Source organism: Streptomyces sp. B93 (genome assembly GCF_018070565.1).
Lineage (GTDB): Bacteria > Actinomycetota > Actinomycetes > Streptomycetales > Streptomycetaceae > Streptomyces.
The window spans coordinates 1-57671 of sequence record NZ_JAGPXL010000038.1 but is presented as its reverse complement, the minus strand read 5'-3'; the positions used below and the strand labels follow the sequence as shown (position 1 = coordinate 57671).

Genomic DNA, 57671 nt, shown 5'->3' with positions numbered 1-57671 from the left:
ACTGACCGAGGTCACCGCCATGTCGTGGGCCGGTGACAGCCGCCTCGTGGTCGTCGGGCGCGAGGAGGACGGCGTGCAGCACATGCGCTACGTCCAGGTCGACGGCTCCACCCCGGAGGGCCCGGCACCCGACGCGCTGACGGGCGTGAAGGACATCGCCGCGTCCGAGGGCGACCGGCTGCCGCTGGTCGCGTACTCGTCGGAGGACGGGATCGTGCGGATGCCGTCGGGGACGGCGTGGCAGAAGGTGGTCAAGGAGGGGGCGGGGCCGGTTTATCCCGGGTGAGGGGCTTGGCTCCTTGGTTTCCTTGGTGGGGGAACGGTCGTTTTCGGTCGGGGGTCCGGCCGGGGCGGCCGTTTTTTCTTCGGCGGGTACTTTTTGAGGGTGTTTTCGCTGGCTGTTGGGTTATCCACAGAAGTTATCCACAGGGGTGGCCCGATGCGGCGGGTGTTGGCAGAGTGGTCGTCATGCGGGGGTGGTGGCAAGACCTCACCGACCTTGTGCTGCCGGCCGACTGCGGTGGCTGCGGGCGGCCGCGCACGGTGCTCTGCCCGGAGTGCCGTGCGGCCCTGAGCGGCTCCGCGCCGCGCCGGGTACGGCCGACACCGGAGCCACCCGGGTTGCCGGTGGTGCATGCGGCGGCGGGGTACTCGGACGAGGTGCGTGCGGTGTTGCTGGCCCACAAGGAGCGGGGCGCGCTGGCGCTCGCCCGGCCGCTCGGAGCGGCGCTGGCGGGGGCCGTGCGGGCGGGGCTCGCGGGTGTGTTCGACGGACGGGGGGATGCGGAGTACGGCGGTGAAGGAGCCGTCGCGGGGGAGGTGCTGCTGGTGCCTGTGCCGTCGGCGCGGGCGGCGGTGCGGGCACGCGGGCACGACCCGGTGCGGCGGATCGCGCTCGGCGCGGCGCGGGAGTTGCGGCGGACGGGGACTCCGGCGCGGGTGCTGGCGGTGCTGCGGCAGCGGAGGGTGGTCGTCGACCAGTCGGTGCTGGATTCGCGGCAGCGGCTGGAGAACCTGGCGGGCGCGTTGGCTGTGGTGCCGGGTGGGGAGAGGTTGCTGCGGGGGCGGTCGGTTGTGCTGGTGGACGACCTGATGACGACCGGGGCTTCGTTGGCGGAGGGGGCGCGGGCTGTGGGGGCGGCGGTGGGGGGAGGGGTGGGGGTGGGGCCCCTCCCCGGAGCGGGGACGGCGGCCGTGTTCGAGGCGGGGCGCAGGGCACCGGTTCCGGACGTCGGTCCGCCGAGTCCGTCGCGAGTCCCGGCGCCGTCGCGAACCCCGACCCCGTCGCGGACTCCGGCGGCATCGAGGACTCCGGCGCCATCGCGAGTCCCGGCCCCGTCGCGAGTCCTTCCGGCGGCCGAGACAGGGGTGAATCCGGCGGTGTACTCGGCGGCTGGTCGGGATAGGACTGAGGCACGGATCGCGGAGGCGGTGGAAGGGAGTACCGGGCAGTCGGGTACCGGGGGGCGAAAGGCGGGTGCGGACGGCCTGGTCGGCGTGGTTTGCGCGGCGGTGGTCGCGGCGTCGCCCGATGCTTTCGAAATAAACCGGAACTGACCGCGAACTTGCGTCGTTGCAGGTAATGAGAGGGTCAATTCGCTGGAACGGAGGTACGTGGCAGTAGAGGGTGACGACATCCGGCCGGGCGAGATATGTTCGGTTGTGAGGGAAAGGCGCAGGCCACACCTCACATATCCGAATGCCGTGCCGCGGGTTTTCTCGAATCACCCGGGCCGGTGGGGTGGAGATCCTGCCCGCGGGGGAGGAGGAGGTGGACGTCACCGAGTCCGAGGTTCCGGGGCCCACCGGGACCTGGTGCACAAGGGAGATGCTCCGCCACTGGAGCGGAGCGATCCGGGAACGGAGTTCTGCGTGGACATCGTCGTCAAGGGCCGCAAGACCGAGGTGCCCGAGCGGTTCCGCAAGCACGTGGCCGAGAAGCTGAAGCTGGAGAAGATCCAGAAGCTCGACGGCAAGGTGATCAGCCTCGACGTCGAGGTGTCCAAGGAGCCCAACCCCCGACAGGCGGACCGTTCCGACCGAGTGGAGATCACGCTCCGCTCCCGCGGTCCCGTGATCCGGGCGGAGGCGTCGGCCAGCGATCCGTATGCGGCGCTCGACCTGGCGGCGGACAAGCTGGAGGCCCGGCTTCGCAAGCAGCACGACAAGCGGTACACCCGCCGAGGCGCAGGTCGGCTCACAGCGGCCGAGGTCGCGGACCACGTCCCGGGCGTGGCCACGCTGAACGGCAATGGTGCCGCCGTCCGCGAGGAGGAGCCGGACGCGGTGCCGACCAAGAGGATCGGCTCGCTGGAGGTGAAGGGCGAAGGGCCCCTCGTCGTCCGCGAGAAGACCCACGTCGCTGCCCCCATGACCCTGGACCAGGCTCTCTACGAGATGGAGCTGGTGGGGCACGACTTCTATCTGTTCGTCGACTCCGAGACCAAGGAACCGAGTGTCGTCTACCGGCGGCACGCTTACGACTACGGCGTCATCCACCTCAACACGGACCCGATGGTGGCCCAGGGCCAGCCGCCGGCCACGGGCGGTGCGCTCGGCGGCTGACCACGCCGGGTGACAGCCGATCCGGTGCCCCTGGAGCGTACGTGTACGCCCCCCAGGGGCACCAGTGTGCGACCAGTTCGCCCACGGCGTGGTGACCGCGATGTCGTCCGGGCATGAAATCATGGCGGCAACGGCCCAACCGGTGGGCCGTTGCCTTGGGTTGGCGATGGCACAGGACCGCAGGCCACAGCCTTCAGGGGGAGGAACGATGGCGGACACCTTCGGACCGATGCATGACGGGGACGCCGACGACGGCGCCGCGGGCATGGGCCCGGACGCGGGCTCTTCACGCACGGAGCCCATCCGTGTCCTGGTCGTGGACGACCACGCGCTCTTCCGTCGCGGGCTGGAGATCGTGCTGGCGGCCGAGGAGGACATCCAGGTCGTCGGCGAGGCGGGGGACGGCGCCGAGGCGGTGGAGAAGGCCGCGGACCTGCTTCCCGACATCGTGCTGATGGACGTGCGGATGCCCAAGCGGGGCGGGATCGAGGCGTGCACCTCCATCAAGGAGGTCGCGCCCAGCGCCAAGATCATCATGCTGACGATCAGCGATGAGGAAGCCGACCTGTACGACGCGATCAAGGCGGGCGCCACCGGTTATCTCCTGAAGGAGATCTCCACGGACGAGGTGGCCACGGCCATTCGCGCGGTGGCCGACGGGCAGTCGCAGATCAGCCCGTCCATGGCGTCGAAACTGCTCACCGAGTTCAAGTCGATGATCCAGCGGACCGACGAGCGCAGGCTCGTGCCGGCGCCGCGGCTCACGGACCGTGAGCTGGAGGTGCTGAAGCTGGTCGCCACGGGGATGAACAACCGGGATATCGCCAAGGAGCTGTTCATTTCCGAGAACACCGTGAAGAACCACGTCCGGAACATCCTGGAGAAGCTTCAGCTGCACTCCAGGATGGAGGCCGTGGTGTACGCGATGCGGGAGAAGATCCTCGAGATCCGGTGAGTCCGGGCCCCGGTCAGGCCAGGGCTCGGGTCAGTTCGCGGAGCAGGGGTTCGCGTAGCTCCGGGGTGGTCACCCGCTCCACGCGTACGTCGGTGCAGTCGACCCATGTGGCCGCCTCGACCAGCGCCTGGGCGACCGCCGGAGCCGCCTTCGCGCCGTCCAGGGTGACCTGCTTGGCCACCAGGGTGCGGCCCTCGCGGGCCGGGTCTACGCGGCCCACCAGGTGGCCGCCCGCGAGGACGGGCATCGCGAAGTAGCCGTGTATGCGCTTGGGCTTGGGGACGTAGGCCTCCAGGCGGTGCGTGAAGCCGAAGATGCGTTCGGTGCGGGCGCGTTCCCAGATCAGGGAGTCGAACGGGGACAGCAGGGTCGTACGGTGGCGGCCGCGCGGTGGGGCCTCCAGGGCCGCCGGGTCCGCCCAGGCGGGCTTGCCCCAGCCCTCGACCGTGACCGGGACCAGGCCCGAGTCCGCGATCACCGCGTCGACCTGCTCCGCCTTGAGGCGGTGGTAGTCGGCGATGTCGGCGCGGGTGCCGACGCCGAGGGACTCGCCCGCCAGGCGGACCAGGCGGCGCAGGCACTCCGTGTCGTCCAGGTCGTCATGGAGCAGGGCGCTGGGGACGGCGCGTTCGGCGAGGTCGTAGACGCGCTTCCAGCCTCGGCGTTCCACGCAGACGACCTCGCCGTACATCAGCGCGCGTTCCACGGCGACCTTGGAGCCGGACCAGTCCCACCAGTCGCTGGTGCGTTTGGCGCCGCCGAGTTCCGTCGCGGTGAGGGGGCCTTCCGCGCGGAGCTGTTTGATGACCTGGTCGTAGGCGCCGTCGGGGAGTTCGTGGTTCCAGTGCGGGCGGTTGCGGTAGGCGCGGCGGCGGAAGGCGAAGTGGGGCCATTCCTCGATGGGGAGGATGCAGGCGGCGTGGGACCAGTACTCGAAGGCGTGGGTGTCGCGCCAGTAGGCGTGCTCGACGGTTGTGCGGCCTACGGGGCCGAGGCGGGCGTAGGGGACGAGTTCGTGGGAGCGGGCCAGGACGGAGATGGTGTCCAGCTGGACCGCGCCCAGGTGGCGGAGGGTGCCGCGGACGCCGGCTCGGCGGTTGGGGGTGCCCAGGAAGCCCTGGGCCTTGAGGGCGATTCGGCGGGCCTCGGATGCGGTGAGGGATGTGGCCGGGCGCGGGGTGGTCATGGGTCGCACGATAGAGGGCGGGACTGACAGTGGGGGGTGAGCTGGGGGTTTGCGGGCGGGCGACCGGGGGGTTGGGTTGCTGTGGAGTGGGTTGCGCGGCCCGGCGGGGCAGGGTGCCTCCCCCAAGCTCTTCGAGCAGGGGGACCCCCAGCGCCGAGCAGGGGGCCCCAGCGCCCCAGCGGCACGACTGTCCGCGGATGTGGGCGAGGTGGGTGCCGTTATGGGGTGGGGTGGGGGAGGTAGGGGGACGTTGAGGGGAGGTTGAGGTCTGAGGGGAGTAGGGAGGCCAGCCAGCAGTCGCGGCGTACGCCCTTGTTGTTGATGGCGGAGCGGAGGGTGCCTTCCAGGGTGAAGCCCGCCTGTTCGGCGACCGCGCGGGAGGCGTGGTTGCCCACCTCGGCGCGCCATTCGACGCGGTCGACGGCGAGCTGGGTGAAGGCCCAGTGGGAGGCGGCGAGGGTGGCCTCGGTGGTGTAGCCGTGGCCGCGGTGTTCCTTGGCGGCCCAGAAGCCGATCTCGGCGACGCCGAGGGAGCGCATGGTGAGGCTGAGCATGCCCGTCAGGGCTCCGTGGGGGAGGAAGACGCCGAAGGTGAACATGGAGGCGTTGGCCCAGCCCTCGGGGACGAACTGTTCCGTGAAGCTCTCGGCGTGCTCGCGGAGGTAGGGGGAGGGGATGGTCGTCCAGCGCTGGATGTCCGGGTCCTGGGCGGCGGTGTACACGGCGTCGGTGTCGTCGGAGTCCACCGTGCGGAGGAGGAGGCGTGGGGTGGTGAGCCTGACGGGTTCCATCGCGCCGATTGTGGTCGGGGTCGCGCCGGGACGCCATGTGCGGGGCGGTGCGTGATCGTGTGATTACTTTTCGCGGAAATCGGGGGTGCGGCGCGGCACCATCGGGGACGCCCGGACGTTGTCCCCTTTGAAACAGCGCATCGCGTTGTCACGGTCGTCGCGGCAGCCCTCCCGGCGCGGCCGGGTCCTCGCATACGATGGCCGTTGCTCAGTAAGTCAAAACGGAAACCGACCGTCCCAGGCCCGACCGGCAAGGAGACCAACCCCCGTGTCCGTCCTCTCGAGAATCATGCGTGCAGGCGAAGGCAAGATCCTGCGCAAGCTGCACCGCATCGCGGACCAGGTCAACTCCATCGAAGAGGACTTCGTCGACCTCTCCGACGCCGAGCTGCGGGCCCTCACGGACGAGTACAAGCAGCGGTACGCCGACGGCGAGAGCCTCGACGACCTGCTGCCGGAGGCGTTCGCCACGGTGCGGGAGGCCGCCAAGCGCGTCCTCGGCCAGCGGCACTACGACGTGCAGCTGATGGGCGGCGCGGCGCTGCACATGGGTTATGTGGCGGAGATGAAGACCGGTGAGGGCAAGACCCTGGTCGGCACCCTGCCCGCGTATCTGAACGCTCTCTCCGGAGAGGGCGTCCACATCGTCACGGTCAACGACTACCTGGCCGAGCGCGACTCCGAGATGATGGGCCGCGTCCACAAGTTCCTCGGTCTCGAGGTCGGCTGCATCCTCGCCAACATGACTCCGGCCCAGCGCCGTGAGCAGTACGGCTGCGACATCACCTACGGCACGAACAACGAGTTCGGCTTCGACTACCTCCGCGACAACATGGCCTGGTCGAAGGACGAACTCGTCCAGCGCGGCCACAACTTCGCCATCGTCGACGAGGTCGACTCCATCCTCGTCGACGAGGCCCGTACGCCGCTGATCATCTCGGGTCCCGCCGACCAGGCCACGAAGTGGTACGGCGACTTCGCCAAGCTGGTCAGGCGACTCAAGCGCGGTGAGGCCGGGCAGCCCCTCAAGGGCATCGAGGAGACCGGCGACTACGACGTCGACGAGAAGAAGCGCACGGTCGCCATCCACGAGTCCGGTGTCAGCAAGGTCGAGGACTGGCTGGGCATCGACAACCTGTACGAGTCGGTGAACACCCCGCTCGTGGGCTACCTGAACAACGCCATCAAGGCGAAGGAACTCTTCAAGAAGGACAAGGACTACGTCGTCATCGACGACGAGGTCATGATCGTCGACGAGCACACCGGCCGTATCCTCGCCGGTCGCCGTTACAACGAGGGCATGCACCAGGCCATCGAGGCCAAGGAAGGTGTGCCGATCAAGGACGAGAACCAGACGCTCGCCACGATCACCCTCCAGAACTTCTTCCGCCTCTACAACAAGCTCTCCGGCATGACCGGTACGGCGATGACCGAGGCGGCCGAGTTCCACCAGATCTACAAGCTCGGTGTGGTCCCCATCCCGACCAACCGGCCGATGGTCCGCAAGGACCAGTCGGACCTGATCTACCGCACCGAGGTCGCCAAGTTCGACGCGGTCGTCGACGACATCGCCGAGAAGCACGAGAAGGGGCAGCCGATCCTCGTCGGCACCACCTCGGTCGAGAAGTCCGAGTACCTCTCGCAGCAGCTCAGCAAGCGCGGCATCCAGCACGAGGTGCTCAACGCCAAGCAGCACGACCGGGAGGCGACCATCGTCGCCCAGGCCGGACGCAAGGGCGCTGTCACGGTCGCCACGAACATGGCCGGCCGTGGTACGGACATCAAGCTCGGCGGCAACCCCGAGGACCTGGCCGAGGCGGAGCTGCGTCAGCGCGGTCTCGACCCCGAGGAGCACATCGAGGAGTGGGCGGCCGCCCTGCCCGCCGCCCTGGAGCGCGCCGAGCTGGCGGTGAAGGCCGAGAAGGACGAGGTCGAGGCGCTCGGCGGCCTCTATGTGCTCGGCACCGAGCGGCACGAGTCGCGTCGTATCGACAACCAGCTGCGCGGTCGTTCCGGCCGTCAGGGCGACCCGGGCGAGTCCCGCTTCTACCTCTCGCTCGGCGACGACCTGATGCGTCTGTTCAAGGCGCAGATGGTCGAGCGCGTGATGTCGATGGCGAACGTCCCCGACGACGTGCCGATCGAGAACAAGATGGTTACCCGCGCGATCGCGTCCGCCCAGTCGCAGGTCGAGCAGCAGAACTTCGAGACCCGTAAGAACGTCCTGAAGTACGACGAGGTCCTCAACCGTCAGCGTGAGGTCATCTACGGCGAGCGGCGCCGCGTCCTGGAGGGCGAGGACCTGCACGAGCAGGTGCAGCACTTCATGGACGACACGATCGACGCCTATGTCGCCGCGGAAACCGCGGAGGGCTTCGCGGAGGAGTGGGACCTCGACCGGCTGTGGGGGGCGTTCAAGCAGCTCTACCCGGTGAAGATCACCATCGAGGAGCTGGAGGAGGCGGCCGGGGACCGGGCGGGTCTCACCGCCGAGTACATCGCGGAGTCCATCAAGGACGACATCCGCGAGCAGTACGAGGCCCGTGAGGCGCAGCTCGGCTCCGAGATCATGCGTGAGCTGGAGCGCCGGGTCGTGCTGTCGGTCCTGGACCGCAAGTGGCGCGAGCACCTCTACGAGATGGACTACCTCCAGGAGGGCATCGGTCTGCGCGCGATGGCGCAGAAGGACCCGCTGGTGGAGTACCAGCGCGAGGGCTTCGACATGTTCACCGCGATGATGGAGGGCATCAAGGAGGAGTCCGTCGGCTATCTGTTCAACCTGGAGGTCCAGGTCGAGCAGCAGGTCGAGGAGGTCCCCGTCGAGGACGCCGCGCCGTCGCTGGAGAAGCAGGACGCGGTGCCCGCGCAGGCGGGCGGGCGTCCGGAGATCCGTGCCAAGGGCCTGGAGGCTCCGCAGCGGCGGGAGCGGCTGCACTTCTCCGCGCCGACCGTGGACGGTGAGGGCGGTGTCGTCGAGGGCGATCTGCCCAGCGACGAGGAGCCGGTCCGCTCCTCGGCCGACGGTCTCACGCGCGCGGAGCGGCGTAAGCAGTCCCGGGGCGGGCGTCGCCGGAAGAAGTGAACGTCGAACGGTGAGCGCTGAGTGGTGAGCGCCGAGCGTTGAGCCGGTGGGGCCGGGCATCCTGAGGGTGCCCGGCCCCACGGTTCTGTGTGCCGTCCGTGGGTGGCTCAGGTGTCGTCCCGCCGGGGTGGGCGGGGGCCGTCCAGTTCTACGGCCGTGCAGCGCCAGCGCAGGTCGTCGCCCAGTTCCAGGCGGAAGGCCATGGCGCGCAGACGGCTGCCGGTGAGGATGCGGGCGAAGGCCTCCAAGGCGCCGGGGCGGGGTTCGAAGTAGCCGATGTCGCGGATCACCGGGTGGATGGTGCGGGTGCCCTGGTGGGGGCGCAGGGGGCCGTGTTCGGCGAGGTGGGCGAGTTCGTCGTAGGCGCGGCCCGCGGTCTGGCCGAGCATCCAGTGGACGGGGCGCCTGCCGCTGAGCACGGCCAGCAGGCGGTCGGCGAAGACATCGGTGGGGCGGGGGCGCCGTGGTGCGGAGCGGCGCTGGGTGGTGCGGCGTGGGGGTGTGGGCGGGCGGCCGTCGGTCGGGGCGGTGCGTGAGGGGCCGGAGGGGCGGCGGGGGTCGCGGCGGCCTGGTGGACGGGTCGCGGTGGGGGTGGTGGTGGTGGTGCGGGGGGGGTGGTGGCTTGTGGTGGGGTTGGCGGGGGGGGGGGGGGTGGTGCCGGGGGGGTGGGGTCGTGGGGTGGTCGCGGGGCGTGGGGGAGAGGCCGTGGTCCTGGTTGTGATCTTGTACATGGGTCCCCGTTTCGACGGCCCGGTGAATACCGGGCAGTAACTTGTTGCTGGTGATCTTGTACGGGGTATGGGGTGCGTCGGCAAGGCGGTGCGCGGCCGTGTCCGGGCCGGGACGAGGTTCACCTATCTGGGTGGTCGTGCGGGGGAAGTGGGAGGTCGTGGGGGTGTGCCGGGTGACTTTCCGGGAGCGGGGTGGACGCTTTCGGGGCGCCTGGTATGGACTCGAAAGAGGACACGCGCACGTATCCTGAAGGCCCTCCGAGCTGATCCCGACCAGGAAAGCGGCCCGCCATGCGCGTCTACGTCCCCCTGACCCTCCCCGGTCTCGCCGAGGCGTACAGGACGGGTGAACTGGGCGCCGGGCCGTTCGTCGCCTACGCCGTCACGCCGGCGCTGCGGGAGTGGTACCTCTCCGAGGACATCGAGGAACTGGAGTACGCCGCGCTGAGCCGGGCCGCGCTCGCCTCGCTGCGGCTGCTCGCGGCCGACGCGGGGGCACCGCGGCGGCGGGTCGTGGTCGCCGTGGACGTCTCCGACGGTGCCGCGACGTCCGATCCCGACCGGGGGCTCGATCCCGAGGCGCTCGGGGAGGTACGGGTCGCGGGGAGCGTGGCGCTGGCGAAGGCGGCGTCGGTGCATGTCGACTCGGACGACGCGGAGGCGGACGTGGCCGCGGCCGCGGCGGCGCTCGAGGCGGCGGACGGTGGGGACGACGACGCGCAGTTCGTGGTGGACGGGGCCGAGGACCACGAGCTGTTGTGGTACGCCACGCAGGAGATCGGGAACCTGGTCGGTCCCGTGGAGTGACCCGTCTCTGGATTGTCAGTGGGGGCGGGTACGTTTTTGGGCATGGGGATGCACGGGAAGAAGGATGGCGCGCACATCGTGTGGGACTGGAACGGCACGCTGTTCCACGACAATGACGCGATCATCGGGGCGACGAACGCGGCCTTCGCCGAGCTGGGGCTGAAGCCGATCACGATGGAGCAGTACCGGGCGCTGTACTGCGTGCCGGTGCCCAAGTTCTACGAGCGGTTGATGGGGCGGCTGCCGACGGACGCCGAGTGGGAGGTCATGGACGCGACCTTCCACCGGTACTACACGCGGCACCGGGTGCGGTGCGGGCTCACCGAGGGCGCCGTGGAGCTGCTGGCGGAGTGGGGGTCGGCGGGGCGCAGTCAGTCGATCCTGAGCATGTACGGGCACGAGGAGCTGGTGCCGCTGGTCCGGGGGTTCGGGATCGAGACGCACTTCGTGCGGGTCGACGGGCGGACCGGGCCGTCGGGTGGCAGCAAGGCCGAGCACATGGTGCGGCATCTCGGGGCGCTGGAGGGGGTGTCGCCCGGGCGGACCGTGGTGATCGGGGACGCGGCGGACGATGCGGTGGCGGCGTCGCACGTGGGGGCGCGGGCCGTGCTGTACACCGGGGGGTCGCACGGCCGGGCCAGCCTGGAGGCGGTAGGGGTGCCCGTCGTGGACACGCTGGAGGAGGCCGTGGTGGAGGCGGAGCGGATAGTGGCGGCGGCGTGAGGCGTGGTGTGAGGTGGGGCGCCCCTCGTGTGGGGACGTGGGGCGCCGGGGCGGTGACGTGGGGCGCCGGGGTAGTGGTCGTCAGGTCGTCGGGGCCTTGGACCTGAGGACGGTCAGGAACTCTCGCATCCAGGTGGGGTGGTCCGGCCAGGCCCTCGCCGAGACGAGGGTGCCGTCCACGACGGTTTCCGTGTCCTGGAAGGTGGCGCCGGCCGTCTGCATGTCGAGTTCCAGCGCCGGGTAGGCGGTGACGCGGCGGCCGCGCAGGCCGTCGATCGCGGCGGTGAGGAGGGGGCCGTGGCAGATCTGGGCCACGGGTTTGTCGGCGTCGAAGAACGACTTGAGGATCTTGCGGAGTTCGGGGTCGTTGCGGAGGTACTCGGGGGCTCGGCCGCCGGGGATGACTACGGCGGCGTACTGGCCGGGGTCCACGTCGGCGAAGGCGAGGTCCGCGGGCCAGGTGTAGCCGGGCTTTTCGGTGTAGGTGTCGAAGCCGGGTTCGAAGTCGTGGACGACGAACTGGAGTTTCTTGCGGGTGGGGGCGGCGAGGTGGACCTCGTAGCCCTCCTCCTGGAGGCGTTGGTAGGGGTAGAGGACTTCGAGGGATTCTGCTGCGTCGCCGGTGAGGATGAGGATCTTGGTGGGCATGAGGGCTCCCGTGGGGGTGGGGCGGGGTCCTTGTGTGGGTGCGTCTCTGGCAACGTGCCTCGGGGGCGGGGGGTTGCCAAGGGGACGCGCCGGGGTGGGGTGGGTTCCGGTTCTGGGCGGGTGCGGGTGCGTGGGGGTGCTGTGGGGGTGGGTCGCGCGGCCCGGCGGGCGCCCGCAGCCGCTGCGGCTCGGGGAGTGGCCGCTGTGGCGGGGGCCTGCCGGAGGCCCGTAACAAGTTGCCCCGGGCCCCCAAAGGTCGGTTTTCTCTGTGCAGAACGTCAAAGTTCCGGGGCTTGTTTTGTACACATACGGCTCATGACGAGGGGGAGGTGGGGGGCGATAGCCTTGGTGGCGTGATCAGCGCGATAGTTCGCGGGGGCGACGGTGCCTCTGCCCTGCGCCCGGAGTGTGCGGACGGTGTCCGTGACCGGGTGGCGGTCGCTGGTCTTCGCGGGCGGGGTGGGGCCCCGGTGGCGTCGTACACGAAGGCGTCGCCCGTGGTGAAGTGGCCGAGGATGGCCGATATTCCCCCGCTCTTCTCCCCTTGCGGCATAGCGTCGGTACGGACCGGAGACCCCGCGTCACGGCGTCGCGTCGGAAGGGCAGAGACCGTACTTCCTTCTACGTCACGCAACGGCGCGCGACAGGAGCCAGAGGACAATGCAGACCAAGCTGGACGAAGCCAAGGCCGAGCTGCTCGATCGGGCCGCCCGGGTAGCTGAGAACAGCCCGGTCGGGGGGTATCTACCGACTGGGACGACGCAGAACGGCGATCCGGACCCGGATGCCGTACTCGCGTTCCTCCAGCGCTACTACCTGCACACCGCACCCGAGGACCTCACCGACCGTGACCCGGTCGATGTCTTCGGTGCCGCCTACTCCCACTACCGACTGGCCGAGAACCGCCCCCAGGGCACGGCCAACGTGCGCGTGCACACCCCGACCGTGGAGGAGAACGGCTGGACGTGCAGCCACTCCGTCGTCGAGGTGGTCACGGACGACATGCCCTTTCTCGTCGACTCCGTCACCAATGAGCTGACCCGGCAGGGACGCGGCATCCATGTCGTCATCCACCCGCAGGTCGTCGTCCGGCGGGATGTGACCGGGCGGCTGATCGAACTTCTCACCACCGCCCCGCACGAGACCGAGCTGCCGCACGACGGGCACATCGAGTCCTGGATCCATGTCGAGATCGACCGGGAGACCGACCGGGCCGACCTGAAGCAGATCACCGCCGATCTGCTGCGGGTCCTGTCGGACGTACGGGAGGCCGTCGAGGACTGGGGCAAGATGCGCGACGCCGCCGTACGGCTGGCGGACGGGCTGCCCGACGAGCCCGCGCCCGCGGATCTGCGCCGCCCCGAGGTGGAGGAGGCCCGCGAGCTGCTGCGCTGGCTCGCCGACGACCACTTCACCTTCCTCGGCTACCGCGAGTACCAGCTCCGCGACGACGACTCCCTGGCGGCTGTGCCGGGCACCGGGCTCGGCATCCTGCGCTCCGACCCGCACCACGCCGGGGACGACAGCCACCCCGTCAGCCACTCCTTCGAACGGCTGCCCGCCGACGCCCGCGCCAAGGCGCGCGAGCACAAGCTGCTGGTGCTGACCAAGGCCAACAGCCGGGCGACCGTGCACCGGCCGTCGTACCTCGACTACGTCGGCGTGAAGAAGTTCGACCAGGACGGGAACGTGGTCGGGGAGCGGCGCTTCCTGGGCCTGTTCTCGTCGGCCGCGTACACCGAGTCGGTGCGCCGGGTGCCCGTCATCCGGCGGAAGGTCGAGGAGGTCCTGGAGCGCGCCGGGTTCTCGCCGCACAGCCACGACGGGCGCGACCTGCTCCAGATCCTGGAGACCTACCCGCGTGACGAGCTGTTCCAGACGCCCGTCGACGAACTCCAGGCCATCGTCACCTCCGTGCTCTACCTCCAGGAGCGGCGGCGGCTGCGGCTGTACCTGCGCCAGGACGAGTACGGGCGCTACTACTCCGCCCTCGTCTACCTCCCGCGCGACCGCTACACCACCGGTGTCCGGCTGCGGATCATCGACATCCTGAAGGAAGAACTCGGCGGCATCAGCGTCGACTTCACCGCCTGGAACACCGAGTCGATCCTGTCCCGGCTGCACTTCGTGGTCCGCGTGCCGCAGGGCACCGTCCTGCCGGAGCTGTCCGACTCCGACAAGGAACGCATCGAGGCACGTCTCGTCGAGGCCGCCCGTTCCTGGTCGGACGGGTTCGGGGAGGCGCTGAACGCCGAGTTCGGCGAGGAGCGCGCGGCGGAGCTGCTGCGCCGTTACAACAACGCCTTCACCGAGGGCTACAAGGCCGACCACAGCCCGCGATCCGCGGTCGCCGACCTCGGCCAGATCGAACAGCTCGGCGACGGCAAGGACTTCTCGCTCAGCCTGTACGAGCCGGTGGGCGCCGCACCCGAGGAGCGCCGCTTCAAGATCTACCGCAAGGGTGAGGCGATCTCGCTCTCCGCGGTGCTGCCGGTCCTCAACCGGCTCGGCGTCGAGGTCGTCGACGAGCGGCCGTACGAGCTGCGCTGCGCCGACCGCAGCAACGCCTGGATCTACGACTTCGGGCTGCGGCTGCCGAAGACGAAGAGCGGCGCCGTCACCGACTACCTCGCCGACGACGCGCGTGAGCGGTTCCAGGACGCCTTCGCCGCGACCTGGACCGGCAAGGCGGAGAACGACGGCTTCAACTCCCTCGTGCTGAGCGCCGGGCTGAACTGGCGGCAGGCGATGGTGCTGCGGGCGTACGCGAAGTACCTGCGGCAGGCGGGCTCCACGTTCAGCCAGGACTACATGGAGGACACCCTCCGCAACAACGTCCACACCACCCGGCTGCTCGTCTCCCTGTTCGAGGCGCGGATGTCGCCGGACCGGCAGCGCGCCGGGCACGAGATCGTCGACGCGCTGCTGGAGGAACTCGACGCCGCGCTGGACCAGGTCGCCTCGCTGGACGAGGACCGCATCCTGCGCTCGTTCCTCACCGTCATCAAGGCGACCCTGCGCACCAACTTCTTCCAGGAGGCCAGCGGCGGCAGGCCGCACGACTACGTCTCCATGAAGTTCGACCCGCAGGCCATCCCGGACCTGCCCGCGCCGCGCCCGGCGTTCGAGATCTGGGTGTACTCGCCGCGCGTGGAGGGCGTGCACCTCAGGTTCGGGAAGGTCGCGCGCGGTGGTCTGCGCTGGTCGGACCGCCGGGAGGACTTCCGCACCGAGATCCTCGGCCTGGTCAAGGCGCAGATGGTGAAGAACACCGTCATCGTGCCGGTCGGCGCCAAGGGCGGCTTCGTCGCCAAGCACCTGCCGGACCCGGCCGTCGACCGGGACGCCTGGCTGGCGGAGGGCGTGGCGGCGTACAAGACGTTCATCTCGGCGCTGCTCGACATCACCGACAACATGGTCGCGGGCCAGGTCGTGCCGCCCGCGGACGTCGTCCGGCACGACGAGGACGACACCTACCTCGTCGTCGCCGCCGACAAGGGCACGGCGACGTTCTCGGACCTCGCCAACGAGGTCGCGCAGGCGTACAACTTCTGGCTCGGGGACGCCTTCGCCTCCGGCGGCTCCGCGGGCTACGACCACAAGGGCATGGGCATCACCGCCCGCGGCGCCTGGGAGTCCGTCAAGCGGCACTTCCGCGAGCTGGACCTGGACACCCAGAACGAGGACTTCACGGTCGTCGGCATCGGTGACATGTCCGGTGACGTGTTCGGCAACGGCATGCTGCTCAGCGAGCACATCCGGCTGGTCGCCGCCTTCGACCACCGGCACATCTTCATCGACCCCGACCCGGACGCGGCGGTCTCGTACGCCGAGCGGCGCCGCCTGTTCGAACTGCCGCGCAGCTCCTGGGCCGACTACGACACCGACCTGATCTCCACGGGCGGCGGCGTCTTCCCCCGCTCCGCCAAGTCGATCCCGGTCAACGCGCACATCCGTGAGGCCCTCGGCATCGAGCACGGCGTCACCAAGCTGACACCGGCCGACCTGATGCGTGCGATCCTCAAGGCGCCGGTGGACCTGCTGTGGAACGGCGGCATCGGTACGTACGTCAAGGCGGCCAGCGAATCCAACGCCGACGTCGGCGACAAGGCCAACGACGCCATCCGCGTCGACGGCCGCGACCTGCGCGTCAAGGTCGTCGGTGAGGGCGGCAACCTGGGGCTGACCCAGCTCGGCCGGATCGAGTTCGCGCAGGCGGGCGGCAAGGTCAACACCGACGCCATCGACAACAGCGCGGGCGTGGACACCTCCGACCACGAGGTGAACATCAAGATCCTGCTCAACGGCCTGGTCGCGGACGGCGACATGACCGTCAAGCAGCGCAACAAGCTGCTCGCCGAGATGACCGACGAGGTCGGCCGTCTCGTCCTGCGCAACAACTACGCGCAGAACACCGCCATCGCCAACGCCCTCGCCCAGTCCAAGGACATGCTCCATGCCCAGCAGCGCTTCCTGCGCCACCTGGTGCGCGAGGGGCATCTCGACCGGGCGCTGGAGTTCCTGCCGACGGACCGGCAGATCCGCGAACTCCTCAGCTCCGGGCAGGGCCTGACCGGGCCGGAGACGGCGGTCCTGCTGGCGTACACGAAGATCACGGTCGCCGAGGAACTGCTGCACACCTCGCTGCCGGACGACCCGTATCTGCGCGGTCTGCTGCACGCGTACTTCCCGAGCGAGTTGCGCGAGCAGTTCCCCGAGCACATCGACAGCCACCCGCTGCGCCGCGAGATCACCACGACGGTGCTGGTGAACGACACCGTCAACACCGGCGGTACGACGTATCTGCACCGGCTGCGCGAGGAGACCGGGGCGTCGCTGGAGGAGATCGTCCGGGCGCAGACCGCGGCCCGCGTGATCTTCCGCTCGGCCGTGGTGTGGGACGGGGTGGAGGCGCTCGACAACCAGGTCGACGCCGCCGTGCAGACCCGGATTCGGCTGCACTCCCGCCGTCTGGTGGAGCGCGGCACGCGCTGGCTGCTCAACAACCGGCCGCAGCCGCTTCAGCTGGCCGAGACCGTGGACTTCTTCGCCGAGCGGGTCGCCCAGGTCTGGGCCGAGCTGCCGAAGCTGCTGCGCGGCGCGGACGCCGAGTGGTGGCAGAAGATCTACGACGAGCTGACCGGCGCAGGTGTCCCCGACGAGCTGGCCACCCGGGTCGCCGGGTTCTCCTCCGCCTTCCCGGCGCTCGACATCGTCTCGGTGGCCGACCGCATGGGCAAGGACCCGATGGACGTCGCGGTGGTCTACTACGACCTGGGCGACCGGCTCGGCATCACCCAGCTCATGGACCGCATCATCGAGCTGCCCCGCGCCGACCGCTGGCAGTCCATGGCCCGTGCCGCCATCCGTGAGGACCTGTACGCCGCCCACGCGGCGCTCACGGCGGACGTGCTGGCCGCGGGCAACGGCACCTCGACGCCGGAGCAGCGGTTCAAGGTGTGGGAGCAGAAGAACGCGGCGATCCTCGGCCGGGCGCGGACCACGCTGGAGGAGATCCAGGGCTCGGACGCGTTCGACCTGGCGAACCTGTCGGTGGCGATGCGCACGATGCGGACGCTGCTGCGGACGCACACGTAGTCCCGGTTTTCCACGACGGACAGGGCGCCCGGGCCGTGGTCGGCTCGGGCGCCCTGGTGTTGCCGGGGGCCGTCGTCAGCGGGCCGCCGTCTCCTGCGGCCTCGTCTGTTGTGGCCCCGTCTCCTGCGGCTTCAGCTCCCGCGACTTCGTCTCCTTGGGCTTCGGCTTCACCGGCTTGCGCGGCTTGTCGCCGGTGAAGGCCTCGTACTCCTTGAGGACCTCGTCGGTGGGGCCGTCCATGCGCAGTTCGCCGCGCTCCAGCCACAGCACCCGGTCGCAGGTGTCGCGAATGGACTTGTTGGTGTGGCTGACCAGGAAGACCGTGCCCGCTTCCTTGCGCAGCTCGCGGATGCGGGCCTCGGAGCGCTTGCGGAAGCGGCCGTCGCCGGTGGCCAGTGCCTCGTCGATGAGGAGGACGTCGTGGTCCTTGGCGGCGGCGATGGAGAACCGCAGCCGGGCGGCCATGCCGGAGGAGTAGGTGCGCATGGGGAGGGTGATGAAGTCGCCCTTCTCGTTGATGCCGGAGAAGTCGACGATCTGCTGGTAGCGCTCCTTGACCTGCTCGCGGGACATGCCCATCGCGAGGCCGCCGAGGTGGATGTTGCGCTCGCCGGTGAGGTCGTTCATCAGGGCCGCGTTGACGCCGAGGAGGGAGGGCTGGCCGCCGGTGTAGATCCGGCCGTTCTCCACCGGGAGCAGGCCCGCGATCGCCTTGAGCAGGGTGGACTTGCCGGAGCCGTTGGTGCCGATCAGGCCGATCGCCTCGCCCTTGTACGCGACGAACGACACCTTCTTGACGGCGTGCACCTTGCGTACGCCCGACGCCTTCTCGGTCTGCTTGCGGCGCAGCATCCGGTTGAGCGCGGCGGTCGCGGTGCCGCGGCCGCCGCCGGTGCCGTTGACGCGGTAGACGATGTCGACGTCGTCGACGATGACGGTGGGGGTCCTGTCGTCGGCGCCGGAGCCGACGCCGGTGTGGTGCGGGGCGCTCTGCGGGTTCTCAGCCACGGCCGTACGTCTCCTCAGCCTTCCAGAAGTAGATGAAGCCGAACGCGCCGACGAGGACGGCCCAGCCCAGCGCGAAGGCCCACACGTGCGGCGGCAGGTACGACGAGCCGTAGCCGTCGATCAGCGCGAAGCGGACCAGGTCCATGTAGATCGCCGCCGGGTTCCACTGGAGCACGTCGGCGAGCCAGCCGGGGGCGTCCTTGTCGGCGAGCATCGCCGGGATGCTGAACATCACACCCGAGGCGTACATCCAGGTGCGCAGCACGAACGGCATCAGCTGGGCCAGGTCGGGCGTCTTGCTGCCCATCCGGGCGAAGGCCAGCGCCAGGCCGGTGTTGAACACGAACTGGAGCACCAGCGCCGGGATCACCAGCAGCCAGGCGGGGCTGGGGTAGCTGCCGAAGCCGATCATCACCGCGACCAGCACGATCAGCGAGTACAGCAGCTGCTGGAGCTGCTGGAGCGCGAAGGAGACGGGCAGCGAGGCCCGCGGGAAGTGCAGCGCCCGCACCAGGCCCAGGTTGCCGGAGATCGCGCGCACCCCGGCCAGCACCGAACTCTGGGTGAACGTGAACACGAACACCCCGGTCACCAGGAACGGCACATAGATCTCGTGCGGGATGCCCCGGCGCGCCCCGAGCAGCAGACCGAAGATGAAGAAGTAGACCGCGGCGTTCAGCAGCGGCGTCGCCACCTGCCACAGCTGGCCGAGCTTGGCCTGGCTGTACTGGGCGGTCAGCTTCGCCCGGGAGAAGGCGAGGATGAAGTGACGCCGGTCCCAGAGCTGGCGGACGTACTGGGGCAGGGAGGGGCGGGCGCCGCTGACGGTGAGGCCGTGGCGGGCGGCGAGCGCCGCGAGGTCGTCGGGGGCGGTGCCCGCGGAGGGTGTTCTGGGCGGTGCGTCGAGGACCTGGCTCACATCCGCTGCTTTCGGTCGGGGGGTGGGGGGTGAGGGTGTCGACGGTGGTCGGCGGGTGGGGTCCCGGGTGTTCGCCGGGACTTCACCGGATGTTTCCTTACGTCGGGACGGGACCGTATCGTCGCAACGTGAGCGTAGGCCGAAGGGACGTCAGGACGCAACCGTTTCGTCGTCACGCGCCCGCGGGGACGGGCCGCGTTGACGTCAGAACGTAACCGTTTCGTCGCAACGCCCTATGCTGTCCCGCATGACGACGAACGCCGACGGGCCCCAGCAGCCCCGACCGCGCCGCCGCACCCCCGCGGGCGCCGCCGTACTCCGCGAGGATGTGACGGAGGCGATCCGCGCGGCGGTCTTCGAGGAACTCGCGGCCGTGGGCTACGCGCGGATGTCGATCGAGGGCATCGCGCGCCGCGCGGGCGTGGGCAAGACCGCGGTGTACCGGCGCTGGCGGTCCAAGTTGCACCTGGTGCTGGACGTCGTCTCGGCGCTGGCCGTGCAGGGGCTGCCGGTGCCCGACACCGGCACTCTCGAGGGTGATCTGCGGCTGCTGTTCGAGGTGACGTCCCGGGCGCTGCGGCACCCGGTGGCCTCGCAGATCATCCCGGACCTCCAGGCGGAGGCCGCCCGCAACCCCGAGATCGCCGAGGCCATGCAGAAGGCGTTGCGGGACGGTCAGGAGGGCGTGGCGAGCAGGATCGTGGCGGCGGCCGAGCGGCGCGGTGAGGTGCGTCAGGGCTTCGACGACGAGCTGGCGCTGGACCTGATCTCCGGCCCGCTGTACTGGCGTTCCGTCGTCATCCGCACCCAGAAGCTCCCCAAGGGCTATCTGCCCTCGCTGGCCCGTGCCACCGCGGAGGCGATCAAGGCGCTGTGAGCCGCGCCGGTCCCGGGTCTGCGCCGGGGCGCGCCGCCGGTCCCGGATGCGCGCCGGGACGCGTCCGCAGCCACCCCTCCCACGCCGACCTGATCATGTCGTCCACGTCGTGCCGGGCCTGCCACCCCAGCTCGGCGGCGGCGCGGTCGGCGGAGGCGACGACGCGGGCGGGGTCGCCGGGGCGGCGGGCGGTGACCGTGGGAGCCCGGTGGTGGCCGGTGACGGCGGCGATGCGGTCGGTCATCTCGCGGACGGAGACCCCCTCGCCCCGCCCGATGTTCAGGGTGAGGTCGCGGCCGGGGGCGGCGGTCAGGGCGCGGGCGGCGGCGACATGGGCCTCGGCCAGGTCCACCACGTGGATGTAGTCCCGGACGCAGGTGCCGTCGGGTGTGGGATGGTCGTCGCCGAAGATGCGCGGGGCGGCGTCCGCGGTGAGCCTCTCGAAGACCATGGGCACCAGGTTGAACACGCCCACGTCGGCCAGTTCGGGGGCCGCCGCGCCCGCCACGTTGAAGTAGCGCAGGCAGGCGGTGGCCAGCCCGCTCGCCCGGCCCGTCGCGCGGACCAGCCACTCACCGGCCAGCTTGGTCTCGCCGTACGGGCTCATGGGCGCGCACGGGGTGTCCTCGGTGACCAGCTCCACGTCGGGCATGCCGTACACGGCCGCCGAGGAGGAGAACACGAAGGCGGGGACCCGGGCCGCGGTGACGGCCTCCAGCAGGACGCGCAGGCCCTCGACGTTCTCCCGGTAGTAGCGCAGGGGCTGAGCCACCGACTCGCCGACCTGCTTCTTCGCCGCCAGGTGGACGACGCCGGTGACGGGGTGCGCGGCGAGGGTGCGGCGTACGAGGCCGGCGTCCAGGGTGGAGCCGACGACGAGCGGCACGTCGTCGGGGACGCGCTCGGCGAGGCCCGTGGACAGGTCGTCGTAGACGACGGCCCGCTCGCCCGCCGACGTCATCGCCCGTACGACGTGGGCGCCGATGTATCCGGCGCCACCGGTGATCAGCCAGGTCATGGTCGGCCGTCTCCCCAATCGGTCGGCTGGTCGCTCCCGCGCCTCACAGTGAAGCAGGCGCCCGGCCGACCTCCTCACGACCGCCGTGCCCCGGCTACCTCGCCGCGACCCGCCGGGCCTCCGCCTCCGTGGCGGCGTCGAGGGCGGTGGTGAGCTGGTCGAGACGGGCGTGCAGGGCGCGGATCTCGTCCACGTCGAAGCCGGTCGCGGCGGCGATCCGGCGCGGCACCTCAAGCGCCCGTTCGCGCAGGGCGACCCCCTCCTCGGTGAGCCGTACCTCCACCGAGCGCTCGTCGCGGGCGCTGCGCTCGCGCACCACGTGTCCGGCCGTCTCCAGGCGCTTGAGCAGCGGGGAGAGGGTGCCGGAGTCGAGGCGCAGGTGTTCGCCCAGCTCCTTCACCGGCACCGGGCGGTCGTGGTGCTCCCACAGCACGAGCATCGCCAGGTACTGCGGGTAGGTGAGGCCGAGGTCCTTGAGGATGACGCGGTAGACGCCGCCGAAGGCGCGCGAGGCGGCGTGCAGGGAGAAGCAGATCTGGTGGTCGAGGCGGAGCCACTCGGTGGGGGAGTCCGCTGCGGGCGTGGTCATGCCTCCAGGGTAGCCCTCCGCCCCATCTAATTGCGCACAACTGAATTGTGTGCTCTACTTACGGCTGTTCGCTTCGGCTCTCCGAGAGGGAAGGTCTCTCCATGAACGCGCTCTACACCGCTGTCGCCACCGCCACCCACGGCCGCGAGGGCCGCGCCGTCTCCTCCGACGGCAAGCTGGACCTCCAGCTGGGCATCCCGGTGGAGATGGGCGGCGGCGGCCAGGGCACCAACCCCGAGCAGCTCTTCGCCGCCGGGTACTCCGCCTGTTTCGCCAGCGCCCTCGGCCTCGTCGGCCGCCAGGCCAAGGTCGACGTCAGTGACGCCGCCGTCACCGCCGAGGTCGGCATAGGCAAGCAGGGTGAGGGCTTCGCCCTCGCGGTCACCCTCCGCGTCGAGCTGCCCGCGGACGTGGACGAGGCGACCGGCCGCAAGCTGGTCGAGCAGGCCCACCAGGTCTGCCCCTACTCCAACGCCACCCGCGGCAACATCCCCGTCGACCTGGTCATCGAGTAACCCTCACGGAGGGCGGCCGGACCCGTCCCGTACCGCCGGGCAGTGGCCCCGGGCCGGGAGCCGAGACCGCCGACGGCACCGGACGGCGCTCCGCCAGCGGTACGACGGCGGGCAGCCCCTGCGTCTCGTCCCGCTGTCCCAGCACCACGCGGCGTACCACCCGCTCGGCGGCGTGCCCGTCGTCGTACGGACAGAACCGCGCCCTGAACGCCGACCGCAGCTGGGTGGAGCGGGAGCCGTGCCAGTGGCCCGTGGCGAAGATGTCGATCAGCTCGTCCTCGGTGCGGGCCAGCGCGCCCGGCGGGAAGGAACGCAGGTCGAAGTAGGTGCCGCGGGCCGCCTCGAAGGCCTCCCGGTCGGGGAGGTGCAGGACGATCGGGCGGTCCAGACCGGCGTAGTCGAACATGATCGACGAGTAGTCGGTGACCAGGGCGTCCGCGGCCAGGCACAGCGACTCGACGCGCGGATGCCCGGTCACGTCGATCACCCGGCCGTCGGCGGTCTCCGTGAGGGGGCCACCGTGGCGGTGGTGGGCGCGGGCCAGGATCACGAAGCGCGGACCCAGCCGGCGGGCGACCCGGTCGAGGTCCAGGACCGGCTGCTGGGTGCGCCGGTGGTCGCGGTAGGTGGGCGCGTAGAGGATGGCGACCGTGCCGCGGGGGACGCCGAGGCACTCGCGCAGCCGGGCCACGTCAGCCGCGCTCGCCCGCTGGAGGACGTCGTTGCGCGGGGAACCGTACTCCAGGGTGGTCCAGCCGCCGGGGTGGACGCGTTCCCAGGTGAGGGTGGACAGACGGTTGCCGGAGACGACGTGGTCCCACCGCGCGCAGTCCCTGACCAGCTCGGCGAAGTCCGTGCCGCGGGCGGCGGCCGGGCGTTCCTGGAGGTCGAGGCCCATGTGCTTCAGCGGTGTGCCGTGCTGCGTCTGGATGAGGACCTGACCCGGGCGTTTGACCAGGCGGCGGTCGAAGCCGGTGTTGTCGACGAGGTACGTGGAGCGGGCGAGCGCCGTCCAGTACGCGGCCGTGCCCGGTGTCAGCCGACGGGTCGCCGTCGGCAGGGTGTGGTGCTGCTCGGGTCGGGCGACCCACGCCGTGCGGACGTGCGGGGCGTGCGTGCGGAACGCCTCCTCCAGCGCCGCCGGGTGGCAGCCGTAGCCGCCGTGCCCCCAGGACGCCGCGAACACCGCGCGGTCGGCGCGCAGGGGCAGGCACCGCTGGACGCGGTAGTGCAGCCGCAGGGCGGCCGAGCGCAGGGCGCGGGCCAGCCGTAGGGCACGGCGGGCGGTACGGCGGCGCAGGGCGGCGGTCAGCAGCAGCGCGCGCAGCACACGGTGGGCGCCGTGGCGCACCAGGGCGTGCCGGAACCGGGCGCGCAACGGCGCCGGGGCGCCCGGCGCGTAGTGGCGGCGGCAGTGGGCGCGGGCCCGGCGCAGGAAGGCGGCGCGCGCGCCGCGCGGCAGCGGCCCCGGTGCGCCGCACACCTGCGCCAGGTGCTCCACCATCCGGCGGTACAGCCAGGGCCGCCGGTCCGCGAGGCCGGGTCGCGTGCCGACGAACGCGAAGACGCGGTCGTACTGCTCGAAGAGGTCCGCGACGTCCTCGGCGGTCCACTCCGAGGGAGCCGACGGCAGCGGCGCCCGGCGCCGTACGCACACCCGGTCCAGCGTCGCCGCCGACCCGGCCGTCAGCAGGGCCGCCGCCGCCCACGGCAGCCCCTCGTGCCGTCCCGGCGGGAAGGTCAGGCCCTCGCGTTGGACGAACTCCCGCCGGTAGGCCCGGTTCCAGCCGGACCAGGAGGTCCCGCCGGGGGCGTCGGCGACCGGCTCGCCACGCCAGTCGGCCGTCGTGGCGCCGAAGACCAGCAGATCAGGCTCGCCGGTCTCCTTCAGCCGGTCGGCGACGGCGCGCAGGGCGCCCGGGACGAGGACGTCGTCGCCGTCCAGGAACAGCAGGTGGTCGCCCCTCGCCAGGGCGAGGGCGACATTGCGGGCAGGGCCGGGGCCGGAGTGCTCGGGCAGGTGGACGGGGCGGACACGGGGGTCGCGGGCCGCGAACTCGTCGACGAGGTCTCCGCACGCGTCCGGTGAGCAGTCGTCGACGACGATCAGTTCGAGGTCGGAGCAGGACTGGGAGAGCACGGACTCCACACACTCGGTGAGGTACGCCTGAACCTGAAACGCGGGGACGATGACACTGAACCTGGGCACGGGACATCCATGGGTCGGCGCGGGCGTTCTGCCCGGGAACGCCCGGTACGCCGACCGGGTTACGCCGTGTGCGCCATGTGGGGGAACGCCGGGGGAACGCCCGAACGCCCGGGGGCGGACCGTGAAGGCCCGCCCCCGCCGCCGCACGCGTACGGCTACTTCACCGCACCCGCCATCACACCCGACACGAACTGCCGCTGGAACGCGAAGAACACCACCAGCGGGATCACCATCGAGATGAACGCGCCCGGCGCCAGCACGTCGATGTTGTTGCCGAACTGCCGCACCTGCGTCTGGAGGGCGACCGTGATCGGCTGGCTGCCCGCGTCGGAGAAGACCAGCGCGACCAGCATGTCGTTCCACACCCACAGGAACTGGAAGATGCCCAGGCTCGCGATCGCCGGACCGCCCAGCGGCATCACGACCCGTGCGAACAGCCGCAGTTCACCGGCCCCGTCGAGGCGGGCGGCCTCCAGCAGCTCGCGCGGGATCTCCGCGAAGAAGTTCCGCAGCAGGAACACCGCGAACGGCAGACCGAAGCCGACGTGGAAGAGGACCACGCCCAGGATGGAGCCGAACAGTCCGATGTTGCCGAAGAGTTCGGCGATCGGGATCAGCGCCACCTGCACCGGTACCACCAGCAGCCCCACGACGGCGAGGAACCACCAGTCGCGGCCCGGGAACTCCATCCACGCGAAGGCGTAGCCCGCCAGCGCGCCGATCACCACGACGAGGACGGTCGCCGGGACCGTGATCAGGACGGTGTTCACCAGGGAGGTGGTGATGTCGTCGTTCTCCAGCAGCGTCCGGTAGCTGTCGACGGTCAGCTGGGCCGGTTCCGTGAACACCGTCCACCAGCCGCTGGCGTTCATGTCCTCCGGGGTGCGCAGCGAGGACAGCAGCAGCCCGATCGTCGGCACCAGCCAGAACAGGCCCACGACGATCAGGAACACCCGTACCAGCCCGCCGCTGACACCCGCGACCAGCCGGGACGCCAGCGACTCCGGGCGCGGACTCCCGTCGCCCCCGGGGGCGGTCTTGGTGACGCCCTGGGCGTCCGTCGTCGTCATCGCCTGACCTCCCGCCTGAGCCTGCGGATGTTGAACCACATCACCGGGATCACCAGGAGCAGCAGGAACACCGCGATGGCGCTGGCGATGCCCGGCTGGTCCTCGGAGAAGCCCTTGCGGTACAGCTCCAGCGCGAGCACGTTGGCGTCGTCCTGGGAGGAGCCCGGGGCGATGATGAAGACCAGGTCGAACACCTTCAGCACGTTGATCATCAGGGTGACGGTGACGACGGCGAGGACGGGCGCGAGCAGCGGCACGGTGACCCGTCTGAACACCTGCCACTCGTTGGCGCCGTCGACGCGCGCCGCCTCCAGCAGCTCCCGGGGCACACCCGCGAGCCCGGCCGCGATCAGCACCATCGCGAAGCCCGCCCACATCCAGATGTACGACCCGATGATGGCCGGGGTCACCAGCGACGGGCCGAGCCAGTCGAGACCGTTGTACGGCTCCTCGAAGTTGCTCGCGGGCAGCCGCAGCAGGGCCCCGTCGGCGTCGGCGGGCAGCGTGAACGTGCCGTCGTCGGCGGCCGTCGTGGAGGCGACGACCTTGCCGTCCTTCACCGCCTCGATCCGCATGCCCGGGTAGCCCAGCTCCGAGGCGTCCGGGGCGTTGAGGGTGCCGACGCCCTTGCCGCGGGTGAAGTCCTGCCAGGTGGTGCCGGTGACCTTGCCCGGGTCGGCCGACGCCTGCCGCGCGGGCTTGGCGTCGTCGGGCAGCAGATCGGGGGCGACACCCACCAGCGGCAGCGTCACCGGCTCCCCGGCGCGCACCGGCTGCGTGGTGACGAAGGCGCCGCCGCCCGCCGCCTCGAGCGGCGACTCCCGGCCCGGATGCGCCTTCGGGAACGCCGACGACTGGGCGAAGGTGTCGTGCACGCCCACCCACACCGCGTTGGCGATGCCCTTGTCCGGGTCCTGGTCGTAGACGAGGCGGAAGATGATGCCCGCCGCCAGCATCGAGATCGCCATCGGCATGAAGACGACCAGCTTGAACGCCGTGCCCCAGCGCACCCGTTCGGTCAGCACCGCGAAGATCAGACCCAGCGCGGTGGCGACCGTCGGCGCGAACACCACCCAGATGACGTTGTTCTTCAGCGCCGTACGGATGCCGTCGTCCGTGAACAGCGCCTCGTAGTTGTCGAACCCGGCGAAGCCGTCGCCGGACTGGTCGAAGAAACTGCGGAAGACCGAGTACCCGATCGGGTAGACCACGAGCGCGCCGAGCAGCACCAGGGCGGGCAGCAGGAACAGCGCCGCGACGGTCCCCCGGGTGCCGGTCACGCTCTTTCTCTCACGGGCAGGGGTCCCGGACTGCTTCGGTTCCGGGACCCCTGCCGTCGGCGCCGACGACGTCATCGTCGGCTCAGTTCCCGTACGCCGCCGCCGCGTCGGCCTCCAGCCGCTGCTGGGCGCCCGCGACGTCCTTCGGGTTCTTCAGGAAGTCCTGCAACGCCTTCCACTCGCCCTTGCCGGGCGTGCCGCCGAAGGCCTGCGGGGCCTGGTCGGACATGTCGAAGCGGAAGTCGTCCCCGGCCGCGACGAGCGCCTCGGCCATCTTCTGCTGGACCTCGTTCGGGTACGCCGACGCCTCCACGTTCTTGTTCGGCGAGAGGTAGCCGCCGAGTCCGGCGTGGATGGTCGCCGCGTCCGGGGAGGCGAGGAAGGTCGCCAGCGCCTGCGCGGCCTCGGAGTCCTTCAGGATCACCGCCGCGTCACCGCCGGACACCACCGGCGCCTCGTCACCGACCGCCGGGAACGGGAACACCTTCGCGTCCGTGCCCACCTTCGCCTTCGTCTCACCGATGTTGACCTGCACGAAGTCGCCCTCGTAGACCATGCCCGCCTTCGGCTGGTCGCCGCCGGTGAACGTCTGGGTGACGGAGGCCGGGAACTCGGTCTGGAGGGCGCCCTGCGCGCCGCCCGCGACATAGTCCTGCTTGCCCCATATCTCCGCGAGCGTCGTCAGCGCCTCCGCCACCGACGGGTCCGTCCACTTGATCTCGTGGGCCGCGAGCTGGTCGTACTTCTCCGGGCCCGCCTGGGAGAGGTACACGTTCTCGAACCAGTCCGTCAGGGTCCAGCCGTCGGCGCCGCCGATGGAGAACGGGGTGACGCCGGAGTCGTACACCATCTGCGCGGTGTCGAGGAGTTCGTCCCAGGTCTTCGGCTCCGAGGCGCCCGCGTTCTCGAAGACCTGGGTGTTGTACCAGATCAGCGACTTGTTGGCGGCCTTGTAGTACACGCCGTACGGCTTGCCGTCGACGGAGCCGATGTCCTGCCAGCCCTGCGAGTAGTTCTTGCTCAGCTCCGCCTGCGCCTCGGCGCCGAGCGGTGTGGCCCAGCCCTTCTCCACGGCCTGCTTGATGGCGCCGGGCTGCGGGAGCATCGCGACGTCCGGGGGCTGACCGCCCGCGATCTTCGAACCGAGGAAGTTGATGATCGGGTCCTGCGCGGGCACGAAGGTGACCTCCGCGCCGGTGCGTTTCTCGAACTCGTCCAGGACCGCCTTGAAGTTCTTCTGCTCCGCGCCGGTCCAGACCGCGGCGACCGACAGGCTCTCGCCGTCCAGCTTGGGCAGGGTGACGGTGTTGGTGGTCTCGTCGGCGCCGGTGCTCTTGTCGTCGCCGCCGTCGTCGTCATCGCCGCCGCAGGCGGTGAGGGTGAGGGCTAGGGTGCCGGCGGCGAGCGCGGCCGCGGCCCGCGTGAAACCGCGGCGCCGTCTCATGGAGTTGGGGTTGCCGGTGCGGCTGCTGATCGTACGGATGGTGCTGCTCGTGGTGCGCATCACTGCCCCGTTCTTCGTTCCTCGTCGAACGCCCGAACGTTGTCCCGTGCGCTCTGGTCTACGCCGCGGGCCCGGGGTCGGCAAGTGCGCCTGCCGTGTCAACCGGGAGATCGTGACCGCGTCGTGACTCGGCAGGCGGGAACGTGAAAGGGCGCGCCCGCGCCTAGAGAAGTGACGGCACCTCAGCCGCCGCCACCTGTCGGGCCGCCCGCTCCAGGGCGCTCGCCAGCAGGGCCAGGTCCGTGGGCCCGTTGCCCAGTTCACGGACCGGGCGCCGGGTCGGCGGGTCGCCCATGCGCTGCCACTCCAGCGGTACGACGGTGGGGCGCAGGGTCGCGGTCCGGGGGATACGGCCCGTCACCCGGCCGCCCTGGAACGGCGTGGCCCGGCCGTCGGCGGTGACCAGACGGCCGCGTCCCGGCGCCGGTTCGTCCGGGCCGGCCGGGGGCGGGTCGAGCAGCACGCGGAGGGTGGCCCGGCGCGCCAATTCCGTCTCCGCCGTACGGGCACAGGGCCCGGTCGCCGCGACCAGGTGCACGCCCAGCCGCTGGCCCTCCCGGGCCACCGCCTCCAGCGCCCGCACGACCGAACCGGCGGCGGGCCGCCCCGGCGAACCCAGGGCGGGCGACACCAGCGCGTCCAGGTCGTCCACCACCACGACGAGACGCGGCAGCGGCGGAGTCTCCGCCGTCTCCCGCCGACGGGCGCCGCCCGGCCGCAGCCGCAGCGTCGAACTGGGCGGGGTGTCGAGATCCCCGGCACCGGCACCGGCACCGGCCGCGGGGGCGGGGGCCGGGACCGGTGCGGCGCCGCCCGCCGTCGCCGTGCGCTGCGCGACCATACGGCCGGACAGTGCGCGGCTCTCGTGCCACTCCGCGAAGTCCAGGCGCCCCAGCAACTCGGCGCGCCGCTTCAGCTCCGCGGTCAGGGACTGGGCGAACTCCCGCATCCGCACCGGGTCGTTGGCGGTCAGGTGCGTCGTCACATGCGGGACGTCCGCGCACACCCGCAGGCCCTCGCCGTGGGCGGCGCCCGTGCCCACGCCGTCCCGGCCGTCGATCAGGACGACGCCGAGCCGGTCGGGGCGTTCGGCGGCGGCCAGCGACGCCACGACCGCCCGCAGCGACTCCGTACGACCGCTGCCCGGCGGGCCCTCGACCAGCAGATGCGGGCCGTCACTTACGAGATCCGCGTGGACCGGGCCGCGCGGACCGGCGCCGAGCACCGCCCAGGCACGGCCACCGAGGGCGTCCGTGTCGTCGGCCGCGTCCGCCCACCGCGCCATCAGGGACGCGGGGGTGGCCCGGGCCAGGCCCAACTCGTCGAGGAGCCGGGCCGCCTGCGGCAGCGGTGCCGACACGCGCGCGTGCCGCTCACCGGGCGGGCCGTCCGGCCGCAGCGGGGCCAGCGCCCGCGCGAAGCGCTCCGCCCAGGCGAGGGACACCGCGTCGACCGTGCCGACCGTGCCGTGCCCGACCGGGCCGGAGGCGGCGCCGGTGCTCGCGCGCGGCACCCGCAGCAGCCGGAGCGCCGTCGCCACATCGCCGCTGAGCAGCGCGACCGCCCCGCACTCGCGGAAGACCGGCGACACCGCGCAGGCCGCCTCGTACGTCTCCGTCACCGGTGACGACGGCGAGGCGGGCGGGGTCTCGGCGAGGCACACCACATGGATTCCGGCCCGTGGTCCGGCCACCGCAAGCCGCGTCATCGCCTCCCGCAGATCGGCGCCGCCGGGGTCGCCGTCGACGACGACCACCGTGTGCGGACCGGCGAAGGTGTCCGGGGCGTCCTCCTCCCGGGCCCAGGACGGGCGGGGCCGGGCGGTGGCGTCGGCCGCCCGGGGGGCGGGCACCGGGGCGGTGGTGAGGTGGTCGTCCAGGCGGCGCAGCAGCTCGTCGGCGCGGGCCATGGCCTGCTCGCGGTCATGGGCGAGGAGGAGACGGCAGTCCTGGCCGTGCCCGGGCCGCAGCTGCGGGAGCCAGCCGAGCCAGGACCACTCGGCGGTGCGCTCCGGCTCGGGGCGGGAGCGGTCCGCGCTGATCAGGACGATCTCCAGGGCGTCCGGGGAGTGCAGCGCGGCGAGCTGGGCGAGCACCGCGCGCGCCAGTCCGGCCAGCCGGGGGCGCGGCCCGGCCAGGCCCAGGGCACCGGCCTCCCGCAGATCCGCCGTCACCGGCACCGCGGGCAGCAGACCGGAGCCGTCCGGCAGCGTCCGGTCGGCGGTGCCCAGCCGCACGGTGAGCGCCTCCGGGTGGCCCGGCCCGCGCTCCCACAGCCGGGGGCCGGGGCCCAGGGCGGTCAGCAGCAGCGCCGCCGGGTCCGGCCAGGTCTCCGGCTGGTGCGTGGCGACGGCCGACGGGGCGGTGGGCGGGGCGCCCGCCGCGGCGCCACGGCCGTCGTGCTCCACGCCGCCGCCCTGCTCGCCGCCGCGGCCTCCGGTCAGCCGCCGCGCCCAGGCGCCTATCCCGCCGCGCCTGCGCACGCCGGGCGGTACGTCGGTGCCGCGCAGGGGGGTGCCCTTGCGGCTGGACGTCGGGCCGCCGACCGGGGGGTCGTGGGCTTCGTGGGCTTCGTGGGGGGCGTTGCGGTCCAGCGGGCCTATGCCCTGGCGTCCGGCGTGCGTGTCGCCGCCGGACCCCGGCCCCGCGGGCCCCTCGCCCCGGCTCTCGACCCAGGGTGCCCTGCCCTGTCCCGGCACCACCGGCGCCTCGCCCCGATCATGCTCCTGCGCCACCGGTGCCCCGGCGGTGTCCCACCCCACGGGACCGTGACTGATCGGCGGCTCGCCGGGCGCGTCGGAGGCGCGGGGGCGTGTTCCGGTGCCGGTGCCGGGGGCGTCGGTGGCGGGGGAGCGCGTCCCGGCGTCACGGGGGGACGCGGGTGCGCCCGAGGTCCGGGAACGGGTGGCGGCGTCACGGGAGGATGCGGGTTCCCCTGAGGACCGGAAGCCCGTCCCGGTGCCGTGGGAGGGCGCGGACGTGCCCGAGGTCTGAGAGCGCGCGGCGCCGTCATGGGAGGGCGAGGGCGCGCCCGAGGTCTGAGAGCGCGCGGGCGTGTCCGAGGTCCGGGACCACGTCCCGCCGTCCCGGGAGGCTCCGTGGGTGTCCGCGCCCGTGGTGGACGGCCCGGTGCCGGGGGCGGCTCCGTGGGTGTCCGGCCCTTGGGTGGGCACCCCGGCGTCACCGGGCGCCTGCGTACCCCCCCTGCCCGAGCCCGGGGAGGCTCCGCGTGTGTCCGGCCCCTGGTCGGGCGCTCCGGCGCCACCGGATGCCCCAGTGCTCCCCTTGCCCGAGCCCCGGGAGGTCCCGCGCACGTCGGACGCCTGGACGGACGACCCGGCGTCACCGGCCGGCCTCCGCCCGTCGGAGTCCCGCCCGCCCGCCACGGCGCCCACGGAAGCCCCCCCATCCCCCCCAACAGCCACCCGCACACACCCCTCCCCGTCAGGCACGGTCCCCACGCGCGCCCCCAGCCCCCCGGCGGGAGCGAGCCGGAGTGTCGACTCGCCGATCCTGAGGAGGGCGCCCGGGGTGAAGCGGACCGGGCGGGTGGTGACGCGGGTGCCGTCCAGGGTGGTGCCGTTGGTGGAGTTCAGGTCGGCGACGGTGACCTGGCCGTCGGCGCTGAGGGTGACGGCGCAGTGCAGCCGGGAGACGTCGGGGTCGTCGAGGGGGACGTCGGCGTCAGCCGAGCGGCCTATGCGGACCTCGCCGCCGTGCAGCAGGTGGACGCCGCCCGCGTCGGGGCCCGCGACGATGTCGAGGCGGGCCGGGGCGTCGTCCATCTCGGGGTGCGGCTCGGGCTCGGCGGGGGCGCCGACCGCCAGCACCGCGCCGTCGACCAGCGGCGGCTCGCCGAGGGTGCGGCGCTGGGCGTCGAGCCGCTCGGCACCGGCGTACAGCACCGCGGGGCCGTCGGAGACCGTCGCGGCGAGGGCGGACGCCACGGCGGCCAGGGCGGTGCCGGCGGGCGCGGTGACCAGCACGTCGCAGCTCGCGGCACGGCCCCGCGCCTCGGGGGGCGGCCCCTGCGGGTCTACGACGGTCAGCCGGATCTGCATCGCCGTCAGCGGTCCCTTCCGCGCCGCGCGGGCATGGACGTCCCCCCACCCCGCACGAGCACATCGGCCAGTACTGCACGCATCCTCGCACCTGCCACTGACAACGCGCCCGCCGCCCACCGGCAAGTGATCTTGATTGGTCGGCTCTGCCCGCAAAAGTGCCTGAACAATGCCCCAGCGGCGACGGCTTGAGATCGGTCACGTCCGGGTCGGGCAACCGGGAGACCGGGGCGAGCGTCTTTCCTTCGAACACGTACGGGAACCGAACAACTTCGGGAACCGAAACGCGTACGGGAACCAGCTACCGAATCGGTATGACCGCGGACCGGCGGGTAGCGGCGGCCACGCCACTACAGTGGACCGGAACAACCACGCAAGCAGCAGGGAGCGCATGACGTGCGGCCGGTAGGCAGCAAGTACTTCCTCGAGGAGCCGCTCGGACGCGGTGCCACGGGAACCGTCTGGCGTGCCCGCCAGCGTGAGACCGCCGGTGCCGAGGCAGCCGTTCCCGGACAGCCCGGCGAGACCGTCGCGATCAAGGTCCTCAAGGAGGAGCTGGCGAGCGACCCGGACATCGTGATGCGGTTCCTGCGGGAGCGCTCGGTGCTGCTCCGCCTGACCCACCCGAACATCGTCCGGGTCCGTGACCTGGTCGTGGAGGGCGAGCTGCTGGCCCTGGTCATGGATCTCGTCGAGGGCCCCGACCTGCACCGCTACCTCCGCGAGAACGGGCCCTTGACCCCGGTCGCCGCGGCCCTCATGACCGCGCAGATCGCCGACGCGCTCGCCGCCAGCCACTCCGACGGCGTGGTGCACCGCGACCTCAAGCCGGCCAACGTCCTGCTCCAGCAGAACGGCGGCCAGATGCACCCGCTGCTGACCGACTTCGGCATCGCCCGCCTCGCCGACTCCCCGGGGCTGACCCGCACCCAGGAGTTCGTCGGCACGCCCGCGTACGTCGCGCCGGAGTCCGCCGAGGGCCGCCCGCAGACCTCCGCCGTCGACATCTACGGCGCCGGGATCCTGCTGTACGAGCTGGTCACCGGGCGTCCGCCGTTCTCCGGCAGCTCCGCCCTGGAGGTCCTGCACCAGCACCTGAGCGCCGAGCCGCGCCGCCCCTCCACCGTGCCCGAGCCGCTGTGGACGGTGATAGAGCGCTGCCTGCGCAAGAACCCCGACGACCGCCCCAGCGCCGAGAACCTCGCGCGCGGCCTGCGCGTCGTCGCCGAGGGCGTTGGCGTGCACGCCAACGCCGCGCAGATCGCCGCGGCCGAGGGCGTCGGCGCGCTCCTCGCCCCCGACCCGTCCCCGACGGCCGTGCCCGGCGCCGCCGACGCCACACAGGTGCTGCCGCACGGCGCGGGCGCCTACGACCCGAACGCCGCGACCAGCGTGCTGCCGCACACCGGCGGCCCCGCGGGCGCCGCCGACCCCACCGCCGTACTGCCGCACACCCCGGGCGGCCCGAACGCCGACCCGACGCAGGTGCTCCCGCAGGGGCAGCAGGGCGGGCCGGGGCCCGACCAGCCGCACCCCTGGCAGACCCAGCTGCGGGCCGCGCGCGACCGCAACGAGCAGACCCAGATCCAGTACCTCGACCCCGACGAGGACCCGCTGCGCCGCCGCCCCCAGCGGCAGGTCGCCCGCCCGCAGCAGCCGCCCCAGCAGCCCCCGCGCGCCCCGCAGCGGCCCCAGCCGCAGCAGCGCCCGCCGCAGGGCCCGCCGCCCGGCTACGGCTATCCGCAGCAGCGCCCCCAGCATTACGCGACTCCGCAGCCCCAGCAGCCCCAGCGGTACGCCCCGCCGCCCACGCCCCAGCCGCAGCAGCCCCAGCGGCCGGTGCGCGAGCCGCGCCAGCCCCGCCAGCGCAGCGCCAACCCGATGCGGATCCCCGGTCTCGGCTGTCTGAAGGGCTGCCTGGTCACGGTCGTCATCCTGTTCGTGGCGGGCTGGCTGGTCTGGGAGCTGAGCCCGTTGCAGGAGTGGATCGGCACCGGCAAGGGCTACTGGGAGCAGCTCACCGACTGGTTCTCCACCGTGACCGGCTGGATCGAGGACCTGGGCGGCGGCTCGTCGGGCTAGGGCCTGTCGTTGGGATCAGGTCGGCTGAAACGGACTGCGCTTTCCGGCCGACCCGACCCCGCGACGCCGACATGATCCCAACGACAGGCCCTAGGCCCAGTCTGTGGATTTGTCGACACCCAGCGGGTGATTTCGGGCTCCGCGGTGAAGGTTGGCTCCTCGGACGCGTAGTTTTAGCGACAACACGCGTCTGTAGGAGCAGTCTTGGCACGGAAGATCGGCAGCCGGTACACCGCGAACCAGATCCTGGGACGGGGCAGCGCCGGCACGGTGTGGCTGGGCGAGGGACCCGAGGGACCCGTCGCCATCAAGCTGCTGCGCGAGGATCTCGCGTCCGACCAGGAACTCGTCGGACGCTTCGTCCAGGAGCGCACGGCCCTGCTCGGCCTCGACCACCCGAACGTGGTCTCCGTCCGCGACCTCGTCGTGGACGGCAACGACCTCGCGCTCGTCATGGACCTCGTCCGCGGCACCGATCTGCGCACCCGGCTGGAGCGCGAACGGCGGCTCGCGCCCGAGGCGGCGGTGGCGATCGTGGCCGACGTGGCGGACGGGCTGGCCGCGGCGCACGCGAAGGGGGTCGTGCACCGGGACGTCAAGCCGGAGAACATCCTGCTCGACATGCAGGGCCCGCTCGGGCCCGGCGGCTCGCACCGGGCGCTGCTCACCGACTTCGGCGTGGCCAAGCTGATCGACTCCCCGAAGCGGACCCGCGCCACGAAGATCATCGGCACGCCGGACTACCTCGCCCCGGAGATCGTGGAGGGCCTGCCGCCGCGCGCCTCCGTCGACATCTACGCGCTGGCCACCGTCCTCTACGAGCTGCTCGCCGGGTTCACCCCGTTCGGCGGCGGCCACCCCGGCGCCGTACTGCGCCGCCATGTCACCGAGACCGTCGTCCCGCTGCCCGGCATCCCCGAGGAGCTGTGGCAGCTGCTCGTGCAGTGCCTCGCCAAGGCGCCCGCGTCCCGGCTGCGCGCCTCCGAGCTGGCCGCCCGGCTGCGGGAACAGCTGCCGCTGCTGGCCGGGCTGCCGCCGCTGGACGTCGACGAGCCGGACGCCGACACCGACCCCGACGCCGAGGAGCCCGCCACCGTCACGGCCCCGGGCGAGCCCCCGGCCCCGGCGCGGATACGGCGCGGCGCGGTCCCCCTGGTCCCCGGCGCCAAGCCGGACTCCAACCGTGACACCCATACGTCGATGAGGGTCCCCGGCCCCGACGAGCTGGCCGGGGGCGCCCGGGGCACCGCCCGCGCCCCCCGCCCCGCCGGTGCCCCCCGCCCCGGCTCGGCCCGGCACCGTGTCGCGGCCCGGCGCCGCCGGGTGACGCTGACCGTGGCGGCCGTGGTCCTCGTTACGGCGGCGGGCGTCGGCACCTGGCTGGCCACGGCGGACGACGACGCCTCCGCGCCCCCGCGCGAGACCCGGCACTCGGCGCCCGAGTCGCCCTGACCCGGCTCCCCGCCGTGACCCCACGGACCCGGCCGGGACGGTCCGGCATGGACCGCCTGGCGGAGCCGTTACGCTGGAGGCGTGGCAGTCGTCGATGTATCCGAAGAGCTGAAGTCCCTCTCCTCGACCATGGAGTCGATCGAGGCCGTCCTGGACCTCGACAGGATGAGGGCAGACATCGCCGTGCTCGAGGAGCAGGCGGCCGCGCCGTCCCTGTGGGACAACCCGGACGAGGCGCAGAAGATCACCAGCCGTCTCTCCCACCTCCAGGCCGAGGTCAGGAAGGCCGAGGCGCTGCGCGGACGGATCGACGATCTCTCCGTGCTGTTCGAGATGGCCGAGGAGGAGGACGACCCGGACACCCGCGCCGAGGCCGAGACCGAGCTGTCCGCCGTCCGCAAGGCGCTGGACGAGATGGAGGTCCGCACCCTCCTCAGCGGCGAGTACGACGCCCGTGAGGCGCTGGTGAACATCCGCGCCGAGGCCGGTGGCGTCGACGCGGCCGACTTCGCCGAGCGGCTCCAGCGCATGTACCTGCGCTGGGCCGAGCAGCACGGCTACAAGACCGAGGTCTACGAGACGTCGTACGCGGAGGAGGCGGGCATCAAGTCCACCACCTTCGCCGTGCAGGTGCCGTACGCCTACGGCACCCTCTCCGTCGAGCAGGGCACCCACCGCCTGGTGCGGATCTCGCCCTTCGACAACCAGGGGCGCCGCCAGACGTCCTTCGCGGGCGTCGAGGTCCTCCCCGTCGTCGAGCAGTCCGACCACGTCGACATCGACGAGTCCGAGCTGCGCATCGACGTCTACCGGTCCTCGGGCCCCGGCGGTCAGGGCGTGAACACCACCGACTCGGCGGTGCGCATCACCCACCTGCCCACCGGCATCGTCGTCTCCTGCCAGAACGAGCGCTCGCAGATCCAGAACAAGGCGACCGCGATGAACGTCCTCCAGGCCAAGCTGCTGGAGCGGCGCCGCCAGGAGGAGCAGGCCAAGATGGACGCCCTGAAGGGCGACGGCGGCAACTCCTGGGGCAACCAGATGCGTTCGTACGTCCTGCACCCGTACCAGATGGTCAAGGACCTGCGCACCGAGTTCGAGGTCGGCAACCCCGAGGCCGTGTTCAACGGTGAGATCGACGGGTTCCTGGAGGCCGGGATTCGCTGGCGCAAGCAGCGGGAGAAGTAACGCGACGCTTTGTCGACATGGCAACTGCCGCCCTTGAGGCGGCAGTTGCCTTTTACATCACACCTACACACTTCAACCCCCCGTCAAACAAGCAGCAATAGGACATTGCGTACGCAACGGCCTTGACGCTTCTTTGAAAAGTCGGAAAGGTGAGGCGCGGCATGCGTATCTGCGGGGCGCATGTGAACCGGGGGGTTTCGGCTACAGCTACCTCCGTCGATCACGGCCCCGAGCGCCGCCTCATGACGATTAGCTACTGGGGGTAGCAACCAATGACCAACAAGACGCGGATGCGCGTCGCGCGTATCGCAGCCGGTGCCGTCGTGGCGGCGGGTGCGTCGCTGCTGTGGACGGGTGTCGCGCAGGCCGAGGGCGATGAGCCGCCCACCTGTGACATCGGCATCGAGATCGAGTGCGAGACCGAGACGCCCGACCCGGACCCCTCCACCACGGAGCCGGACCCGGACCCGGACCCCAGCATCCCCGACAGCCCGGACCCGACCGAGTCCGAGACGGAGGACCCTGAGCCCACCGAGCCCGAGAACCCGGTCGAGGAGGACCCGAGCCCGAGCAACCCGGGCAACGGGAACGACAACGGCAATGGGAACGGAAACGGCAACGGCAACGGTGGTGGCAACAACACCGACCCCGACGGCGGCTCCGGTGACTCCGCGCAGAGCGAGGGTTCCTCCGCGCTGACGGACACCGGTTCCGAGCCCTCCGTCGAGCCTTCCGCCCAGGGCGGCGGCGACGAGCTGGCCGAGACGGGTGCCGCGCAGACCACGTTCCTGCTGGTCGGCGCCGCGACGATGATCGCCGGTGGTGTCGGCTTCCGGGTGCTGCCGCGCCTGATGGGCGGCCGTGGCGGCGCGGCTGCCTGAGGGTAGCCGGAGGTAACCGTACGCAGGACAAGGGCCCGGAGCGGATGCTCCGGGCCCTTGCCGGGTTCTTACGCGGTCCGGTCCTACGCGGTCTGGTGGGCCGCCAGCAGCGCCAGCGCGGCGACCAGGACCGCCAGCAGGGCGATCAGCGCCGCGGGGGTCAGGGCCGCGAAGGGGTTGCCCTGCTGGAGTCGCTCGCGGTTGGCCCGGCACACGGGGCAACGGCCCTCGCTCACGGGTGCGGCGCAGTTCGCGCACACCAGCCGGTCGTACGTCATGCGCTCGCCCTCCTCGTGCCGGTTACACCGTGACAACGCCCGCGGGAACCCGAACGTTCCCCTCCCACTGTGCCAGGTTCCCCCGGGAAGGGCGCGGGCGCTCGGAAAGGCTGCCCTGCACAAAAGCGCACAAGCCCCTCACAACCCCTACCGGTGCCTGCGCTGGTGCGCCCGGTTCGCGTATGGTCACGCTCATCTACCCCCGGCGACCCGTGGTGCATCCGTGATCCGATTCGACAATGTCTCCAAGGTCTACCCCAAGCAGACCCGTCCAGCCCTCAGGGATGTCTCCCTTGAGGTCGAGAAGGGCGAGTTCGTGTTCCTCGTGGGGTCCTCCGGCTCCGGAAAGTCCACCTTCCTGCGGCTGATCCTCCGCGAGGAGCGGTGCAGCCACGGCCAGGTGCACGTTCTGGGCAAGGACCTCGCCCGCGTCTCCAACTGGAAGGTGCCGCAGATCCGGCGCCAGCTGGGGACGGTCTTCCAGGACTTCCGGCTGCTGCCCAACAAGACGGTCGCCGAGAACGTGGCCTTCGCCCAGGAGGTCATCGGCAAGTCCCGTGGCGAGATCCGCAAGTCCGTGCCGCAGGTGCTCGAGCTGGTCGGGCTCGGCGGCAAGGAGGACCGGATGCCGGGCGAGCTGTCCGGTGGTGAGCAGCAGCGCGTCGCCATCGCACGGGCCTTCGTGAACCGGCCCAAACTGCTCATCTGCGACGAACCCACCGGCAACCTGGACCCGCAGACGTCCGTCGGCATCATGAAGCTGCTCGACCGCATCAACCGCACGGGCACCACCGTGGTGATGGCGACCCACGACCAGAACATCGTGGACCAGATGCGCAAGCGCGTCATCGAGCTGGAGAAGGGCCGCCTCGTCCGCGACCAGGCACGCGGCGTCTACGGCTACCAGCACTGATGCCGCCCCTGTCCGCCGCAGACATCGCAGACGTCCCCGGAAAGGCCTGAAGAAGACGCCATGCGCGCCCAGTTCGTTCTGTCCGAGATCGGTGTCGGTCTCCGCCGCAACCTGACGATGACGTTCGCCGTCGTCGTCTCCGTGGCCCTGTCGCTCGCCCTGTTCGGCGGGTCGCTCCTGATGAGCGACCAGGTGAACACCATGAAGGGCTACTGGTACGACAAGGTCAACGTCTCGGTGTTCCTGTGCAACAAGAGCGACGCCGAGTCCGACCCCAACTGCGCCAAGGGCGCGGTCACCAAGGATCAGAAGGAACAGATCCAGACCGACCTGGAGAAGATGTCGGTCGTCGACTCGGTGACGTACGAGTCGCAGGACGAGGCGTACAAGCACTACAAGGAGCAGTTCGGCGACTCGCCGCTGGCCAGCTCCCTCACCCCGGACCAGATGCAGGAGTCCTACCGGATCAAGCTGACGGACCCGGAGAAGTACCAGGTCATCGCGACCGCCTTCGACGGGCGTGACGGCGTGCAGTCGGTGCAGGACCAGAAGGGCATCCTGGACAACCTCTTCGGGCTGCTGAACGGCATGAACTGGGCGGCACGCGCGATCATGGCGCTGATGCTGGTGGTCGCGCTGATGCTGATCGTCAACACGGTGCGCGTCTCGGCGTTCAGCCGCCGCCGGGAGACCGGCATCATGCGCCTCGTCGGCGCCTCCGGCTTCTACATCCAGGCGCCGTTCATCATGGAGGCCGCCGTCGCCGGTCTCATCGGCGGCGGGCTCGCGTGCGGATTCCTGCTCGTGGGGCGGTACTTCATCATCGACAACGGACTCGCCCTCTCCGAGAAGCTGAACCTGATCAACTTCATCGGCTGGGACGCGGTGTTGACGAAACTCCCGCTGATCCTCGCGACCAGTGTGCTGATGCCCGCATTGGCAGCGTTCTTCGCGCTGCGCAAGTACCTGAAGGTGTGACGTACCCCAACAGGGCCGTGCGGTCAACGGACCGTGCGGCCCTCCGCGTTGTCCTAGACTCACCGCCATGTCAGGCCGCGACCTGTTCTGTCCGCCCCGCCGCATCCGCCGCGGGGCCGCCCTGACATTGGTCTTCGCGAGCGTCCTGGTGGCCGGTGCCGCGACCGGCTCGCTGCCCGGCTCCGACGGCGAGCGGGAACCCGACGCCGCGCGTACGGCGGCCGCCGCCAGCCGCCCCGACGAGGTGGCGCGGGCCGCCGCCGAGGCCATGGAGTCCGGGCAGTCCCCCGTGGAGGCCGCCCAGCGCGCCGTCAGCCGCAGCGGGGACCGCTGGGGCGCCGTCTACTCCAAGGGCGAGTACGAGGAGTTCGAGGACGCCCTGGACGGCGAGTACACCGGCGTCGGCCTGTGGGCGCGGCGTGAGCGGTCCGGCCGGGTCGAGGTGACCGAGGTGCGCTCCGGGTCGCCCGCCGCCGACGCCGGCATCCGCGCCGGGGACCGGCTGCGCAGCATCGACGGACGCAGCGTCGACGGGCTGCCGGTCACCGAGGTCGTCGCCCTGCTGCGCGGCGACGCAGGGGACGCCGACGCCCCGGACGCCTCCGCCGGGTCCACCGTCCGGCTCGGCGTGGAACGCGGCACGCGTGCGTGGAGCCTCACCCTGCGCCGCGCCCGGCTCTCCACCGACTCGGTCACCGTACGGCGGCTCGCCGACGGCGCCACCGTGATCAAGGTCGCCGCCTTCACCAAGGGCTCCGGCGACGCCGTACGCGCCGCCGTGCGGCAGGCGCCCTCCGACGACGGCGTCATCCTCGACCTGCGCGGCAACCCCGGCGGTCTGGTCACCGAGGCCGTCACCGCCGCCTCCGCCTTCCTCGACGGCGGCCTGGTCGCCACCTACGACGTCGAGGGCGAGCAGCAGGCCCTGCACGCCGAACCCGACGGCGACACCACCAGGCCCCTGGTCACGCTCGTCGACGGGGGCACGATGAGCGCGGCCGAGCTGCTCACCGGTGCCCTCCAGGACCGGGGCCGGGCGGTGGTCGTGGGCTCGCGCACCTTCGGCAAGGGTTCCGTGCAGATGCCCCGCCAGCTGCCCGACGGCTCGGTCGCCGAGCTGACCGTCGGCCACTACCGCACCCCGGCCGGGCGCGGCGTCGACGGCGAGGGCATCACCCCCGACCTGGAGGCGGGGCGGGAGGCCCTCAGCCGGGCGGAGACGGTGCTGGGCGGCCTCGGTCAGCAGGACCCCGGGTGACCCGCGCGTAAACGGCTTCCCGCGCACCCCCTCCATGGTGCGAAAATGGCCTGACTATGGCTAAGGAAAAAGGGCGCAAGCTGATCGCGCAGAACAAGAAGGCGCGGCACGACTACCTCATCATCGACACCTACGAGGCCGGCATGGTCCTCACCGGCACCGAGGTGAAGTCGCTGCGCCAGGGACGGGCCTCGCTCGCGGACGGGTTCGTGCAGCTCGACGGGCACGAGGCCTGGCTGCACAACGTGCACGTGCCCGAGTACAGCCAGGGCACCTGGACCAACCACAGCGCCCGCCGCAAGCGGAAGCTGCTGCTGCACCGCGCGGAGATCGAGAAGCTGGAGTCCAAGTCCCAGGAGACGGGGCACACCATCGTGCCGCTCGCCCTGTACTTCAAGGACGGCCGCGCGAAGGTCGAGATCGCCCTGGCGAAGGGCAAGAAGGAGTACGACAAGCGGCAGACACTCCGCGAGAAGCAGGACCGCCGTGAGGCGGAGCGGGCGATGTCCGCGGTGCGCCGCAAGCAGCGGGCCTGAGCCCCGGCCGGGGCGCCGGGAATACGCTGGCATCCGCCCGCGTTGTTCACGTACGATGGCACCCGGCCTCACAGCGGGTCGCAGATTGAAAAATCAACATGGGGATGATCGGTTTCGACAGCGGCTGTCGAAGCAGGGGAAGCGTGTCGAGGAAGCGGCCATGATCTCGTAAACCACAGGCCGAAAAAAATAATCGCCAACACCAAGCGCGATTCCTCCCAGCAGGCCTTCGCCCTCGCTGCCTGATAGGCAGCGCGAGCGAGCCTCCTACTAAAGGGAGTGTCAGCCCGGGGATGTTCCCGACCCGGATCCTGGCATCGACTAGGGGACTAAACCTCTAAACCCGGTCACGGGGTGTAGAGGGAAACCAAACAGTGACTGAGCCCGTCGGAGACTTGTCCGCGTGATCTCCGGGGCCGAGAAAAGCGCAGCGGACTGCACACGGAGAAGCCCTGGTTCCGCACCGTTGGACGCGGGTTCGATTCCCGCCATCTCCACTATCTCCATGTGACGAGGGCCCGGAGGCTGCCAGCCAGCCACCGGGCCCTCGTCGTGTTCCCGGAACCCGGTGTCAGGCCGTGCGCGGTGCCGTGCTCGCCCGCACCGTCAGCCGGGCCGGGAGCAGCGTCGCCTCGTCGACGGGCTCGCCGCCCAGCTTCCCCATCAGCAGCTCCACCGCCCGCGTACCGATCTCCGTGGACGGCAGGGCGACCGAGGTGACGGGCACCCGCACCGACTCGGCCTGCTCGCGCGGGCAGATCGCGGTCACCGACAGATCGCCGGGCACCCGCAGACCGAGCTGCTCGAAGGTGTCGATGAGCGGTTCGAGGACCGGCTCGTTGTGGACGACGACACCGGTCAGCGCGGGCTGCTCACGCAGCAGCCGTTCGGCGGCGGCCCGGGCCGCGGCGGGCGAGGCCTCGCAGGGGTGCACGACGGACGACAGCCGGTGCCGGTCGGCGGCCGCGGTGAACCCCTGCAGCACGCGCTGCGCGAACGCCGTCCCGCGCACGTACACCTCCGGCGGCGACCCCACCAGCCCCACCACCCGGTGCCCGAGGGCCGCCAGATGGTCCACGCACAGCTCCCCGGCCGCCCTGAAGTCGAGGTCGATGCAGGTCAGCCCCTCGGCCTCGGCCGGAAAGCCGATCATCACCGACGGCCGCTCCAGCGAGCGCAGCAGCGGCAGCCGGGGGTCGTCGAGCTGGACGTCCATCAGGATCAGGGCGTCGACGAGGGCCGTGTCCGCGACCCGGCGCAGCCCGTCCTCGCCCTCCTCCTGGGTGAGCAGCAGTACGTCGTGGTCGTGGGCGCGGGCGGTGGTCACCACGGACACCGCGAACTCCATCACGACCGGGACGTGGATACCGGCGCGTAAGGGCACCACCAGGGCCAGCACGTTCGACTTGCTGCTGGCCAGGGCGCGGGCACCGGCGTGCGGGCGGTAGCCGAGGGCGCGGATGGAGTCCTCGACGCGGCGCCGGGTCTCCTCGGAGATCGGGCGCTTGCCGCTGAGCGCGTAGGACACGGTGCTGGGGGAGACCCCGGCGTGCCGGGCCACATCCGTGATCTTCACCATCAGCCCAGCTCCAGGGTGAGGAACCCGGTCCCGGCCGCGGCCCGCGCCTCCCGCTCCCCGGCGGCCAGCGCCCACGGGGCCGCCGGATCACTGCACGAGGCCCGCAGCATGTCGCCCTCGCGTACGACGGTGAAGGTGACGTCACCGACGGGAACCGTCACCTGGGCGCCCCGCTCAAGGCCGTACGCCCGCAGCGTCACCCCGTCGGCGTGCGGATAGTCGGGCCGGTCGGCCACCGCGCCCACCGGGATCACCGCGCCCGGCCGCACCAGCAGCGGCACGCTGTCGAACCCGTGCCGCTCACGCACCCAGCGCGGCCCGGTCACCGTCTCCCCGGTCACGAAGTGGGTCCAGGTGCCCTCGGGGACGTAGTAGGTGACGTCGCCCTCGTCGCTGAAGACGGGCGCGACCAGCAGGTCCGACCCGAGCATGTACTGCCGTTCCAGGTGCGCGCACCCGGGGTCGTCCGGGAACTCCAGGACCATCGCCCGCATGATCGGCGTGCCCTGGGCGTGGGCGGTGCGGGCGGCCTCGTACAGGTACGGCATCAGGCTCAGCTTCAGCCGGGTGAAGTGCCGCAGCACGTCCACCGACTCCTCGTCGAACAGCCACGGCACCCGGTAGGAGGAGCTGCCGTGCAGCCGGCTGTGCGAGGACAGCATCCCGAAGGCCAGCCACCGTTTGAACAGGGCGGCCGTCGGGGTGCCCTCGAAGCCGCCGATGTCATGGCTCCAGTAGCCGAACCCGGAGAGCCCGAGCGAGAGTCCGCCGCGCAGCGACTCCGCCATGGACTCGTACGTCGCCTCGCAGTCGCCGCCCCAGTGCACCGGGAACTTCTGGCTCCCGGCGGTCGCCGACCGGGCGAACACCACCGCCTCGCCCTCCCCGCGGTGCTTGCGCAGCACCTCGAAGACGGTGCGGTTGTACAGGTAGGTGTAGTAGTTGTGCATCCGCTCCGGGTCGGAGCCGTCCGCCCAGACCACGTCCGTGGGCACCCGCTCGCCGAAGTCGGTCTTGAAGCAGTCCACGCCCTGCGCGAGCACCGCCTCCAGCTTGGCCGCGTACCAGTCGCGGGCGGCCGGGCTGGTGAAGTCCACCAGCGCCATCCCCGGCTGCCACAGGTCCCACTGCCAGACACCGCCGTCCGGCCGCCTCAGCAGGTGCCCGAGCGCCTTGCCCTCCGCGAACAGGGGGGAGCGCTGGGCGATGTACGGGTTGATCCACACCGAGACGTGCAGCCCACGCTCCTTCAGCCGGGCCAGCATGCCCTCCGGGTCGGGGAAGACCCGCGGGTCCCACTGGAAGTCGCACCAGTGGAACTCCCGCATCCAGAAGCAGTCGAAGTGGAACACCGAGAGGGGCAGTTCGCGCTCCCGCATGCCCTCGATGAAGGAGGTGACGGTCTCCTCGTCGTACGACGTGGTGAACGACGTCGACAGCCACAGCCCGAACGACCAGGCGGGCGGCAGCGCCGGACGGCCGGTCAGGGCGGTGTACTTGCGCAGGATCTCCTTCGGGCTCGGGCCGTGGATGACGTAGTACGTCAGCTCCTGCGCCTCCACGCTGAACTGCACCCGGGACACCGTCTCCGAGCCGACCTCGAAGGACACCTTGCCCGGGTGGTCGACGAAGACGCCGTAGCCCGCGTCCGTCAGATAGAACGGCACGTTCTTGTACGCCTGTTCGGTGGCGGTGCCGCCGTCGGCGTTCCAGATGTCGACGACCTGCCCGTTCTTCACCAGCGGGCCGAAGCGTTCCCCGAGGCCGTACACGGAGGTGCCGACGCCCAGGCCCAGCTGCTCGCGCAGGTAGTGGGCGCCGCTCGCGTCCCGCATGATGCCGATGCCCTTGGGGCCGCTGGTGGTGAGGGTGCGGCCGCCGGCGAGGAAGTCGACGTGCCAGGGCCCGCCGCGGGAGATCCGCACCGACAGGTCGCCGGAGGTGAGGGTGGCGTGCTCGTCGTCGTACGACAGCTGGGGCGTGAAGTCGGTGCGGCTCAGGTCGAACTCGGGGCCGCGCGACTGCTCGCCCTCGAAGTGGGTGACGGTGACGCCGATGACGTCGGGCATCGGGGCGTGCGCGGTGATCGTCACGACCGGTCCCTTCAGCAGGTCGCCGCGGTGGCGGATGGGCTGGGTCGGCGCGTGGACCTCCAGCGCGCCGTCCCGGTCCGCGACATCGAGTACCTCGACCGGATGGGCCGCGGTGACACCGTCGCGGAGCAGCCAGTAGCCGTCGGTGAACTTCACGTGGGGGGTCCCCCTTCACTTGACCGTTATTTGACCGCGCCCACGGCGATGCCACGGGTGAGGGTCCGCTGGAAGACGAGGAAGAAGACGAGCGCGGGGAGCACGCCGAGCAGGGCGGCGGCGTTGGTCATGGTGGCGTCCATCAGACGCTGGCCCTGGAGGACACCGAGGGCCACCGACACCGTCTGGTTGTCGTTGGAGATCAGCATCACCAGCGGCAGCAGGAACTCGTTCCACGTCCAGATGAAGAAGAACACCAGCAGCACACCGAGGGTCGGGCGGCTGACCGGGACGACGATCCGCCACAGCACCTGCCACTTGTTCGCCCCGTCGATGCGGGCCGCCTCGATGACCTCCCGCGGGAACTGGCCGAGCACGGAGGCCAGCAGATACGTCCCGAAGGCCGCCTGGATCACCGTGAACACGATGATCACGCTCAGCCTGGTGTCGTACAGGCCGACTTCCTTGCTGAGGTAGTACACCGGGTAGACCAGCGCCTCCTGCGGCAGCATGTTGGCCAGCACGAAGAACGCCAGCACCCAGGCCCGCCCCTTCACCCGGCCGATGCCGATGGCGTACGCGTTCAGGACGGAGATCACCGCGGCGAGGACCGCCACCGAGCCGCTGATCAGCACGGAGTTGAACAGCTTCTGGCCGTAGTCGACGCGCTCCCAGAAGTCCTTCAGGCCGTCGAGGTACAGGCCCTCGGGGAGGCTGAGCGGGCCGTTCTGGGAGTACTCGGCCGGTGACTTCGCCGCGTTCACGGCGACGATCAGGAACGGCACGATCATGAAGAGGGCGGCGATGGCCAGCGCGACCAGCACCGGGTAGCGGCGCAGGGCCCGGGTCATGTTCTGCTCCCCATCTCGGCGTCCTCCGCGCGGGTCTGGAGCTTCAGCCCGACCAGCGACAGGGCGAGGATGACGACGGTCAGCACCGTCGAGATCGCCGCGCCGTAGCCGACCTGGGTCTTCTCGAAGAACGTGGTGAAGGAGAAGTACGACGGCACGTTCGTGGCGCCGCCGGGCCCGCCCTTCGTCAGCACGTACACCGCGCCGAACACCTTCAGGGCGGCGATCGTGCACCACGTCAGCACGACATACGTCTCCGGCCGGATCTGCGGCAGCGTGATGTGCCAGAAACGGCGCCACCAGCCCGCCCCGTCCAGCTCGGCCGCCTCGTACAGCTGCGGGTCGACGCGCTGGAGGCCCGCCATGAAGACGACCAGCGGGAAGCCGAGCTGCACCCACACCAGGACGCCCATCACGGTGTACAGCGCGAGATCCGGATCGCCCAGCCAGTCCTGCTGCCAGGAGCCGAGGCCGACCGCCTTCAGCAGCTCGTTGAGTGAGCCGTTCTCGGGCGCCAGGATCCAGCTCCACACGATGCCCGCGACCGCGATCGGCAGCACCTGCGGGAGGTAGAAGCAGGCCCGCAGCACCGCGACCGTCTTCGTGCCGAAGTGCTTGCCGACGTAGTCGAACAGCGCCGCCGCCAGCACCAGACCCAGCAGGGTCGGTACGGCCGCCATCGCCAGCACCATGAAGAGGCTGTGCCGGAACGACGCCCAGAACTCGCTGTCGTCCAGCAGCTCCCGGTAGTTCTCCAGGCCGGTGAAGTCGTCGGCGCCGGGGGCGCCCACGCCCTGCCAGTCGGTGAAGCTGACGCCCGTGTTCATCAGGAACGGCAGCACGATCACGGCGAGGAAGGCGAGGGCGCCGGGGAGCAGGAACAGGGCGTAGGAGTCCCGGGGGCGGGGGCGGGCCCTGCCGGCCTGCCGGTGGGGCGCCGCCCGCCGCTTCTCGACGGTGACCGTCATCGCTTCGGTACGCCCTTGTCGTACGCGTCCTGCAGGGCGTCCAGGTACTCGTCCGTCGACGCGCTGCCGGTGATCAGCTTCTGGGTCTCGGAGACCAGGACGTCGTAGAAGCCGGTGACCGGCCAGTCCGGGTAGAAGGCGAGTCCGTCGCGGCCGGAGAGGGTGTTGAAGTCCTCGATCAGCTTCTTCGACTGCGGGTCGGTGATCGCGTCCGCGTCGGCCGCGACGGGCACGCCGCCGTTGTTGCCGAGGAGGTTCTGGATGCGCTTGGTGAGCGTGATGTCGATGAAGTCGTAGGCGAGTTCCTTGTTCGGCGCGTTCTTCGGGACCACCCACAGGTTGCCGCCCGAGCCGAGGGTGAGGTCGGAGCCGGGCCACAGGAAGGTGCCCCAGTCGAAGCCCGCCTCGTCCTGGAAGCGGCCGTACCACCAGGAGCCGGAGAACAGGATCGGCGCGTTGCCCTGGAGGAAGGAGACCCCGGCCGCCTCCGCCTTCGCACCGCTGGACGTCTTGGCGATGTAGCCCTTGTCGACCCAGTCGGCGAAGGTCTCGGCGGCGTACGTCCAGGCCGCGTCGTGGAAGTCGGTCTCGCCCTGGTACAGCTCGTAGGCGTCGACCCAGGAGCGGTCCGCCTTGGAGAGGGCGAGCTGGTAGAGGTACTGGTGGGCGATGTACTCGGCGCCCGCGTTGGCGAGCGGGGTGATGCCCTCGTCGACGAACGCGTCCATCGCGGCGGTGAGTTCACCGAAGGTGGTGGGCTCGGCGATGCCGTACTTCTCGAACAGGTCCTTGTTGTAGAAGACCATCGTGTACTCGGCGTAGTTGGGGACCCCGTACCAGTTGCCGGAGCCCATCACGCCGTTCTCGTCGTACACGCTGGTCGTGCGGACGCCCTCGCTCAGCTTGTCGTCCCAGCCGCGCTTCTCGGCCTCCGCGCTGAGGTCGGTGAGCAGGCCCTGCTTGGAGAGCAGGCCCGCGGTCGCGTTGCCCTTGTTGTACTCCATGAGGTCGGGCGCGTCGGAGGAGTTCAGCACCATGGGCGCGGTCTTCTGGATCTGCTCGAAGCTCTTCTCCTCGAACTTCACCTTCACGCCCGGGTGCTTCGCCTCGAACTCCTTGATCGCCTCCGTCCAGGCGACGCCCATGGCGCTGTTCGGGGCCTCGTAGTGCCAGAGACGGAGCGTCTGGCCGTCGGAGCCGCCGCCGTCCTCCGAGCCTCCGCAGGAGGTCAGCAGCAGTGATCCGGCAAGGATCACCGCCGTCGCCGCCGCACGCCTTCGTGTTCTCAACATCCCGCGCCTCCCGGGGAGCCGGAGTCGGATGGGTGGGTCAGGCGTCACACCCGGCTGTCGAACGGGGTTCGATGCGTGGCGCCCGAAGCGTCGAAGCGCTTCGACGGGCGAAGTTATGTGGGTGCGGGGAGGGCGTCAATACGTTGGGCGTCAATTGTTGAAGCGGTTCGATCGCGCGAACGCGACGAGGGAGATCAGCAGCGCCGCCCCGGCCGCCGATACCGGCACCGCGTAGCCCGCCGTCGCGGAGACGTGCTCGACTACCCAGCCGCCGGTCGCGCTGCCGCAGGCGATACCGCCCAGCAGCCCCGTCACCGCCAGCGTCATGCCCTCGTTCAGCCGGCCCTCGGGCGTGATCCGCTGGACCAGCGTCATGTTGGTCACCATCGTCGGCGCGGTCGCCATCCCGGCGACCAGCAGCGCGCCCCCGAGCAGCACCAGCGAGCCGGACAGCGACGCCGCCAGCAGCGGCAGCGTCAGCAGCGCCGTCATCGCCGCGATGCACCACGACAGCCGGGCCGTCACCCGGTTCCCCGGCTTCACCGCCCCGTACACCAGACCCGCCGCGCACGAACCGGCCGCCTGGAGCGCCAGCACCACCCCGGCCGCCGACTTGTGTCCCTGTGCGTCCGCGAACGCGATCGTGACGACCTCCATCGCCCCGAACACCGCCCCCGTCGCCAGGCATACGACGAGCAGCGGCCGCATCCCGGGGGCGCGCAACGGCGCCTTGCCCTCGGGGCGTACGCCGGGGGTGACCGGCGGCTCGGTCGACCGCTGCGCCGCGAACAGCAGCACCCCGCCCACCAGCAGGACGACACCGGTGAGCGTGCCCGCCTCCGGGAAGAACGTCGCGCACAGGAACGCCGCCAGCACCGGCCCCAGCATGAAGCACAGCTCGTCCGCCGCCTGCTCGAAGGCGTTGGCGGTGTGCAGCCCCTCGGCGTCGTCCCGCAGCAGGTGCGACCAGCGGGCACGGGACATCCCGCCGGTGTTCGGGGTGGTCGCGGTGGCGGCGTACGCGGCGAACAGCGTCCAGTTGGGGGCGCCGTAGCGCACGCACAGCACCAGCGCCAGGCTCCCCAGCGCCGCGCACAGCGTCGCCGGTACGGCGATCCGGGCCTGCCCGTACCGGTCGACGAGCCGCGCGACCCAGGGGGCGACCAGCGCGGTGGCGCCGAGGCCGGTCGCGGTGACGGCTCCGGCGAGGGCGTACGAACCCCTCGAACCGGCGATCATCACGACCGCGCTGACGCTGAACATGCCCATCGGCAGGCGGGCTATCAGGTTCCCGGTCGTGAACGCCCGGGTGCCGGGGATGGTGAAGAGGCGGAGGTAGGGGTTGGCGGGCTTGCGGACGTGGGTGCGCTCGGCGAGGGTCGGTTGCGGCATGCGCCTACCGTCGCCCGTGCCCGATCAAGGGGTCCAACACCTGGTGAGCGCGGATTCACGCACCCTGGTTGTGAATGACGGTGATCGTCTGTGCGGTGACCGTCGGTGGGGTGGGTGACGGTGATTGTCCGTGCGGTGACCGCCGGTGGGGTGAGCGCCGATGGCCCCGCGTTGTAGATTCGCCGGATGCCCGCCCCCATAGACCCCCGGCTGCTGCGCGCCTTCGTCGCCGTCGCCGAGGAGCTGCACTTCACCCGGGCCGCCGCCCGGCTCTTCATCGCCCAGCAGGCGCTCAGCAGGGACGTACGGCGGCTGGAGCGGGAACTGCGCGCCGAGCTGTTCCTGCGGACCACCCGGCAGGTGACGCTGACCGCCGACGGGGAGCGGCTGCTGCCGTACGCGCGCCGTGTCCTCCAGGCCCACGACGACCTGCTGACCGCCTTCGGGCAGGCCCGCCCCCTGCTCGTCGACCTGAACTCCCCGGGCCTGCACACCCACCGCCGTGTGCTGCACCTGGCCCGTGAACTCGCCCCCGAGGTGGAGCTGATGGCCCGCTTCGAGAGCGGGCTGACGGGGGCGGCGGCGGAGTTGATCGCCGGGCGCCTCGACGCGTCGTTCGGCCGGTTCGCGGGGCTCGGCCCGGCGCTGCGGGCACAGCTGGACCACCAGCCGGTCCGTCTGGAGCCGATGGCGATCATGCTGCCGGAGGACCACCGGCTGGCCGCGCTGGACGCGGTGCCGCTGGCCGCGCTGGCGGGCGAGGAGGTGTACGCGGGCGCCGGGAATCCCCGTACGCCGGAGTGGACCGACCTCGCACGCCACCTCTTCGAGGGACGGGGGATCGGACTGGCGCCACCCTTTCCGCTGGCGGTCGGCGAGGAGGAGTTCCAGCGGCTGATGACCAAGACGCGGAGCCCGGTGCTCGCCGTGGTGGGCTTTCCGGCCATGCCCGGCACGGTGGTGCGGCCCTTGATCGATCCGGTGCCGCTGTCACCAGTGTCGCTGGTGTGGCGAAAGGGGCTGGTGCACCCCGGTTTCCACGCTCTTCGCCGGGCAGCGGCCCAGCTCGCGGCAGAGGAGGGCTGGCTTCAGCCACCCGCCGATGGATGGATTCCAGCCATCGACGAAGATCTGATGAGCGTCCATAACTGAGACGCGGCGAACACGGAACCCTCACGTGCGCTACATTCTTGGCCTGAGCACGGTGTGGTAAACGGGGCGCTCGGGCTAGGTGGGGGCCTGGTTCGAACGACGGGTGCTCGGAGTCGTATGCGCACCCGCAAACTGTCCCGTGGGGGGAAGTGCGCGCGTGAACAAGTGGCGAGAAGACGCCCAACCTGAGTGGCCCGAGGTGGCATCCCCCACGGGTTCGACAGCTGCCGGCGCCGGGGTCGGTGCCGGTGGTGGCGACACCAGGGCCGTCCCGCAGACGTCCGGTTTCGATGCCTTCAGTCGGCGTGACCGGTTCCAGTCGGCCGCCGGGGCCGAGGCGGGTGACGCGGCGGAGACCGCCGTGTTGCCGCAGCTGGGTGCGGACGCGGTGGGCGGTGTCCCCGGCGCGAGGACCGGTTCGGCGGCTGTGCCCGGTCCGGTCTCAGGTGCTGTGCCTGTGCCCGGTCCGGTCTCGGGTGTCGTGCCTGTGCCCGGTCCGGCCGCGGGTGCTGTGCCTGTGCCCGGCTCGGGCGCGGGTGCTGTCGTACGTGACCCATGGGCGGAAGCGGAGCCGGAACCGCACACCCGGCCGGCGCCCCAGGCGCCCGACGACGGAGTCACCCACGATCCCCACGAGGTGACCGTCCAACTCGACGCCGTACAGTTCGGCGCCGGGCGGCTGAGCCCCGCCGCGGGCGTCCCCGACACCACCGAACCCGACGCCGCGGGCCCGGTCTTCGTCGACGAGACGGGCCGCCGCAGCCGCCGCTTCCGCCGCATCGGCATGCTCGTCGGCCTCGCCTGCGCCGTCTACGCCGTGGTGATCCTCGCCACACTGCTCTCCGGCAACTCCAACGCGCCCTGGCTGCCCGTACCGGAGCAGAACGGCGACCAGCCCGCCGGCCAGGTCGACAGCCCCGTGCGGCCCACCGAGTCCACGCTGCCCTCCGACCCCGGCAGCGCCGACCCCGGCGCCGGCCCCGACGCCAGCGCCGACCCGTCGGTGACGCCCGGCGCCTCCGGCCCCGCGCCCGACACCACCGGCTCCGGGACCAACCCGGGCGGCACCACCGTCACCACCGGCCCGGACCCGACGGCCACCGGAGCCACCGGCTCCGGCAGCGGAGCGACCAAGCCGGGCGGCGGCTCCACCGCGACCGCCCCCTCCACCACGGACGGCCCCGCCGACCCGGAGCCCACCGACACCGCCACCACCGACCCCGACCCGACCCAGACCTCGGGCGAGGACACCGGCGGCGGCGACACCACCGGGGCCGGCGCCGACACCGTCGCGGGCGCACCGGCCGACCCGGACCCGATCGCGGACGACGCGGGAACGGCCCCCACGGCCCCCACCGTGACCGTCGCCCTCGCGGCTTCCCCCGCTTCCCCCGCCTCCTCCACCCACCCCGCTCACTCCCCGTCGTCCCCGGAGTACGTCCTCTGATGGCAACCCGCACACGCCGTCGAGGGGCCTCGCGATCAGGAGCCTCCGACGGCTCCCGCCGACGCCTGCCCCTGCGCTTCCTGCTCCCCTCGCTCGTCCTGGTCGCCCTGATGGCGATGCTGATGCTGCGCGGCTACGTCCACAGCGAGATCCTCGCCGACCACCGCGTCCGCCCGCCCGCCGCCAACGACAAGGTCCCCACCGAGATCCTCAGCGGCGGCCCCGTCCTCGACACCCGCGGCGGCCGGACCGACAGCCTCACCGTGCCCGACCACCGCCTGGTCCTGACCTTCGACGACGGTCCCGACCCGGAGTGGACCCCGAAGGTCCTAGAGGTCCTGCGCAAGCACGACGCCCACGCGGTCTTCTTCGTCACCGGCACCATGGCCTCGCGCTACCCCGACCTGGTCCGGCAGATGGTGGCCGACGGCCACGAGATCGGCCTGCACACCTTCAACCACCCCGACCTCTCCTACCAGTCCCAGCGCCGCATCGACTGGGAGCTGTCGCAGAACCAGCTCGCCATCTCCGGCGCGGCGGGCATCCGCACCTCGCTCTTCAGGCCGCCGTACTCCTCGTTCTCCGGCGCCATGGACAACAAGTCCTGGCCGGTCACCGAGTACATCGGCTCACGCGGCTACATCACCGTCGTCAACAACACCGACAGCGAGGACTGGCGCAGGCCCGGCGTCGCGAAGATCATCGAGAAGGCCACGCCCAAGAACGGCGAGGGCGCCATCGTCCTGATGCACGACTCCGGCGGCGACCGCTCCCAGACCGTGGCCGCGCTGGACCGGATGCTGCCCGACCTGAAGGCCGAGGGCTACCGGTTCCAGAACCTCACCGAGGCCCTGGACGCGCCCAGCGCGCACAGTCCGGTCACCGGCCTCGACCAGTGGAAGGGCAAGGCGTGGATCTTCCTGGTCCAGGCCTCCGAGAACATCACCAGCGGCCTCGTCGTCGGCTTGGCGGTCATCGGCTCCCTGGTCATCGGCCGCTTCGTGCTGATGCTCCTCCTCTCGGCCGCGCACGCCCGCCGCGTCCGCCGCAAGGGCTTCCGCTGGGGCCCGCCCATCACCGAACCGGTGTCGGTCCTCGTGCCCGCGTACAACGAGGCCAAGTGCATCGAGAACACCGTCCGCTCCCTGATGGCGAGCGAACACCCCATCGAGATCATCGTCATCGACGACGGCTCGACCGACGGCACGGCACGCATCGTCGAGGCGATGGGCGTCCCCAACGTCCGCGTCGTCCGCCAGCTCAACGCGGGCAAGCCCGCCGCCCTCAACCGGGGCCTCGCCAACGCCAGCCACGACATCGTCGTGATGATGGACGGCGACACCGTCTTCGAGCCCGCCACCGTCCGCGAACTCGTTCAGCCCTTCGGCGACCCGCGCGTCGGCGCCGTCGCGGGCAACGCCAAGGTCGGCAACCGCGACACCCTCATCGGCGCCTGGCAGCACATCGAGTACGTGATGGGCTTCAACCTCGACCGCCGCATGTACGACATCCTGCGCTGCATGCCGACGATCCCGGGCGCGGTGGGAGCCTTCCGCCGCTCGGCGTTGCAGCGCATCGGCGGCATGAGCGAGGACACCCTCGCCGAGGACACCGACGTCACCATGGCCCTGCACCGCGACGGCTGGCGCGTGGTCTACGCCGAGAACGCCCGCGCCTGGACCGAGGCCCCGGAGACCGTCCAACAGCTCTGGTCCCAGCGCTACCGCTGGTCCTACGGCACCATGCAGGCCATCTGGAAGCACCGCCGCGCCCTCGTCGACCGGGGCCCGTCGGGCCGCTTCGGCCGCGTGGGCCTCCCCCTGGTGTCGCTGTTCATGGTCCTGGCCCCGCTCCTGGCCCCGCTGATCGACGTCTTCCTGCTCTACGGCCTCATCTTCGGCCCGACCGAGAAGACGATCATGGCCTGGCTGGGCGTCCTCCTCATCCAGGCGGTCTGCGCGGCCTACGCCTTCCGCCTGGACCGGGAGAAGATGACCCACCTGATCTCCCTCCCCCTCCAGCAGATCCTCTACCGCCAGCTGATGTACGTCGTCCTCCTCCAGTCCTGGATCACCGCCCTGACCGGCGGCCGCCTCCGCTGGCAGAAGCTCCGCCGCACGGGAGTCGTGGGCGCGCCACCCCCGGGTTCGACGACCCATGAACCGGCGCTGGACGGGAGGCCGGTGGGATGACCCAGGGCTATACGACGGGCGGTCCGGAACCGGCATCCGCCTACGGGACCTACGGGGCCGGGACGTACGACGCGTATGGCGTCCCGCAGCAGCGGACGATGGACATGGACCCGGAACCACCCGCCCCCGCGCCCACCCCGGCGCCGGAGACGAAGAAGGCACCCGGCCGCGACCGCTACCTGGACCTCCTGCGCTCGATCGCCTTGGTCCGCGTGGTCGTCTACCACATCTTCGGCTGGGCCTGGCTGACGGTGCTGTTCCCCTCCATGGGCGTGATGTTCGCGCTGGCGGGCTCGCTGATGGCGCGCTCGCTCAGCCGCCCCGCCCTGGGCGTCATCAGGGGCCGCGTCCGCCGCCTGCTGCCGCCGATGTGGGCGTTCGGCGTGGTGGTGCTGACGCTGCTGTTCATGGGTGGCTGGAACCCGACGAAGAACACGGACGACGGCCCGCTCTGGGCCCTGCTGAAGCTGTTCAACTACCTGGTTCCGATCGGCGCCCCGCCCTACCCGTGGAGCATCGGTTCGAAGTCGGGCTGGCTGGAACAGACCTGGGCGGTACAGGCCGCGGGCCCGCTGTGGTACCTCCGCGCGTACCTGTGGTTCGTGATCGCGTCCCCGCTCCTCCTCTGGGCCTTCCGCCGCTTCCCGTGGCCGACGTTGCTGGCCCCACTGGCCCTGACGGCCGTGGTGGGCACGGGCCTGGTGACGATCCCCGGCGAGACGGGCAACGCGGTCACCGACTTCGCCGTCTACGGCGGCTGCTGGATCCTGGGCTTCGCCCATCACGAGGGCCTGCTGAAGGAGATCCCCCGCTACATCGCGGTCTCCTGCGCCGCCCTGGTGATGGCCTTCGGCCTGTGGTGGGCGTCCGGCCACCTGGGCCCCGACGGCTGGGACCTGAACGACATACCGCTGGCCCAGGCCACCTGGTCCTTCGGATTCGTCGTGATCCTCCTCCAGTACTCCCCGTCCTGGCAGGAACTCCCGGGCCGCCTGGCCAAGTGGGACAAGCTGGTGACCCTGTCCAACAACCGCGCGGTCACCATCTACCTGTGGCACAACATGCTCATCATGGCCACGGTCCCGCTGATAGACCTGGCCTACAGCCTGCCCTTCATGGAAGACCCCAGCGCCTCGTCCGCCCTGGACACCACCTACAGCCTGTGGATGTTCTGCCTCGTCTGGCCCCTGATCGGCCTCGCGATCCTGACCTTCGGCTGGGTCGAGGACCTCGCGGCGAAACGCAGACCACGCTTCTGGCCGAACGGGGTACGGCGCGGGGGTGGCGGAGGCTCTCGACGCAGGAACTGAGTCGGCATGCTGTCGCACACCGCCCGCCTCTTCGCCGGCGGTCCCCTCCGGAGGGTCCTGGAGCGCGCCGCCGCGGTGCGGGAGTCCGGAGGAGCACTGTCGCTCGACACTGAGTTGAGGCGCTTCATCCGTACGACGCGCACGACCGCCGCGGCGGAGTGGACGTGCCCGCTCGCCACCGTGACGGCGCTGCTCGACCATGTCGCCATCCTCTGCGCGGAGAACGCGAAGGGCGTGCCGCAGGACTTCTGGCAGCTCGTGGAACAGGCCGACGCTGGTGGGGACGCCAGTGCGTACTTGCACTTCCTGGCTCAGCGACTGCGGGCGCTGGAGCAGGACCCGCAGGACGACTACGAGGACCTTCCGTTGTCCCGCTGGGAAATCGAGGTGAGGTTCCCTCTGCTCACCGGTTTCGGGGTCAACTGGGTCTTCGACGGTGAACACGCGACCCTCCAGGACTCCACCCAGGCCGCGATCGACTCCGAGCACCCCTACTGCGGCGCGTCCCTGGCCCCGCTGGCCGCCGAGGCCCAGTCCGCCCTCGTGCTCTTCCCGACGGAACCCACGATGCGGGACAACCTGACCCCCGCCGTCGGCTGGGCATCCCCCCAGGCACTACGTCACCTACTGCACGCCGTTGACGACCACATGCGCCAGGAGCACGCGGATGGGCAATGACGAGAACCTGGGTCGCTTCTTGCGACGAGGAGCGACGGGCTTCTTCCAGCCGGAGGACGGCCCGCTGCCCGACACTGACCTCCGAGCCTTCCGCACCGCACTCCACGCAGCCGCCCACGCCGCCAAAGGCGTGGTGGGGGAAGTGGAGGAACGGTCCTATCCCCGCACCTTCCACACCGCGTCGGTCATCCAGGGCCTGGAGAAGCATGTCGTGCTGTGCCACGCCCACCACCCATGGATCGCCTTCACCGCAGACCGCCGGGACGGGCATGCCGAGGACTTCACCGCCCCGCCGCAGTGGGCCCGCGTTCTCAGCCAGGCGGGCTTCGGTTTCGAGGTACTCGATCACACCCAGCTCAACACGCCCCTCTCCGCCCTCGACTCATCGCTGCTGTCCGAATTCGAGTGGCGCCAAGCCCACCACCACGACACGACAACGCTGGGAGGAGCCCTCTTCAACACCTGGGACTGAACAGCCGCCACCGAGCCGACCTGTCACCACCCGGAGTGCTCAAGTTGCCGTGGGGGCCGCCCGCTTCTTGGCCAGTGTCGTGCTTCCGCGACCCGGCCTCAAGGGCGCTCCGCTACGCTCCGCGTCGGCTGCGCCGATCGGCCTGCGGCCGCCCCTTGACCCCGGCTCGCTCCGGCACGGGTGAGAAGCGAGCGGGCGGCCCGGAAAGACGGGTGGCCGAGCCATGTCGGCCCCTTCGGTCGGCTGCATGGTGAGGGCGGGTTGGGAGCGCGTTGGCGCCTCGCCAGCACGCCGGGCTGGCTTAGCGGCTTGCGGGCTGGTGGGGATGCGCGTCAGGCAGTCGGGGCACGCCGGGTCGGCTTGGCGACTGGCGGGGCTGTGGGCAGAG

The 57671-nt window shown here is 71.3% G+C and carries 44 protein-coding genes and 1 other RNA gene (1 of these 45 running past the window's edge); 25 read left to right on the top strand and 20 right to left on the bottom strand.

Features of this window, described 5'->3' with window-relative positions; all coding sequences use genetic code 11:
• The 4 genes from KBY47_RS28045 to KBY47_RS28035 form a co-directional block, all read left to right on the top strand.
• Nucleotides 1–286 carry the final stretch of an LpqB family beta-propeller domain-containing protein gene (locus tag KBY47_RS28045; RefSeq protein WP_210925782.1) on the top strand. The gene continues 1556 nt to the left of window position 1, outside the view, so only the last 286 of its 1842 coding nucleotides appear in the window; the start codon falls outside the window, past its left edge; the stop codon is at nt 284–286.
• 182 nt (nt 287–468) lie between these two features.
• Nucleotides 469–1557: a ComF family protein gene (locus KBY47_RS37410; RefSeq protein ID WP_374103121.1), complete on the top strand. Its 1089-nt coding sequence runs from the start codon at nt 469–471 to the stop codon at nt 1555–1557.
• A 315-nt stretch (nt 1558–1872) separates the two neighbouring features.
• The gene (gene hpf, locus KBY47_RS28040) at nt 1873–2565 is read left to right on the top strand and encodes a ribosome hibernation-promoting factor, HPF/YfiA family (RefSeq protein ID WP_374103119.1); all 693 of its coding nucleotides are present in this window, start codon (nt 1873–1875) and stop codon (nt 2563–2565) included.
• 208 nt (nt 2566–2773) lie between these two features.
• On the top strand, nt 2774–3520 hold the full coding sequence (locus KBY47_RS28035; RefSeq protein ID WP_210925780.1) for a response regulator transcription factor: 747 nt from the start codon (nt 2774–2776) through the stop codon (nt 3518–3520).
• Between the two features lie 13 nt (nt 3521–3533).
• On the opposite strand, the gene KBY47_RS28030 is transcribed toward KBY47_RS28035, so the two are convergent.
• A complete protein-coding gene (locus KBY47_RS28030) occupies nt 3534–4706 on the bottom strand; it encodes a winged helix-turn-helix domain-containing protein (protein ID WP_210925778.1) in 1173 nt (390 codons plus the stop codon).
• Between the two features lie 218 nt (nt 4707–4924).
• Entirely contained in the window at nt 4925–5497 is a 573-nt protein-coding gene (locus KBY47_RS28025) for a GNAT family N-acetyltransferase (protein ID WP_210925776.1), read from the bottom strand.
• Between the two features lie 268 nt (nt 5498–5765).
• Between KBY47_RS28025 and secA the strand changes: the two genes are divergently transcribed.
• Nucleotides 5766–8579, top strand: a complete 2814-nt coding sequence (secA, locus tag KBY47_RS28020; RefSeq protein WP_210925774.1) for a preprotein translocase subunit SecA — start codon at nt 5766–5768, stop codon at nt 8577–8579.
• 107 nt (nt 8580–8686) lie between these two features.
• On the opposite strand, the gene KBY47_RS28015 is transcribed toward secA, so the two are convergent.
• The gene (locus KBY47_RS28015; RefSeq protein ID WP_210925772.1) at nt 8687–9310 is read right to left on the bottom strand and encodes an Rv3235 family protein; all 624 of its coding nucleotides are present in this window, start codon (nt 9308–9310) and stop codon (nt 8687–8689) included.
• Between the two features lie 291 nt (nt 9311–9601).
• Here KBY47_RS28015 and KBY47_RS28010 point away from each other — a divergent pair, with 291 nt between their 5' ends.
• Nucleotides 9602–10117 (top strand): hypothetical protein, encoded by a 516-nt coding sequence (locus KBY47_RS28010; RefSeq protein WP_210925770.1) that lies wholly within the window; start codon nt 9602–9604, stop codon nt 10115–10117.
• A gap of 48 nt (nt 10118–10165) precedes the next feature.
• Nucleotides 10166–10840: an HAD family hydrolase gene (locus tag KBY47_RS28005; protein ID WP_374103120.1), complete on the top strand. Its 675-nt coding sequence runs from the start codon at nt 10166–10168 to the stop codon at nt 10838–10840.
• A gap of 81 nt (nt 10841–10921) precedes the next feature.
• On the opposite strand, the gene KBY47_RS28000 is transcribed toward KBY47_RS28005, so the two are convergent.
• Nucleotides 10922–11488, bottom strand: coding sequence for a DJ-1/PfpI family protein (locus KBY47_RS28000; protein ID WP_210925766.1), 567 nt, complete (start codon nt 11486–11488; stop codon nt 10922–10924).
• Nucleotides 11489–12148: 660 nt separating this feature from the next.
• On the opposite strand from KBY47_RS28000, the gene KBY47_RS27995 reads away from it, so the two are divergent.
• Entirely contained in the window at nt 12149–17086 is a 4938-nt protein-coding gene (locus KBY47_RS27995; RefSeq protein ID WP_210925758.1) for an NAD-glutamate dehydrogenase, read from the top strand.
• 75 nt (nt 17087–17161) lie between these two features.
• Here KBY47_RS27995 and KBY47_RS27990 read toward each other — a convergent pair whose 3' ends face one another.
• Both KBY47_RS27990 and KBY47_RS27985 read right to left on the bottom strand, forming a co-directional pair.
• On the bottom strand, nt 17162–18094 hold the full coding sequence (locus KBY47_RS27990; protein ID WP_308405313.1) for an ABC transporter ATP-binding protein: 933 nt from the start codon (nt 18092–18094) through the stop codon (nt 17162–17164).
• Entirely contained in the window at nt 18087–19013 is a 927-nt protein-coding gene (locus KBY47_RS27985) for an ABC transporter permease (protein ID WP_210925756.1), read from the bottom strand. Before KBY47_RS27985 ends, KBY47_RS27990 begins: the two co-directional genes overlap by 8 nt.
• A 247-nt stretch (nt 19014–19260) precedes the next feature.
• On the opposite strand from KBY47_RS27985, the gene KBY47_RS27980 reads away from it, so the two are divergent.
• Nucleotides 19261–19890 carry a TetR/AcrR family transcriptional regulator gene (locus KBY47_RS27980; protein ID WP_210925754.1) on the top strand — a complete coding sequence of 210 codons (630 nt, stop codon included), beginning with the start codon at nt 19261–19263 and terminating at the stop codon, nt 19888–19890.
• Here KBY47_RS27980 and galE read toward each other — a convergent pair.
• Together galE and KBY47_RS27970 are read right to left on the bottom strand one after the other, a co-directional pair.
• The gene (gene galE / locus KBY47_RS27975; RefSeq protein WP_210925752.1) at nt 19877–20908 is read right to left on the bottom strand and encodes a UDP-glucose 4-epimerase GalE; all 1032 of its coding nucleotides are present in this window, start codon (nt 20906–20908) and stop codon (nt 19877–19879) included. The two genes, KBY47_RS27980 and galE, sit on opposite strands and share 14 nt — an antisense overlap.
• 94 nt (nt 20909–21002) lie before the next feature.
• Complete coding sequence (locus KBY47_RS27970) at nt 21003–21497, bottom strand: MarR family winged helix-turn-helix transcriptional regulator (RefSeq protein ID WP_210925750.1); 495 nt, start codon at nt 21495–21497, stop codon at nt 21003–21005.
• A gap of 101 nt (nt 21498–21598) precedes the next feature.
• Here KBY47_RS27970 and KBY47_RS27965 point away from each other — a divergent pair, with 101 nt between their 5' ends.
• Nucleotides 21599–22012, top strand: coding sequence for an organic hydroperoxide resistance protein (locus KBY47_RS27965; RefSeq protein WP_210925748.1), 414 nt, complete (start codon nt 21599–21601; stop codon nt 22010–22012).
• Here KBY47_RS27965 and KBY47_RS27960 read toward each other — a convergent pair.
• The 5 genes from KBY47_RS27960 to KBY47_RS27940 all read right to left on the bottom strand — a co-directional run bounded on the left by KBY47_RS27960 (nt 22002) and on the right by KBY47_RS27940 (nt 32135).
• Nucleotides 22002–24221, bottom strand: coding sequence for a bifunctional glycosyltransferase family 2 protein/CDP-glycerol:glycerophosphate glycerophosphotransferase (locus KBY47_RS27960; protein ID WP_210925745.1), 2220 nt, complete (start codon nt 24219–24221; stop codon nt 22002–22004). The genes KBY47_RS27965 and KBY47_RS27960 overlap by 11 nt on opposite strands.
• A gap of 155 nt (nt 24222–24376) precedes the next feature.
• A complete protein-coding gene (locus tag KBY47_RS27955; RefSeq protein WP_210925744.1) occupies nt 24377–25291 on the bottom strand; it encodes a carbohydrate ABC transporter permease in 915 nt (304 codons plus the stop codon).
• Entirely contained in the window at nt 25288–26571 is a 1284-nt protein-coding gene (locus KBY47_RS27950; RefSeq protein ID WP_210925742.1) for a carbohydrate ABC transporter permease, read from the bottom strand. Before KBY47_RS27950 ends, KBY47_RS27955 begins: the two co-directional genes overlap by 4 nt.
• 82 nt (nt 26572–26653) lie before the next feature.
• A complete protein-coding gene (locus tag KBY47_RS27945) occupies nt 26654–28075 on the bottom strand; it encodes an ABC transporter substrate-binding protein (RefSeq protein ID WP_210925740.1) in 1422 nt (473 codons plus the stop codon).
• 163 nt (nt 28076–28238) lie between these two features.
• On the bottom strand, nt 28239–32135 hold the full coding sequence (locus KBY47_RS27940) for an FHA domain-containing protein (RefSeq protein WP_210925738.1): 3897 nt from the start codon (nt 32133–32135) through the stop codon (nt 28239–28241).
• 396 nt (nt 32136–32531) lie between these two features.
• Here KBY47_RS27940 and KBY47_RS27935 point away from each other — a divergent pair, with 396 nt between their 5' ends.
• The 4 genes from KBY47_RS27935 to KBY47_RS27920 all read left to right on the top strand — a co-directional run bounded on the left by KBY47_RS27935 (nt 32532) and on the right by KBY47_RS27920 (nt 37738).
• The gene (locus tag KBY47_RS27935) at nt 32532–34217 is read left to right on the top strand and encodes a serine/threonine-protein kinase (RefSeq protein WP_210925736.1); all 1686 of its coding nucleotides are present in this window, start codon (nt 32532–32534) and stop codon (nt 34215–34217) included.
• Nucleotides 34218–34421: 204 nt separating this feature from the next.
• Entirely contained in the window at nt 34422–35669 is a 1248-nt protein-coding gene (locus KBY47_RS27930) for a serine/threonine-protein kinase (RefSeq protein ID WP_210925734.1), read from the top strand.
• Nucleotides 35670–35750: 81 nt separating this feature from the next.
• On the top strand, nt 35751–36857 hold the full coding sequence (prfB, locus tag KBY47_RS27925; protein WP_210925732.1) for a peptide chain release factor 2: 1107 nt from the start codon (nt 35751–35753) through the stop codon (nt 36855–36857).
• Nucleotides 36858–37129: 272 nt separating this feature from the next.
• The gene (locus tag KBY47_RS27920) at nt 37130–37738 is read left to right on the top strand and encodes an LPXTG cell wall anchor domain-containing protein (protein WP_210925730.1); all 609 of its coding nucleotides are present in this window, start codon (nt 37130–37132) and stop codon (nt 37736–37738) included.
• Nucleotides 37739–37821: 83 nt separating this feature from the next.
• On the opposite strand, the gene KBY47_RS27915 is transcribed toward KBY47_RS27920, so the two are convergent.
• A complete protein-coding gene (locus tag KBY47_RS27915) occupies nt 37822–38016 on the bottom strand; it encodes a hypothetical protein (protein ID WP_210925728.1) in 195 nt (64 codons plus the stop codon).
• Nucleotides 38017–38239: 223 nt separating this feature from the next.
• Here KBY47_RS27915 and ftsE point away from each other — a divergent pair, with 223 nt between their 5' ends.
• The 5 genes from ftsE (at nt 38240) to ssrA (ending at nt 42201) form a co-directional block, all read left to right on the top strand.
• Nucleotides 38240–38929 (top strand): cell division ATP-binding protein FtsE, encoded by a 690-nt coding sequence (gene ftsE, locus KBY47_RS27910; RefSeq protein WP_210925726.1) that lies wholly within the window; start codon nt 38240–38242, stop codon nt 38927–38929.
• A 60-nt stretch (nt 38930–38989) separates the two neighbouring features.
• Nucleotides 38990–39907 (top strand): permease-like cell division protein FtsX, encoded by a 918-nt coding sequence (gene ftsX / locus KBY47_RS27905; protein WP_210925724.1) that lies wholly within the window; start codon nt 38990–38992, stop codon nt 39905–39907.
• Nucleotides 39908–39974: 67 nt separating this feature from the next.
• Nucleotides 39975–41165 carry a S41 family peptidase gene (locus KBY47_RS27900; protein WP_210925722.1) on the top strand — a complete coding sequence of 397 codons (1191 nt, stop codon included), beginning with the start codon at nt 39975–39977 and terminating at the stop codon, nt 41163–41165.
• Between the two features lie 56 nt (nt 41166–41221).
• The gene (smpB, locus tag KBY47_RS27895) at nt 41222–41701 is read left to right on the top strand and encodes an SsrA-binding protein SmpB (protein WP_210925721.1); all 480 of its coding nucleotides are present in this window, start codon (nt 41222–41224) and stop codon (nt 41699–41701) included.
• A 100-nt stretch (nt 41702–41801) separates the two neighbouring features.
• Nucleotides 41802–42201, top strand: a transfer-messenger RNA (tmRNA) gene (gene ssrA, locus KBY47_RS27890).
• 71 nt (nt 42202–42272) lie between these two features.
• Here ssrA and KBY47_RS27885 read toward each other — a convergent pair.
• The 6 genes from KBY47_RS27885 to KBY47_RS27860 all read right to left on the bottom strand — a co-directional run bounded on the left by KBY47_RS27885 (nt 42273) and on the right by KBY47_RS27860 (nt 50032).
• Nucleotides 42273–43280 (bottom strand): LacI family DNA-binding transcriptional regulator, encoded by a 1008-nt coding sequence (locus KBY47_RS27885; RefSeq protein ID WP_210925719.1) that lies wholly within the window; start codon nt 43278–43280, stop codon nt 42273–42275.
• Nucleotides 43280–45529 carry an alpha-xylosidase gene (gene yicI / locus KBY47_RS27880; protein WP_210925717.1) on the bottom strand — a complete coding sequence of 750 codons (2250 nt, stop codon included), beginning with the start codon at nt 45527–45529 and terminating at the stop codon, nt 43280–43282. Before yicI ends, KBY47_RS27885 begins: the two co-directional genes overlap by 1 nt.
• 26 nt (nt 45530–45555) lie before the next feature.
• On the bottom strand, nt 45556–46380 hold the full coding sequence (locus KBY47_RS27875; RefSeq protein ID WP_210925714.1) for a carbohydrate ABC transporter permease: 825 nt from the start codon (nt 46378–46380) through the stop codon (nt 45556–45558).
• Entirely contained in the window at nt 46377–47348 is a 972-nt protein-coding gene (locus KBY47_RS27870; protein WP_210925712.1) for a carbohydrate ABC transporter permease, read from the bottom strand. Before KBY47_RS27870 ends, KBY47_RS27875 begins: the two co-directional genes overlap by 4 nt.
• Nucleotides 47345–48640: an ABC transporter substrate-binding protein gene (locus KBY47_RS27865; RefSeq protein ID WP_210925710.1), complete on the bottom strand. Its 1296-nt coding sequence runs from the start codon at nt 48638–48640 to the stop codon at nt 47345–47347. The genes KBY47_RS27870 and KBY47_RS27865 overlap by 4 nt, the downstream gene beginning before the upstream one ends.
• 150 nt (nt 48641–48790) lie before the next feature.
• Nucleotides 48791–50032, bottom strand: coding sequence for an MFS transporter (locus KBY47_RS27860; RefSeq protein WP_210925708.1), 1242 nt, complete (start codon nt 50030–50032; stop codon nt 48791–48793).
• Between the two features lie 186 nt (nt 50033–50218).
• Here KBY47_RS27860 and KBY47_RS27855 point away from each other — a divergent pair, with 186 nt between their 5' ends.
• The 6 genes from KBY47_RS27855 (at nt 50219) to KBY47_RS27830 (ending at nt 57283) form a co-directional block, all read left to right on the top strand.
• Nucleotides 50219–51184 carry a LysR family transcriptional regulator gene (locus KBY47_RS27855; RefSeq protein ID WP_210925706.1) on the top strand — a complete coding sequence of 322 codons (966 nt, stop codon included), beginning with the start codon at nt 50219–50221 and terminating at the stop codon, nt 51182–51184.
• Nucleotides 51185–51821: 637 nt separating this feature from the next.
• Nucleotides 51822–52631 carry a hypothetical protein gene (locus KBY47_RS27850; protein WP_210925704.1) on the top strand — a complete coding sequence of 270 codons (810 nt, stop codon included), beginning with the start codon at nt 51822–51824 and terminating at the stop codon, nt 52629–52631.
• Nucleotides 52631–54823 (top strand): bifunctional polysaccharide deacetylase/glycosyltransferase family 2 protein, encoded by a 2193-nt coding sequence (locus KBY47_RS27845; RefSeq protein ID WP_210925702.1) that lies wholly within the window; start codon nt 52631–52633, stop codon nt 54821–54823. The genes KBY47_RS27850 and KBY47_RS27845 overlap by 1 nt, the downstream gene beginning before the upstream one ends.
• Nucleotides 54820–56133: an acyltransferase gene (locus tag KBY47_RS27840; RefSeq protein ID WP_210925694.1), complete on the top strand. Its 1314-nt coding sequence runs from the start codon at nt 54820–54822 to the stop codon at nt 56131–56133. Before KBY47_RS27845 ends, KBY47_RS27840 begins: the two co-directional genes overlap by 4 nt.
• Before the next feature lie 6 nt (nt 56134–56139).
• Nucleotides 56140–56811, top strand: a complete 672-nt coding sequence (locus KBY47_RS27835; RefSeq protein ID WP_210925692.1) for a hypothetical protein — start codon at nt 56140–56142, stop codon at nt 56809–56811.
• Nucleotides 56801–57283 carry a hypothetical protein gene (locus tag KBY47_RS27830; protein WP_210925690.1) on the top strand — a complete coding sequence of 161 codons (483 nt, stop codon included), beginning with the start codon at nt 56801–56803 and terminating at the stop codon, nt 57281–57283. The genes KBY47_RS27835 and KBY47_RS27830 overlap by 11 nt, the downstream gene beginning before the upstream one ends.
• Nucleotides 57284–57671: the final 388 nt, after the last annotated feature.

Coding starts and splice junctions, on each gene's coding strand:
- KBY47_RS37410 (WP_374103121.1), top strand. CDS start 469: ATGCGGGGGTGGTGGCAAGACCTCACCGACCTTGTGCTGCCGGCCGAC.
- KBY47_RS28035 (WP_210925780.1), top strand. CDS start 2,774: ATGGCGGACACCTTCGGACCGATGCATGACGGGGACGCCGACGACGGC.
- KBY47_RS28030 (WP_210925778.1), bottom strand. CDS start 4,706: ATGACCACCCCGCGCCCGGCCACATCCCTCACCGCATCCGAGGCCCGC.
- KBY47_RS28025 (WP_210925776.1), bottom strand. CDS start 5,497: ATGGAACCCGTCAGGCTCACCACCCCACGCCTCCTCCTCCGCACGGTG.
- KBY47_RS28015 (WP_210925772.1), bottom strand. CDS start 9,310: ATGTACAAGATCACAACCAGGACCACGGCCTCTCCCCCACGCCCCGCG.
- KBY47_RS28010 (WP_210925770.1), top strand. CDS start 9,602: ATGCGCGTCTACGTCCCCCTGACCCTCCCCGGTCTCGCCGAGGCGTAC.
- KBY47_RS28005 (WP_374103120.1), top strand. CDS start 10,166: ATGCACGGGAAGAAGGATGGCGCGCACATCGTGTGGGACTGGAACGGC.
- KBY47_RS28000 (WP_210925766.1), bottom strand. CDS start 11,488: ATGCCCACCAAGATCCTCATCCTCACCGGCGACGCAGCAGAATCCCTC.
- KBY47_RS27995 (WP_210925758.1), top strand. CDS start 12,149: ATGCAGACCAAGCTGGACGAAGCCAAGGCCGAGCTGCTCGATCGGGCC.
- KBY47_RS27980 (WP_210925754.1), top strand. CDS start 19,261: ATGACGACGAACGCCGACGGGCCCCAGCAGCCCCGACCGCGCCGCCGC.
- galE (WP_210925752.1), bottom strand. CDS start 20,908: ATGACCTGGCTGATCACCGGTGGCGCCGGATACATCGGCGCCCACGTC.
- KBY47_RS27970 (WP_210925750.1), bottom strand. CDS start 21,497: ATGACCACGCCCGCAGCGGACTCCCCCACCGAGTGGCTCCGCCTCGAC.
- KBY47_RS27965 (WP_210925748.1), top strand. CDS start 21,599: ATGAACGCGCTCTACACCGCTGTCGCCACCGCCACCCACGGCCGCGAG.
- KBY47_RS27955 (WP_210925744.1), bottom strand. CDS start 25,291: ATGACGACGACGGACGCCCAGGGCGTCACCAAGACCGCCCCCGGGGGC.
- KBY47_RS27945 (WP_210925740.1), bottom strand. CDS start 28,075: ATGCGCACCACGAGCAGCACCATCCGTACGATCAGCAGCCGCACCGGC.
- KBY47_RS27940 (WP_210925738.1), bottom strand. CDS start 32,135: ATGCAGATCCGGCTGACCGTCGTAGACCCGCAGGGGCCGCCCCCCGAG.
- KBY47_RS27920 (WP_210925730.1), top strand. CDS start 37,130: ATGACCAACAAGACGCGGATGCGCGTCGCGCGTATCGCAGCCGGTGCC.
- KBY47_RS27915 (WP_210925728.1), bottom strand. CDS start 38,016: ATGACGTACGACCGGCTGGTGTGCGCGAACTGCGCCGCACCCGTGAGC.
- ftsX (WP_210925724.1), top strand. CDS start 38,990: ATGCGCGCCCAGTTCGTTCTGTCCGAGATCGGTGTCGGTCTCCGCCGC.
- KBY47_RS27900 (WP_210925722.1), top strand. CDS start 39,975: ATGTCAGGCCGCGACCTGTTCTGTCCGCCCCGCCGCATCCGCCGCGGG.
- smpB (WP_210925721.1), top strand. CDS start 41,222: ATGGCTAAGGAAAAAGGGCGCAAGCTGATCGCGCAGAACAAGAAGGCG.
- KBY47_RS27885 (WP_210925719.1), bottom strand. CDS start 43,280: ATGGTGAAGATCACGGATGTGGCCCGGCACGCCGGGGTCTCCCCCAGC.
- KBY47_RS27875 (WP_210925714.1), bottom strand. CDS start 46,380: ATGACCCGGGCCCTGCGCCGCTACCCGGTGCTGGTCGCGCTGGCCATC.
- KBY47_RS27870 (WP_210925712.1), bottom strand. CDS start 47,348: ATGACGGTCACCGTCGAGAAGCGGCGGGCGGCGCCCCACCGGCAGGCC.
- KBY47_RS27865 (WP_210925710.1), bottom strand. CDS start 48,640: ATGTTGAGAACACGAAGGCGTGCGGCGGCGACGGCGGTGATCCTTGCC.
- KBY47_RS27860 (WP_210925708.1), bottom strand. CDS start 50,032: ATGCCGCAACCGACCCTCGCCGAGCGCACCCACGTCCGCAAGCCCGCC.
- KBY47_RS27855 (WP_210925706.1), top strand. CDS start 50,219: ATGCCCGCCCCCATAGACCCCCGGCTGCTGCGCGCCTTCGTCGCCGTC.
- KBY47_RS27845 (WP_210925702.1), top strand. CDS start 52,631: ATGGCAACCCGCACACGCCGTCGAGGGGCCTCGCGATCAGGAGCCTCC.
- KBY47_RS27840 (WP_210925694.1), top strand. CDS start 54,820: ATGACCCAGGGCTATACGACGGGCGGTCCGGAACCGGCATCCGCCTAC.
- KBY47_RS27835 (WP_210925692.1), top strand. CDS start 56,140: ATGCTGTCGCACACCGCCCGCCTCTTCGCCGGCGGTCCCCTCCGGAGG.
- KBY47_RS27830 (WP_210925690.1), top strand. CDS start 56,801: ATGGGCAATGACGAGAACCTGGGTCGCTTCTTGCGACGAGGAGCGACG.